The organism is Acinetobacter sp. GD03645 (assembly GCF_029845285.1).
GTDB classification, from domain to species: domain Bacteria; phylum Pseudomonadota; class Gammaproteobacteria; order Pseudomonadales; family Moraxellaceae; genus Acinetobacter; species Acinetobacter corruptisaponis.
The window spans coordinates 57672-115342 of sequence record NZ_JAOCLL010000004.1; the positions used below are offsets into that span (position 1 = coordinate 57672).

The window sequence follows — 57671 nt, forward strand, 5'->3', positions numbered from 1 at the left end:
CACCAAAACCACTTTTGACTTACTCAATACTGAACAAAAATTATTGGATGTACAGACACAGCAAACGGTAAATGAACAGGATGAAGTGGTGTTTATTTATCAGCTATTAGACCAGATGGGTGATTTGAATGATCTGGTGTCGACTCAACATCAACAACAGGGAATTTTCAATGACAACTAATCCAGCATTACCACAAATAGAAAACCCTCTAATCACCCGTGAAGCAACCTTGCAGGATGATCAGGCATTACGAGAGTTAATCGCTGTGCCAATGACAACCAAGGGTGTAAAAATCAGTTTTCAGCGTGAACCGAGTTACTTTAAAGCCTCGGATATTCTGTATCGACATAAATTGCATGTACTGATAGAGGATCAGGAAAAGCAGAAAAAAGTGGCATGTTATAGCAACGGGTATCGACCATGTTATGTCAATCAGAAAATCCAAAATTTTAGATATGCCAGTGATTTACGTGTTGATCACACCTATCGTGGCAAATCGCTGGTTAAAGCTTTGGGTGCTCATGTCAAACAGACCATGTCTGTACCGAATTTTAGCCAAATCATTATCTTTAATGATAATTATGCTGCCCGCGCTGCAATGCAGACAGGCAAGACAGGTATGCCTAATTATTATGATGAGGGGCTGATTGAAACCTTAACTCTGACTGATCTAGGCTCAAAAAGAAAGGTCGTTAATTTTTTGAATCGAACGGTTCAGAATAACAGTATCAAGGATATTCAGCCTTGTATTGCACAACCAGAACACATTCCAGCAATGAACAATTTTATTGCAGAAATGGCGCAGCATTATAATTTTATTCCCGCTTATCAATTTGAAGAGCTATTGCAGGAGCATCATTATTTTTCAGGCTTAAAGTTATCGGATTTTATGCTGTATTTTCAAAATCAGAAGTTGGTGGGAATGTTTGGTTTATGGGATCAGCATCAAATTAAACAGACCAAGATTTTACATTACAGCCCTGTGATAGGTGTATTAAGACCATTTTATAATCTCTCTACCTTGATCACGAAAAGTATGCCATTGCCCAAACTTGGGGATTCAATGAAATATCATGTGCTGCATAGCTTATTGTGTCATCCAGAGTCATTGGCTTTACACCATCTTATGCTTGAGGATGCCTATACGATTTCCAAAAAACGTGACATTGGTGTGGTGAGTTTCACCCTTTCCCATAAAGATCCGCGTTATCAATTGAATCAGTTTTACAAAGGGGAACGCTTGACGGGTATGCACGGATTTATCAGTTTTGAGGCTGATCCTCGTCCAAATTTTGACAAGAATTTAATTCCTTATTTTGAAGTAGGGCGGATTTGATTGATATATAAACCAATAAGCCGAATGAAAAAAACTTATTCTACATTCCATTCGGTATTGGCTATGAATTGTTTATAACAGTTTAATCAAGATGATGATTACGAAAATGATAAAGGCACTGAGTGCAGGTCTTTCAAAGATAAAAGAAGATGCCTGTACTTGAGTTTCTGGTTGTGGAGCACTTTGTTCTTGCTGATCCTGAGCGATGTGGTATTCCAGCCATGTGATGACATTTTGGTAGCGAGGCGTGGCATACGGTGGCAATTTACCTTGTGCAATTAAAGTGGTCAGACGTTGTTGAGCCAAAGGATGACCTTTTTCTTTGGCGGTTTGTAGCAATGAACGGACATATTCTTTTTTAACCATGGCATGATCTAAAAAATCATCAATCAGTTTGTGTAAATAGGCATGGTGCTCAATATTGGATAACACCACTTGAGCTGTCTGTGATGTCACTTCCTGATACATGCGAGACCTGACTAGATCAGGGGCCACCAAGCCAATCTCCGCCTGAAGATATATTGCTCGCCAATCATTTATTGCAGCCAGGCTAATAAAGCGTTGGGCTATTTTGAGATCCTGAGCTAAATACTGACCTTGTAAATAAAGATAAGCAAGGTATAACAGGGCAGTGGTTTCATGTTGGGGTTGGGAAACAGACTGATGCAGAAACGCGATTAAATAATTCAACTCAACCTGACTGAGTTTATGTTTTTTCAGCATTTCTGCGGCTTTAGGTAGTCCTTTTTGTTTTAATTGATCATTAAAATCCTGATTCTCAAGCTCAGCCAGTAAATAACTAAAATCATGTTGGTGGATCAGTTGTGCCTGCATTTGCTCTTTGACACGTTTGGCTTGTCCATCAGGTCGTTCTTTTGCCACTTTTTCATATACTTCTGGTTCATAACGTTGATAGTCGCTACAAATTTTTGCCTGACACATATGAACAAAATTCAGGCTCTTTTCATTTGCCTCACTGTAATGATTTGATGTAGAGGGCTTGGTTTGCATCAGTGCAGGTATATCGTGCTTTTGTGGATAGCACATTTCTGAAAATAATTGCCATAAATGTTGCTGTTGGCCTTGCTCGAATGCAGGCAATATTTCAACAGAATTTTCTGAATCTTGTCCTTCTGTTGAACTTTCTTCTGCCAACCATGATTGATACAAAGCTGTATCTTGCCAAAAATAAGCAGGTAGAACAGTGATAAATGGTGTTTTGTCGCTGATTAGAATAGGGAAAAATGGATAGGTTAGTTTGCCATTCGGTAAGTGTAAACGCCAAATAAAGCTGGTGGCTGATTTGAGTGGAATGGTGGTTATTGATTGTGGGGCATCACCAATAAAGCGGGTATGTTCGGCTTTTAAATGTCTGGCATACTGGGCAATATCCTGGTCATCACCATCATCAAATTCTTGTTGTTTTAATTCATAAAGTCGATGGGCAATGTTGCGTAAAGATAAATGGTCAGTTTTTCCTGTTGGGTCATAGACAATTTCAGCAGGACAAGAGGCATATTCTTCATCTTTAAACAATAGGTTGTTGGCCTGTACAATCACGCCCCAAACGACGTGCCCCTCATTATAAAGGGTTTTTAATGCATCCATTTGCCCGATTAATTCATCACCCAGCATCCAAAAAGGGGGAATCATCTGTAAATAACTAGTCAGGTCAAATGGGGCCTTGGCAATAATTTCAGGTAAATGATCCAGTAAATATGGGTTTGGTGTTTCTGCTAAAGGCGCATGTGGGTCTAAACCCGCAGGCAAAAAGCCTGTTACACTAAAATGAACACTTTTTTCAGGGAGTTGATTAAATAAACGTTCACAAATTGCCACCAAAGGAAAATAAACATTTTTTTGTTGGTTGCTTTCATATTCTAAAACTAGAAAATTCTCAAAACAGGGTCCAATAATATTGCCCAAACCCCCAAATTCACTATTTTCTGCATTGAAATATTGTTCATATTCAGACCATGATGGACATATTTGCCATGCCCGCGCAATGATTTCTCCACAATAAAAACCAAGAAGTAATAACAGTGACTGTTTTGCGGTATCATCAATAAATTCAGATTGGCTTAAATAATCGTCTTGGCGGAGCTGGTCTAAAAATGTATCTATTCGACGTAAGCTTTCAATACTAAAATCAAGATGAATTTGGCGTAATTTATCTTCATAAGCCAGACCATTTTCCCATGATTGTTGTTGGAAAAATCGGTATAAATATATTCGTGATAATGTTGCCAGTGTACTCAGTTTATTTGTAGCAATAAAATCTGTTTTTTTCATGACAAGCCCCAAAAAATTGTGTTTATAAGTATGTTTGGCAATTTTATTAATCGCCGTAAGAATAGTGAGAATCTTTTTTAAAAACAAGTGCTTTCTATTTTTCGGATAATGATAAATTTCTTGTGTTTTTAGGTTTTATTTGTTCATATGCTTGATCGTAAGCGTATAATTTGCTCAATTAATTTTTTTGTTTTCCCCCTAAAGTCGTTTAATAAATTTAATCTATGTGCGAATCCCTAACAATTCCAAATCATTTATGTATGCAGTTATTGAAAGCTGCCCAAACTATTGTTCTTGCAGAGCAAGTTGTAAGCTATACATTGAAGTTGGTGGATATCCCCCAGATTTGGCAACAGAATGATTTGGCTCATCCTGACTATCTGCTTAATGCTGTTCCAAAACGTTTAAACGAGTTTTATGTAGGACGTATTCTTGCACAGGCCATATTACAACAGCATTTTAGTTGTCTGGATTCAATCACGTCTATGTCAGAAAGACTCCCGATATGGCCAAAAGGGTTTAAGGGGAGTATTAGTCATTGCAAGAATAAAGTAGTGGTTGCTGTTTCAGTGCAGGCAGATTATCTGGGTATTGATATTGAACATATTGTCGATGAAAGTTTTGCCAAAGACAGTGCTGCTTTGATTCTCACACAATCTGAACAAGCATTATGGCAAACAGGACAGATTCAGGGTTTAAATTTTCGTGAATATTTGACGTTGATTTTTTCGCTAAAAGAAAGTTTATATAAGGCGGTGTATCCAGTTGCCCAAAGTTATATTGATTTTCTGGAAGCGTTTGTAGAACAAATAGATATGGAAAATCAGTCTGTGCAGCTTTCATTTTGCCTGAAAGTCAGAGAAAAATATGGTTTGTTGGAGAGTTATCAGGGCTATTGGAAAATTGAGGATGGGGTGGTCTTAAGTTGGGTGTTTCAATCAAGCGAGCCACCATTATAGCTATAGTATATGGGTAAATGCTAAGCTTATTGAATAATGTCTTTAGCTACTGATCATCTCATTAAAAAGATGCAAATATAAAATGAAAAATCTAACCTCTGTAAATAATCATGGTTTTACCCATGAGGTCATGCAACTGATTCATGCTGCAAAACAACGTGCAGCGATTGCAGTCAATGCTGAACTGACTTTGTTGTATTGGCAGGTTGGGCAGCGTATTCGGCAGGAAGTCTTAAATGGTGAGCGAGCCGATTATGGAAAACAGGTGATTGCAAATTTATCCAAAGCTTTAACTGAACAATTCGGGAAAGGTTGGGGGAAAACACAACTGAATTATTGTGCTAAATTCGCAGAGGTCTTTCCGAATTTAGAGATTCTCCACGCACTGCGTGGACAATTGATCGCCCTGAAATTAAATTAAAGCTCGCTTATGCGGGCTTTTTTGTTGCCAATACTATTGGAGATACTCATGGGTAATCGTTGGCATGCTGATCAAGAAAATAATATGAGACCTGATGTTGTCCCGCTGCCTTGTCCGTGGTGTGGCCTTAGTTCAGTTGTAACTGACACTGAATTATTTAAGCATGAGTATATGTCTGCATGGGAGGCACAATCATCATGCCATGAATGCGGGGCGAAAGGACCAGATACAGGTATTGCTAGATTTCCAGATCACCCTTTATTAAATGAGTATAAAAATGTTGACTGGGAAGATGAGCGCGAAGTGGTCAATTTTGCTGTGCAGATTTGGAATATACGAAAATAAGTTTTAAACCCCGCTCGCTTAGGACGCTTTGCGAGTCAACTTGCCGAACGGATTACGGCACATAAAGCCCTGCCAGCACACTAGTTATTGGTAGGGCTTTTTATTTTCTTGTTTGGAGATCCTATGCTTCACAATATTGATAATGAAATACGGCAAACTGAACAGGAAATAAAGCATTTGGGTAGTTGCACAACAAAAGGCCTTACAGATGAAGAGATCGCTCAACAAGATGAGCGATTTTTTTTGGCCATTGAAAAGTTGAAGTGGCTGAAAGATTGCCGTGACAATTATCCAGAAGTTTTTTTAAAGTAAGATATTAATTATATTACGAATAACCACTTTAATTTGGGGGAATTAGGCATATTTAAACCTCGCAATTTCTGGGGTATTGATGCTTGTAACAAATGGTTTGTATTTTTGTTAGTAGTTGTATACATTTATAGAGAAATACTAAACTTTTTAATCAGCAAAATTGGTTTTAATTCATGAATAGGTATGATTCTTTTTTTAGGCCATTAACACCTGAGCAATGGGAGTTTTTTGCTCAAGACTTCTTTAGTTGGCTCGGATATAGGCTTGTTAGCGGAGTATCAAGAGGGCCTGATGGTGGAAAAGATTTAATAGTTGTTGATCAAAATAATAAAAGGTGTTTAGTTAGTTGCAAACACTATTTAAATTCTGGTCAAGCAATAGGTCTGAGTCATGAAGACCAGTTTGTAGAGCGATTAGTTCAGCATGATTGTCAGGTCTTCATAGGATTTTATTCAACCAGTATTTCTACAAGCCTTCAGACTAGGTTTGAGCAAATAGAAAGTAATCCAAGTTTCTCATACAAATTTATTGTTTATGACTATTCAGCAGTTTGTTCTTGTGTTGGGCAGATGCCGCTGTTTATTTTACAAAAGTATGGACCGCCAAACTTGGTTGGTTTTGTTCAACATGTATCAGCCGAAGCGTATCAACCTTTGCACTGCATGGCATGTGGGGTGGATATTCTTACAGATAAAATGATCCCATTTTCATTAGTGACAATGGTTTTAGATACTGATGATCAACTTTCATTTGTTTATGGGTGCAAACGTTGTTTTGGGCAGGTCAATATAGGTGTTGAGCCGTATGGTTGGGGGGATATGAGTCAGGTTTTGCATCATGATCAAATGATTGTTTGGAATAGTATTGTTCAACAAGCAATATTGGGAAGTAAGCTTCATCCTAGTTTTTGGGAGTGTTACACTAAGTTTTCACTTTGTACACAACAAAGATTGTCTCCTGCAGGATTTGGAACATGGCTAGGTGGACAAATAGTTTGGTGATTTAAAATTCCTGTATTTAATTGAAAAATATTAATTTATAAGTATATAAGTCAATTGTTTTTCTAATTTAAACCTTCATTAGGAGGTTTTTTTATGGGTGAAATTTATGAACGAAGTAGGTTTTGTAATTCAGCAACGCCCATATCCGCCAGACTGGATTTTTGCACTCGACACGCCAAACTTTGCACCAGCACCTGAATTATGGCGATGGATAAAGTCAATTTTTCTCAATCCTGAACATAAGCTATTTAATCCTGATCATGCCCATTTAGGTGCATATCACTATCCGCAAATCGCTGTGATGTGGGCGAAAGGTGGATTTAAGAAACAAGGTCGCTTTGTCGTTGGCCAAGCCGAAAAGATCATGATCAATGCTGGTGGCTGGAAGAAAGAACGTCAGGAAGAACAGTTTTATCAATGGTTCAATGATCTGCCAGATTACCTAATCACAATTGATGCGACATACGCACAGCAAGCCAATGATATTGATTTCTGTGCCTTGATCGAACATGAGCTTTACCACATTGCACATAAGAAAGATAAATATGGGGTTCCATCCTATAACCGTGAGACTGGTAAACCTAATTTAGAAATAAAAGGCCACGATGTTGAAGAATTCACAGGTGTGGTTCGCCGTTATGGTGCAAGTAAGGAAGTGCAGGAAATGGTGAATGCTGCAAATCAACGTCCAACAGTGGCTAAGGCCGATGTTTATCATGCCTGCGGAACTTGTTATTTAAGAGTGGTTTAGAAATTTTTTTACCATTCTTCCTTGTTGTACCTTGTGGGAATGGTGGAAATGGCACGTATTAATAAAAAGGTGAAACTGTTCATCGTCAAAATGCTTGCTGAATTCGAGACCACAACCGAAACAGCTAAGGCAGTAAAAAAAATATTTAATGTGGATGTAAGTCAGCAACAGTGTGAGTGTTATGACCCAACTAAAAAAATGGGGCATGACTTGAGTGAAGAATTGCGTAGACTTTTTTTTGAATATCGCCGTATGGCCAATGATAAGCTTGAGGCAATTCCCATCGCCAATAAAAGGTATCGATTGCAATTGTTGCAGGGCTTGGTTGATAAATATCCAGATAATCCAGTTTTGATTCCTAAATGGGCTGAGCAGGCCGCAAAGGAAATGGGTGGACTCTATACCAATAGACAGGAAATTACAGGCGCAAACGGCGGAGCAATCCAGACTGAAAACAGCCTTAAAGGGCAGCAGCCGACACTTACTCCTGATGAACTGGCAAACCTTACGCCACAGGAATTATCAAGACTGGCTATCAACGGTAAGTTATGAACTATGCACTGGATGAAATTACACCCCTCATAAAAGAGTGGACGATCAAGACACGGCTTCCTGAAATCATTGCGGAGATGACACGGCGCTACTACTACAAGGCGGTGACAGAGCAATCAGAACAGTCACAGCAGGCCGAGTATGAGAAATGCCGCCGTGACCCTATACATTGGTTTAACCACTGGGTATGGACCTATGACCCGCGTGGTATGGCCTTTGGGTTGCCTGCCAACCTGCCTTTTGTATTACGCCCCAAGCAGGTTGATCTAGTTGATTGGCTTGAGGAACGGGAGGACACACAAACTGGCGGAGTGATCGAAAAGTCACGTGATGAGGGAATGTCCTATGTAGTACTTGGATTTTTTCTCCATCGATGGCTTTTTGTTGATGGTTTTGCCGCAGGTGTGGGTAGCCGTAAAGAGGACCTGGTTGACAAGAAAGGCGACCCCAAGACCCTGTTTTATAAATTCAGGGACATGCTGGACAAGTTGCCTGCATGGATGAAGCCAAAGGGCTTTAACCGCCGTGAGCATGACAACTATCTGCGAATAGTCAATCCAGTCAATGGTGCAACCCTCACAGGTGAGGCGGGTGACAACATTGGTCGTGGTGGACGTACTTCAATGTACCTGCTTGATGAATGGGGCTTTGTTGCGAATCCAGAGGCGGCGGATGCGGCGATTTCACAAAACACCAATGTGATTATCAAGGGTTCCACACCCAATGGTATTGGCAACCGCTTTCACCAGGATCGGTTTAGCGGCCGTTATTCTGTATTTACTATGCCGTGGCGTTTGAATCCTGATAAAAACTGGACGGCGCAGTGCCGTGGGCAGGTTATTTACCCTTGGTATGAGAAACAGGTTATCACGCTTGATCCAGTGATTCTGGCGCAAGAGGTGGACATTAACTACGCCGCATCGGTTGAGGGTGTGTTGATTCCCAATGTGTGGGTTCAGGCTGCTATTGATGCACACATTAAACTCCGTATTGAACCTACTGGGGACCGTATCGCTGGGCTTGATGTTGCTGACGAGGGCAAGGATAAAAACTCTCTGGCTGGTCGTCATGGCATCCTGCTAAATTCATTAAGTACATGGTCTGGACGTGGGGATGATATTTTCTACACCACACAAAAGGCGATGGACCACTGCATAGAGGGCAAGTACCTGACGCTCTACTATGATGCGGATGGTCTGGGCGCTGGTGTTCGCGGTGATGCCCGTGTCATTAATGAACAGCAAAGGTCCAAAGGTTGGGATGAGGTCAATGTGGAGCCATTCAGGGGTTCTGGTGCAGTTAATGATCCAGACGGCGAGATTGTGGAAAAACGTACCAATAAGGACTTTTTTGCCAATCTGAAAGCCCAGTCCTGGTGGTATCTGCGCCTACGCTTCCAGAACACATATCGAGCCTTAAATGGGCAGGAATATGATCCTGACATGCTTATTTCCCTATCCAGCAGGGATATAGACCAAAACGAGATGACACAGCTTGTCATGGAGTTGTCACAGCCAACATACACAAAAAACGGCGTTGGAAAAATCTTAGTCAACAAGCAACCAGACGGCGCAATTTCACCCAACAGGGCGGACGCCGTGATGATCTGCTATTGCCCACTTGTATCTGCTCTCGATGTATGGAGCAAGCTTTAAGTCGAGAATGCAATGAGTCTTTTAAAATTTACAGTCGATAGTTTTCAAAACTTTGCCGCGCGTGTCGGTCTTGGTTCTGGCAATCAGCACGACAATTCCCAGTACGGTTTTGACTTTGTTAGTCGTGACCGCCTACAGCTTGAAGCCATGTATCGCTCAAGCTGGGTGGTAGGTCAGGTCGTTGATGTTGTGGCAGAGGACATGACGCGCGAGGGGTTGTTAATCCGTGGCTTTGATGATCCAAGGCATGTTGAGGCAATCAACCAGACTTTGGACCGCCTAGAGATTTGGGACAAGTTGTGTAGCACAATAAAATGGGGGCGTTTGTACGGTGGCTGTCTTGCTGTGATGCTGATTGATGGGCAGCGACCAGAAACGCCGTTGAACATCAATACCATTGGTAAAGGTTCATTTAAAGGCCTCATGGTTTTAGACCGTTGGATGGTTCAGCCAACGCTACAGGATTTGGTCACAGAGTATGGTCCACACTACGGCAAGCCCAAGTATTACGATGTGATCACTGATGCGGTGGGGTTGTGCAACCAGCGTATTCACCACAGCCGTATCATCCGCATTGACGGCGTGGACTTACCTCACTGGCAATCGGTTGCTGAAAATCTCTGGGGGCAGTCAGTCATTGAGCGCCTTATAGATCGCCTGACCATTTTTGACAGTGCGACCATTGGTGCAGGTCAGTTGGTTTATAAGGCGCACCTACGGACCTACAAAGTTGACAAGTTGCGTGAAGTTATTGCCAAAGGCGGGCAGGTATATGAAGCGTTATTGAAGCAGATCAACCAGATTCGCCAATTCCAGTCCAACGAGGGTATAACCCTGATGGACGCCAGCGATTCATTTGAGACACATCAATATAGTTTTACTGGACTGGACAATATCCTGTTGCAGTTTGGGCAGCAGATTTCTGGTGCCGTTCAGATTCCATTGGTACGCCTGTTTGGTCAGTCACCTGCGGGGCTTAACTCCACGGGCGAGAGTGACCTAAGCAACTACTATGACAACATCAACCAACAGCAGGAACGCCGTTTAAGAACACCGTTGCAGACACTTTTGCGGATTATCTGTTTATCTGAGATTGGTCAGGACATACCCACATCATTTAGGTTTGATTTTGCGTCATTATGGCAGCTTGATGATGAGAAAAAGGCAACTATCGCAAACACCATCACCACGGCAGTCTTGAGTGCGGTTGAGCAGGGTATTGTCACTGAGCAGACCGCGCTAAAAGAGTTGCGCCAGTCAAGCGAAATCACAGGGGTTTGGTCAAACATATCAGATGATGACATTGAGCAGGCCAACGATGAGCCACCTGCCCCGAATAATGAGCATACACATGATGCTGACTGGAATGAGGAGGATCATCCGCGTGCTGATAACGGACAGTTTGGTAATGGTGGGGCGAGTGGTTTAAGGGCAGCCAGTCTAACGGATGAAAACGCCGTAACGATTACCAGCAGCCATGCAGAGCGGATGCCCGCGAATAGTTTGCACACGCCTACTGTTCGGGAGGCATTAAAACAGTTGTTGGTTGAAAAACACGGAGAGTCTAACCCTGTAGTCAATAAGGCAACAGGACATAAGATGATCTTTACAACCACCAATCTAAAAGCATCGTTAGCCAAAAACGGCAAGGATAATGAAAAGGAGCGCTTGTTGCGTAGCCTGTATCCTGCCTTGCCTGAGCTTTATCAGAAGTCCATACCTGATGATCCACATTTTGAGCCAAACACTAAACCTGAGCAAAAACCTGGTATCGCTGGGTATAGAAACTATCTGGTTCATGCCGATGTAAATGGTAAAAAACATTTGGTGCGGATCGGTGTTGATGTGCCTCATCCTGATAAGGAGGGCAATGCGCCTAGAAGTGGGGCTTATTATTTCCATAAACTGGAAATTGAGTAATAAAAAAGGAGATTTAGTTCCACAGGTTCATCTACTAATGTAGGACTTCTGTCTAAATCTCCGAGACCCCTATTATAGCTTAATTTTTAAACGGTGGCTAGCATGCAGTCGAATCGTCATACCCCTATGCGTGCAAGAAAGGTTGAGATTAAGTATGGGCGCCAGCTAAGACAGATCGCAAGCTACATTGACTCAATTGTTAAAGGCTTTGATGTAAATGACGAAACAGTCTATCCAGCGATTGCCACGGCGCTGCGCCGTTATGCCGCATCGTTGGATGTCTGGGCGCATAGTGCTGCGGGTCGTGTACTGACTGATATAGCCTTGCGTGACGAAAAGACATGGATGATATACGCGAAAGATATGTCGAAAGGCATGCGGGACCAGATCAGGAACTCAGACATTGGCGCCGTATATCAGCAGCTTTTGGCGGAACAGGTGGCTTTGATTAAGTCCTTGCCACTTGATGCCGCCAACCGTGTCCATGATCTTGCCACCCGTGCCCTGATTGAGGGAAACCGATCCTCTGAAATCGCAGGGCTGATCATGGCAACGGGCCGTGTCACCAGGTCAAGGGCCAATACCATTGCCAGAACAGAGGTGTCACGCGCAAGCACATTGTTTACCGAGGTTCGGGCCAAGTCCATTGGTAGTAAGGGTTATATCTGGCGGGACTCAGAGGATGGCGATGTGCGTCATGATCATCATTTGTTAAATGGTGAGTTCATCCCGTGGGATTCTCCACCGATTGTGGATAGAAAGCGCGGAATCCGTGCCCATGCTGGCTGTATCTATAACTGTCGGTGTTACCCCGAACCCGTGATTCCAGAGTAATGACATGAAAGACTTATTTTTCAAAGACAATATTCAGTTTGGTATTTGGAAATTTCTTGATGATGTGGATGGTGACATTTTGCCGCAGTTCGCATGTGCCCAGCCCATTTTTGATGGGGTAAGGGTTTCGGATGGTTGGGATATTATTGAGGATGTTGGAGTTTGTGAAATCAATATCGCACCCATTGGATGTGCAGGAGCGCTGTCATATTTGCCGATCTCAGGGCAGGACACTGAATTATCTATACTGGTTCTGGTGGATGACAATGTGGTTGGGCGTGTGGACGGCGGATTGTTGATTGAGGAAATCAACACGATTCTAGCGCCGTTTGGGCTGGTTTGGGATGATCAGGGTATTGTTAGTAATGCCAGTCAGTATGTAAGGCTTGGGTTGGTTGCGGGTATTTTTGATGATGCGGATGAGGCGCTGGAATATATCAATTTCTGGACACTTCCATCCTTGGATAACCCAACCATAGGCGTAAAGCAGTTGCTACCTCCTAATTTTGATACCCCTGTGCTTGTTGAACCTCAGATTTATAATGAGGACACCAATACACCAGCGTATGTGGAGGTGTTTGCATGTTTTGCGCCTAATGGTGGGGGTGTAATCAGTTGTGAGGGCGCGACTAATACTATCCATTTCCCATCTATTGCAGGTCTATGGGATTTTTACCTGGATGATTTTAATGAGGTTCTGCTAACAGGTGGAGCATGGGATTTAATATCTTATTTCAATAATGAAATGGCGGATAAATTAACGGGAGATTTTGATGGTTTTCTTTGGATTGAGAATATAGATAATCAACCACATAGATTTAAATTTGTACCTTTAAATAATCCAGAACATCCAAACTCCTATGCTCCCCCAGATGACAACCCAACATTTATGGAACATGAAAACGGGGATTTAACCTTTTGTTTGGAGCGCTTGGAAACTTATGGTGACTTGTGGTTTTATGAGTTCCCTTACAGCTATCCTCTTGATTTTGGCTATGGTGCAAACTGGTCACAACCAACAAGGCTGAATTACCTGAATGCAAGGGAACTTGTGGTGGAAACTGTAAGTGAAAATCTTGTAAATGTTAATGCAACATATATAGGGCGGATGCCATTTTTGGCTTATACAGGTGATCTGCATGCGCCTGATGCACAAGTAGGAACTGATGTTATTCAGCTTGTAAAACCGCAGTTTGGTGGAATTGTACTAAATGGGGAGCTATACCAGAGGCTTAAGACAGGTTCACATACACCAGTAATGAGGATTACCAATCATTATGGTGAAACTTTTGTCTTGGATGGAACCTCTTATGTAGGTATTAATCTGCCTCAGGCAAATGGTGGATGGGTCCTTGATTTGCAACTAATGGACCAAGAGACGGCGGAGTATCTTTTAGAGCCTCTTGTCAGTGCAACACTGGTTGAAGTCTTTGACAACGCTGGTGTTACTGTTAAGAAAACATTCACTGTAAACATCACCGAAACTTTTGATTTCAATATCTTTGAGCATGAGATTCCTTTGGATACTGGTGTGGATTTCACCCTGACTAATATTGTTGGGGATTTACCAGAGGTTATTCCTGCCTACTGCCTGATTAATCCCGTAGACCACGAAAAGGCTTTAAATGGCTTTTGGACGGCTGTGTCCGCATTTGATTCAATTCATGCACCAGGTCAGAACCACATGACCTTTCCGCTACTTTATAACGAGGGGACGGCAACTCATGTTTCTCCTGTAACACTAACCAGGATTAGCCAGACTCAATTTAGGGTTGCGTGGACTGATTCTTATTCACCAGAAAATGCCGCTTTTGGGCAATCAAGTGCCTATCAGCTTCAAGTTGTATTCCCTGGTATACAGTGCCAGTTTATGTGTACTTATCCTCATGGGATTGGGGTGGCTGGAAATTGTCAGCAATTTATCCTTTATATCCCTGAAAAAGTTTAAGGGTTTTAGTTTGTAGAGGCCACCTTTCGAGGTGGTTTTTTATTGATCATTTAAAGGTGGCTTATGTTCAAGAAGAAACATAAAAAACACACCCAGAGCAAAACGGTTGATCGGTCCAACATCTATACAACAGGGCAGATCGGACGAACGCGCGAAGTCACACCAGAGGGATATTTACTTTGCCGTGACGTGCCCATCGCCAGAACTGGCACCCTGATGTATATGGCTGGTGAGGTGCCTGTAACGGCGGATGATACTGGGCTGATCATTGTACATCGTGGTGATGATGACTTGTTTAGACCAGAAACCATTGCGAGTTTTGAGGGTAAGGCAATCACTGACGATCATCCTGATGATTGGGTGAATCCTGAAAACTGGAAGCAGTTGGCGGTTGGTACGGCGCAGAACGTTCGCCGTGGCGCGGGTGTTGATAGTGAATACCTAATGGCGGACCTCCTGGTTACTGACAAGGATGCAATTGAGTCAGTAACGGGAGGAAAAGTGGAAATTTCCCTTGGCTATGATGCTGAATACACTGAAATCAGCAAGGGCAAAGGGGTACAGAGCAACATTGTGGGCAATCACGTTGCATTGGTTGACAAAGGGCGATGCGGGTCGCGTTGCTCAATTGGAGATAGTTTTATGTCTGATAAGACGAAAAAGAAAAAGGTCAGCTTTGCTGATCGTATCCGCAATCTTGTTAAAACCAAGGATGCTGATGAGGCGGAAAAGTTGGCAAAGGCGGTTGAGGATGAGGATATTGATCTTCCAACCGAAGATGATGACGAGCCTGACGAGGGAAAAACCAAAACGGGTGATGCGGCTTTTCAGGCTGAGATGCGTCAATTCATGAAAACCATGGATAAGCGTATGTCTGCCATTGAAAAGAAAAAAACCAAAGACAGTGATGATCCAGACAAAAAGGACGATGAGGACAATCCTGAAAAAACCGAAGATGACATTTTAAAGGCTGAGGAAGCTAAAAAACTGTCACAGGAGGGAGTGCAGAACCATACGGGTGATTCGTTGGCTGATGTGCGCGCACGGGCTGAAATTCTTTCACCTGGTATTCACCTGCCAACACTGGACGCCGCCGCCAAGGATATTGGCAAGACTGTTACAGGCTTTAAGCGTCAGGCACTGAAACAGGCATACTTAACAGCCGATGGTCAGGCCGCGATTGCGCCGTTTATTGGTGGAAATACCAATTTTGACACCATGCCACAGATGACAGTGGACACGGCGTTTACTGGTGCCTCTGAGCTTATCAAGCAAAAGAACAACGCCTCTGGTGTGCGCTCTGGTATCTCAACAAAGGATTTTGGACGCGCTCCAACTTCTGTGTCAGACATTAATGCACGTAACCGTGAGTTTTGGGCTAACCGTGGAAAATAAGGAAGAATGAAACATGAGTAACGCATTTTTATACCGCATGCCAAGTGGCATCCCTGGCGATGTGACACGCAAGAGCCAGTCAACCATTGAGGCGCATCCCATCACTGGTGGTTTTGCGGCATATGGCTTATTTGGGAAGCTGGATGCCAATGGTAATTTTGCCCCGTTGGGTGCCGCCGATACCGCAGTTTTTGGTCTGTTGGTTCGTTCATATCCAGTGCAAAGCGCGACCAATACACAGGGGGCGGCAACTCCGCTAACATCAGGTATTCAGGACGTGTTGCGCCGTGGCTACATGACGGTTTCCTGTAATGCTGGCACCGCCAAGAAAGGTGGCGCCGTGTTTGTCCGAGTGGCGACACCAGCCGCAGGCAAACCAATCGGGGGCATTGAGGCTGTGGATGACACGGCAAATACAATTGAGTTGTCCAATGCCATTTTTATGCACGATGCTGATGCGGCTGGCAATGTTGAAATTGCCTATAACATCTAAGTTTTAATTGCTCGCACAGCCGCCAGTTAGGCGGTTTTTTTGTGCATGGAGAAAATAAGATATGAGTAAGCTTTTAATCGCAACTACTCTTGCTCAGGCTGTGGCAATGGGAACTTGCAAACCAGTACGCGCCCAAACCCGCGACCACATGCTCACCTTTGATGCCCGCACCATTGACAGTGCTGGCGCATTTTTGGTGGGTGAGCTTGAGCGCCTAGATCAGCGCATCCATGAACCGCTTGCCAGTGTCACATGGACCCGTGACATTGACCTGCGTTCTGACGTTTCAATTGCTGACGAAACATCATCCTTTACCAACTCCACATTTGCTGCGGCTGGTGGTGCATCACCAAACGGCAAGTCATGGATTGGCAAGAATACCGATGCCATTGCGGGCATTGCCCTTGATATTGGCAAAACGGCGAACCCGTTAAGCCTGTGGGGTATGCAGATCGGTTTCACAATTCCTGAACTTGAGTCTGCCAAGGCGGTTGGCCGTCCTGTTGATGTCCAAAAACACAGTGGCATGATGCTCAAGTACAACATGGATGTCGATGAGCAGGTCTATATCGGTGATGGAATCCTGGGTGTTAAGGGTCTTGTCAACTCTACTCAAGTGGGTTCGACCAACGTGCCTAATGGTGCAGGCGGTTCCGCACTCTGGAAGAACAAGACGGCGCAGGAGATTCTGGATGACGTGAACCTGATTCTCAATCAGGCTTGGGTTGCATCGGGTTTCGCTGTATGTCCTGACAAGCTTTTGCTTCCACCAATCCAGTTTAGTTTGCTGACCAGTCGTATTGTTTCCGATGCGGGTAACATCTCTATTCTTGAGTTCCTTAAAAAGAATAGCCTGTCCAACTCAGTAAATGGTCGCGAACTGGATATTCAGCCACTTAAATGGCTGACTGGCCGTGGTGCCGCAAATACGGACCGTATTGTTGCCTACACACAGGATGAGAACCGTGTGCGCTTCCCGCTTGTGCCGTTGCAGCGTACACCAATCGAGTACCGCGATTTACGCCAGTTGACCACCTATTTTGGTCGCTTGGGTGTAGTCGAGTGGGTATATCCTGAAACCGCCTACTATGCTGATGGGGTGTAATCATGGCTAAGGTAAAAATTCTGCTGGAACGTCCATTGGTGGTGCATATCAACAAAGAAGAGTCAGTGTCTCTGGACGCTGGCTTGCAGGAAGTGGATAAGGAGATTGCCGAGCATTGGTATGTGAAAGCACACTCACAACCCATTACCGATGATGTATTGCAGGTTGATGAAAGTAAAAAGGCATTAAAAGCAGTACAGGGTGAGTTGAAAACAGCCAAGTCACAGCTTGCGGATGCAGACAAGAAGATTGCCGAGCAGGCGCAGTTGATTGCTGAATTGCAGGCAAAGCTGAATGAGTTGCAGTCCCCTGATGATCAACCAAAAGGGGGTGAAGAGCCCAAAGAGTCAACAAAGGAAAAATAACCCATGATCAGCGAATCAGATTTTAGGCAGGCTTTTCCCGTATTTGCGGACAAGGATGTTTACCCAACGGCACAGTTTAATTTTTGGCTGAACTTTTCAAAAAAAATGTTGAATGAGTGTCGCTGGGCTGATTTGTACGATGAGGGCCAGATGCTCTTTGTTGCCCATTACCTTGTCCTGTATGCGCGTGAGGCCGATGCCACAAGCAATGGGGATTCTGCAAATGCGGGACAGGTGCAGGGTGTGGAAACATCTAAATCAGTGGACAATGTTTCTGTGTCGCTCGATGTGTCAAAAATTACGCTGGACGATGCAGGACACTGGAATATGACCACATACGGGATTCAGTTTTATCAATTGATGCGTATGGTGGGCATGGGAGGCGTTCAGTTATGAGTGTCACGATGACGGGTGAGGGTTTGGCTGGCATCTTTGACGCCATAGAGACCCTGATGGAAAAAGAGGTTTTGGTGGGGATTCCACACGGCGAAAGCCGTACCGATGCAGACGGCATGACCAATGCCCAGCTTTACTATCTGCATGAACATGGTTCACCTGCCAAAAACATCCCAGCACGGCCAACATTGGTTCCAGGTGTTGCCTCTGTGCAGGAAAAAATTGCGGATCGGCTTTGCAAGGCGGTGGATGCTGCGCTTGATAGCAATCCTGATGGCGTAATGAAGCACTATAACGCAGCAGGGATGATCGCCCAAAATGCAGTTAGGCTTTATTTCGTTGAGGGCAGTCTTGCGCCATTGTCTCTGGTAACCATCCAGAACCGTGCCCGCCGTGGTCGCAAGGGTGCTAAGGAATACCTGAAACAGCTTGATTCAGGCACACCAGAAGCTGGCTTGGTCAGACCATTGATAGACACGGGCGAAATGCGAAAAAGCGTAACCTATGTTATTCGCAAGCGGGGTGATGATGGCTAGGTTGGATGTTACCAGTGTCCTGCGTGACCCACGGTTTATGGACAGGAACATTGTGTGTATTCGCAATGTTCAGGAAGTAAATGACAAGGGACGGGCAGAGAACAAGCAGTGTCCCACCCGTTTCTCTGGTGTCGTGACCTCAAATGATGGGGTCAACCTTGACCGCCGTCCTGACGGTTCCATTGTGTCAGGCGCAATCAACATTGTGACCCGATTCGGACTTGTGGCTGGCCTTGACCATCGGGATTCTGACGAGGTTTGCTGGCGAGGCAAGCACTATATTGTCAACAGTGTTGAGGACTACTCGCACTTTGGTCGTGGCTTTATTCAGGCGGTCTGTATCCTGAAACCGTTAGCAGGTTCTTAAATGTCAAATACAAGTGCAACAGGTGGTTATTTGTCACCTGATGGTGGAGCTTTGCCAAGTGATGAGCAGCTAGAGGACATTCTTCAGGTTCATGTTGTGAACCTGACAGGTCTTGAACCAAGTCTGGTACGTCCACGCTGGCAACCCACCTCACCCAAACTGCCAGAACCAAACATCACATGGGCCGCAATTGGTGTGACTGAAAGCAATGATCCAGATTCGCCGTATATAGATGATGGCGGGAATGTCTCAAACCATGAAACCTTTGAGGTGCTGGCCTCCTTTTATGGCCCACAGGCGGAAGCAAAGGCAAAGCTGTTCAAGACAGGTTTGGCGATTCCACAAAACAACAGGCAGCTAAAACAGCATGGAATGACATTTGTACGAACGCAGCCTTTACGCACCGTACCAGAGTTGCTGAATCAGCAATGGCTACGGCGTTATGACCTGTCGTTCACCATGCGCCGTGAAAAGGCAAGCCATTATCCAATATTACCCTTTGAAACACCGCCCAGTATTGATATGGGCTAGGAGTAACTATGACCGCAGCATTACCTGTGGATTTGGTTGTTAATGTACAGATTTCATTGACCCCACAAGCCGCACAGACCCGCAGCTTTGGTTCCTTACTGATCTTGGGTTCCACTCCTGTGATCACTGAAAGTGAGCGCATCCGCCCATACTCATCAATTGCCGAGGTTGGTGAGGATTTCGGATTGACTGATCCAGAATACAGTGCGGCAATCAAGTTTTTTGCCCAAAACCCGCGACCAACAACTGTTTATATCGGGCGATGGGTGCAGGCGGGTGATGAGGAAAATCCACCAGAGACACTGTTGGAGGCTGTACAGGCCTGTGCCGATGCCTCAAATGCCTGGTACGCCTTGGCGGTTGCGGCACCAATCGCAACGGATAACGACATTATTGCGGTATCGGAATTTATTGAGGCGTCAGTACCGTCACGTATCGTGGGATTTGCCACACAGGTAGATGCGGTGAAAACCCCCGCCACAGATAATGCGGAACCTACCGATATTGCCTACAAGCTCAAGAAAAAGAATTTTGAACGCACCCTGATTCAATATTCCAGCGATTCGCCGTATGCGGTTGTTTCACTTCTGGCGCGGGCATTGTCGGTGAATTTTCTGGGCAACAATACCGCAATCACACTCAAGTTTAAGCAGCAGCCAACAATTGCGGCTGAGTACCTGCGAACAAGTGAGGCCATGACCCTTAAGGGTAAAAACTGCAATGTCTTTGCTGAGTACAACAATGACACGGCAATCATTCAGGAGGGTGTCATGTGTAGTGGCACGTTCATTGATGAGCGTCATGGCCTTGATTGGCTGCAAAACTATCTGCAAACCGCTATCTGGAACCTGCAATATACCAGTCCAACCAAGATTCCTCAGACTGAGGGTGGTATGAACCGCTACTGTGCGGTCCTTGAGGATGGGCTTGAGCAGTCAGTTACCAATGGTCTTGTTGCTCCTGGTGTATGGAATGGCGATTCATTCGGCATCCTGAAAACGGGTGATTACCTGTCCAAGGGGTATTACGTGTACTCAAACCCGATTGATGACCAGAATCAGGTAGACCGCGAGGGGCGTATTGCGCCACCTATCCAGATTGCGATTAAGTTGGCAGGTGCGATTCACTTTGCTGACGTTCTGGTTAATGTGAACCGCTAACAGGGAGAATTATAAATGTCTACTTATAGCTTTTTGGATGTTCAGGCGACCTTAAAAAGCCCTGACGCCACAATTGACCTAGGGTACGGTGCGGCCATTGCTGAGGAGGGTATCAGCTTTGCAATGGCGAGTGATAAAAACACCATGACCATCGGCGTAGATGGTGAGGGTATGCACTCTCTACACTGCGACAACTCTGGTCAGGTGACAATCCGCCTGTTAAAGACCTCACCAGCAAATGCCAAGCTTTCAGATTTATATGATCTGCAAAAAAGCAATACCAAGAAATGGGGTAAAAACACCATTACCTTTAACCATACAGGCAGCGGTGACAACGGCACGGCGTCAAAATGCGCGTTCAAGAAACGCCCCGATCTTAAATACGCCAAAGACGGCGATGTTGTTGAGTGGGTTTTTGATGCAATCAAACTAGAAATTAAACAGGGTGATTATAGTGAATGATTTAATTGAAATCGGCGATTATAAATACCAGATTGGCAAGCTTAGTGCGCTGGACCAGTTGCACGTATCCCGCCGTATTGCACCAGTCATCCCGACCATTGCACCCTTATTGGTGAGCATTGTTGATGCTGGGCTGACTGATCTTGATGAAATGGAAGCCATTGATATTGATGTGCTTAAGACACTGGCACCCTCATTCCAGCCATTTGCGGAAGCATTGGCAGAAATGACGGACGAACATACGGAATATGTGCTAAGCAAGTGTATGTCTGTTGTTCGCCGTAAAACCGACAATGGTTTCGCCGCAGTCTGGCGCGGTAAATCCCCTGCCTTTGATGATATGGAAATGTCGGAGATTATCCCTCTGGTTATTGCTGTGTTGCGGTCTAGTCTGGGAAATTTTATGGCAGGTCTGGCTACGAGCCAGACCAAGGCAACGGAACCTCAATAAACTGGCGTAGCTTGCCAGATGGTGAGGATTGGCTTCTCCGTCCCGTCATTAAAGGGATGTGCCGTTTTGAATCACTAAAAGATGGCACATTAGATTTAGCTGACATTGCCCTTATGAACGATGCCTTAAATGTGGTGGTTGATAATGAGAGGCTGGCAAGTGAACAAAAATAAAGCTGTTCTGATGAGCAGCTTTTTTATTGCCTAAAGGATTTAAAAATGAGTAGTACAGTTATTCGTGACTTCCTTGTAGCACTGACATTTAAAACAGATGATTCAGGTGCAAAAAAGTCAAAAGATGCTTTAGATAGCAATGAGAAGTCGGCAAAGTTATTAAGTCGTGCCCTGATTGCCTTGGCGAGTACAGCAGTCATCGCCGTTGCCAAGACCGCCAATGAGCTTGAGAAACTGTATTACTCATCACAGCGTATTGGTGCCTCTGCCAATAATATCCGTGCCTATGGTGATGCAATCAGTCAGATGGGCGGAAGTGCCGAGGGCGCTTTGTCATCACTGGAAAGTGTGGCCCGTAAGTTGCGGGAGTCCCCAGGTTATGAGGGGATGCTCAAGGGCTTGGGGGTGAATACCCGCGACCAGAATGGACAGATGCGGGACCGTGTGGAGGTAATGAAAGACCTGTCCAAAACATTGCAGGGTATGGAGTATTACAAGGCCAATGCCTATGCAGGTGCCTTGGGTATTGATGAAACAACCTTGATGGCTATGCGTGATGGCAAATTCACGTCAGAGATGGATAAATATCAGAAACTGCGTAAAAGCATGGGATTGAATGATGATTTGGCAAAATCAGGTCAGGAGTTTGCATACCAATGGCGTGACATGATGATGCAGCTTAAAGCCTTAATGGAAGTCATCCTGATGACCGCAGGCAAGGCTTTAATTCCTGTACTCAAACTATTGAATCAACTTATCCAGTTTATCATTCACTGGTTTGGCCAACTCGATCCGCAGCTTAAATCATTCCTTGCAACGGGGCTTAAAATTGCCTTGCTGACGGTAGTTTTTGGTGGGCTGTTTAGCGCCGTTGCCAAGTTTGCAAAATTACTGCCGATGTTGACGGGCCTATTGAATGTCTTTAAGGCATTGCGCCTAGTATTCCTTGCCTCACCAATCGGGATTGTCCTTGCGCTAGCGGCTGCCATTGCCCTGCTCTGGGATGATTACCAAACTTGGAAAAACGGCGGTGAGTCTCTGATTGACTGGAGTAAATGGTCCAAAGGTTTAGACAAGGCCATAGAATCAATCAAGACCCTTTCCGAGAAACTGAAAAACCTTGCCAAGGCATGGATGGAGTTTGCCAAGGGCGCCTATGACAAGGCTGTGGACTGGACCTCACGAAACATCATTGAGCCAGTTGCTAATGCAATAGCCAATCCTGAGCAGGCCAAGCAGCAGGTAACTGATGCAGTGCAGCAGGCAGGGGCCGCCGCCGTTAAGGCTGTGGTTGATACCGTCAATAGTGTCAAAGATGACGTGCAGGAAAAAGCGCAGGCTAATGCGGGTATTAAGCACTTAGGCTGGTTGTCTGCCAAGTATGAGGGCAAAATTGACAGTGCAAATAAGGATGTAGACCAAAACGGCGACCCTGCTGGGTGGGCTTATGGTAAGTATCAATTTAATAGTGCTAAAGGGGGGCTACAAAAGTTTTTTGCTGATAATCCAGAAATTGCAAAACAGTTTGATGGCATCAAGCCAGAAACAAAAGCATTTAGTAAAAAATGGAAAGAATTAGCAAAAAATGATCCTAGTGGCTTTGAAGTTGCTCAGGATAAGAGCGCTGCAAACCTCTGGTATAAGCCTGCTGCAAAAGCTTATTCAAATGCTGGGTTTAATCTGGATAATGAGGGAGTGCGAGAAGCGGTTTTTAGTAGCTCAATCCAACACGGCGGCGTTATTAGAAAATTATTGCCTTTAATTCAGAAGATTGCGGGCAAGGATATTTCCCAGTTATCTGCTAAAGAGCAGGTTGAGTTGATTTATCAAGCTCGGAAAAAGTATTATCCTAATGGTTCAGGCAGATATAACGATGAGTTAAAATCTGCATTGAGCGTTGTGGATAATACGGCAAGCCAAAGAAATCAAGTTGCATGGAATGTAGCTAATTTGAATAAAGATGCTCTTGCTAGAATGGCCCAAAATGCCACTATACCAGGTAGCAATCAATTTGTTGTGCCTCAGAATTCAAATGCTCAAACCTTAAGTAAAAATGTGAATATTAACCAAAAAACCGATATTCATGTGACTGGCGGTGATGCTCCGATGACAGCTAAAGCTGTTAGAAAGGAGCAGGATGCGGTTAATTTGCAGATGTCTAGGAATGCAGCAGGGTTATTCGGATAAGAGGGTTTGTAGGTAGCTAATGCGCTGTTGTAATAAAGTTGACTGGCAATCTAAATCCATTACAACAGTAGCAGGGCTGTGACCAGTATATTCTGCTACGAATTTTCCACATTGAAGATCATTGTATTTCAGCCATGCTTTTTGAGCGGCATCAAGTTCAGTTTTTGCATCTGTCTGTGAGTAGAGCTTTTTATATACTGTATTGAGTTCGTTTTTGTATTTTTTCACGTCAACTGATAGACATTTCTGAGCCTCAAAAGAGTTTGACGGATTATCGCACTCAGTTTCAGCAGCATAAACCCCAGCACTGAGAGTGCAGCATAAGATTAAGAGTAGTTTTTTCATTTTTAAAATCCTTATTTTTGATGGTTGTAATGTACCAATAACCTTTTGTATTGACTAATCTTATTTATCGTTTATTTTTGTGGCTTAGCTAATGATTTTAATTTCGCATGGATAGCCTATATTTTTCAATTGTATGGTGGAATATGAGTTTTTCCCCACCAACAAGTAAACGATCAAAAACTGAGAAAAAGCTAACAAAAGAAGAGAGTCTAAAGGCATGTTCTAAAGTTATACAAATGTTTATGGATTATGGATGTGACTTTATTTGTTTAGGGGAAGTCTCAAGTGAAGATGTTGATGTCTTATCCAGTGAACTAAAATTAACCGATTCTGAATACACTGTAGTAAATGGCTGTAATAAGGTTGGTAAATTGATTTTTGATACCTGTATTTTCTTTAAGAAAACACATCAACTGGTTGCTAATCCGAACTCCTTTGAGAATTTAATATATTCAGTAGGAGGTAGGCAAACAAAAGTTGCTCAAAGGTATGAGTTTCGGTATGCACCTATGGATGACTCGATTGTCCTGTATCTTACCCATTGGTCAAGTAAACAATCTACAGATGATTCGCTTTACGAAAGTATTGCCCAAGATTTAAGAAATGCGGTGAATAAGGATTTGGTAAAACCAACCATATTATTAGGGGATTTTAATGTTGAACCACATCATGAAAGTTTGGTTTCAAAACTTCAGTCCTCTAGAGAAAAAGAGCTGGTAAATTTCAGAAAGGAACTTTTTTACAATCCATGTTGGAAATTTCTAACCTCTACGCAAATTGCAATTGAAAATGATACGCCATCAGGGACATATTACTTAAGAAAAGCGGGTTTGCTTAATGATTGGCATGTTATAGATCAGATTTTAATATCTAGTCATTTTTTAGGAAAAAATTGGAAGTTTAAGGATAAATTAGTGGAAATTATTGACACAAATTCCTTGTTGGAGGATGCTATATCTGATCATATGGCTATCAGCATGCTGATTGAAAGGGTGATATAAATGACTAGAGAGGGAAGAAGACATTTTGGCGAATCAATAGGTCTTGGTATTCATGCTTCTGAAACTAAAGAAGAAAACTTAAAGGCTATTCTTGATGTTATTTCTAGTGTTAGAGAGGATTTGGAGTGCTTTACCTCCAATAAGGTTTCTTTAAAGACACGAGACAGTCAAATGGATAGTTTCTTAAAAGCAGCCACATTAGTGTCTACATTAAATAACAATCATCCAAATATTTTGAAACCAACCAATCAGGTTATTGTTGCACTATCGACACTCAATAAGAAAGAATCAGAAGATTTAACTGTTTTGGAATTAGGTGCAGAGGGTTTCCCATGTACTATTTATGTGGATGGTAACAGACTTACTTCCGCTGATCTGGAAAGTTTTGAAGATAATATTGATGCTCTATTGTCATCACCCTCAACAGGTGAAAAAATTAAACGTTTAATGAATGTAGAGCCTAATCAAGCTGATGATGTGATTAGTAAATTACCTGTCTCGGATTTTCATAGCTATGATGCGATGGATGCGAGTAGGCTAACTGTTTATGATATTGATTACAAAGGAAAGCTAGTCGAATTGGATTCCACATTAGTATCACAGCTCAAAACAGATAAGAGTCCTTAAGGCTTTTTCTACTAAACAAGACCCACCTTATGGTGGGTTTTTTATTGGAGAAAATAAATGGCACTTCCACCAATTGTACAATCTGCTATGAATCAGGCATCACAGTACAGTAGCCAGATTCAGACCGTTGGTTCTTTATTGTTTGCAAAAAAACGCTCAATCATGGGCTTGTTTGCTGATGTGACAATTGAGGAGCAGCATAGCGATGAACTAAACATCACCGAGCATCCTGTGGAGTCTGGGTCTCCGATTTCCGACCATGCTTATATGAGTCCGCCAGAGGTGACAATAAAACTGGGTTGGTCTGAAAGTGCAGGCAAGCTTAATGGATTGCTGGGTAATAGCTTTATCGCAGGAACGCCGTCATTGATTGGCATTTATGAGGCTTTGCAGGCACTACAGCGAAATAAGATCAGGCTGGTGGTGATGACTGGCAAGCGGCTTTATACGGATATGCTGATTAAGTCACTGAAAGTCACAACGGATGTTGAGTCTGAAAACGCCTTGCTTGTTACGATGACTTTAAGAAAAGTTTTCATAACAACCGTACAGGAAACTGACTTAAAGATCGAGGAGCAGGCAGAACCAGAGGCTACCGCACCGCCAGTAGATGCAGGTACAGTTCAGCCTCAAATTGCAAAAGATGGTGCCTCTAACTTGCTTAAAATTAAAAATAAAGCGGTTGATTTTATTAAAGACTTTTTAAATTAGGAGATCACATGGCTATTTTTGAATTGCCCTTGCGGGCGGGTGCTCAGGAGTTTTTTACCCCACTCAATGGCACTACCTATAAATTTAAGTTGCTTTGGCGTGATCCTGTGGGCTGGTTTCTGGATATTGCAAAACCAGATGGTACGCCGTTGGTGAACGGTATTGCTGTTGTGACAGGTGTAAACCTGATCAAGCAGTATCGGCACAAGATTAAGGGAGAGTTATGGGTGTATACCGATGGCTTGGAAAATCCAGATTATAAGAGTGTTGGTAGCGACAATCTCAAACTTTATTGGGTGGACCCATGAGTGAAAACTGGAATCGTGTGTGTCAATTGATTGTTGGCATTAAAAAAGGCGAACCTGATGCCTTGGATTTCTCAAATATGAGAATAGCTTTTGAGGTAAGGCAGGCTTTATCTGGACAACCATCGGTAGCGGAGGTTTATATATATAACATCTCTGTTGAGACAATGAACAAGTTTAAAGGGGATGACCAGCAATTTACAACAGGTCAGGATTTTGCCTTATATGCGGGATATGAGGGGAATATGGGCCTGATTTTTCAGGGACAGGTTTTCCAGTTTAGGCGTGGACGAGAGTCACCTACAGATACCTATTTATGCATCATTGCCCAAAATGCTGATCAGGTGCATAACTTTGCCGTCATTAAAGGCAACTTGGCTGCTGGATATGATCTTGAGCAGCGTAAGCAAGAGATTATTAAAGCATTTAAAGATAATGGTGTACAAAGTGGTTACTTGGCTCCATCAGCAAATAGCGCCAAGGCATCAAGAGGATGGACTATCTTTGGTCAAGCTTCACAATATTTAACAGAGTATGCTGACAACAATAATCAGGATTGGGCCTATGGCGCAGATGGTGAAATTACAATTGTAGATCGTAATCAACCTGCCGATCCTACAGCCTATTTATTAAGCACAGCTACAGGCTTGATCGGTATGCCACAGCTTACAGCCAGCGGTTTATTTGCTGAGGTACTGTTGAATCCTAAAATAAAACTCAATGACCAAGTTCAGATTAATGAAAGTTTAGTTCAAACTGAAAATTTTGATACGGGCTATGGTCAGCAGGAAATTGATCAGGATTTTAAACAAGCCTTTGGTGCTGATGGTTACTACAAGGTTGTTGGAGTTTCTCATTCGGGTGATACACGCGGGGATGTTTGGACAACAAGCGTTGTCGCCCTAGGTGTTGGTGCAACACAGGCTATTACTGGTGTTGCCATTTCGGGGGTGCAAAATGCCGTATAGTGTTAATCAGGTTGTAAATAACCAGACAAAAACCATCCAAGATATGCTTAACGCCCAGAAAGCAGGGTTTTGGGTCGGAATGCCATGCATTGTTGAGAGCTATGATGCTGACAAGGTAACAATTACAGCACAACCAGCAATCAGGATTCCCATACGGATGCAGGACGGTACGATTTCGATGGAGGAAATACCCGTATTGCAAGATGTGCCTGTGATGTTCACCCGTGGTGGTGGTTGTGTGATTACCCACCCGATTAAAAAAGGTGATGAGTGTTTTGTGGTGTTTGCGGATCGTTGCATAGATGTCTGGTGGCAGAATGGCGGTATTCAGAATCCATTTGATAACCGCAAACATGACTTGTCAGATGGCTTTGCTTTCTTTGCTCCACAGTCACAGCCAAACAGAGTGCAAAACATCTCTACTGAGGCTTTGCAGATACGCACCGATGATGGTGAGGCTTATATTGAGCTGAATCCTGAAACAAAGGAAATCAACCTGAAAGCCACCAAGGTAAATATTGATGCTGATGTTGTGATGACCAAGACATTGACTGTTACTGATGTGATCAAGTCCCTTGCTGACGTGGTAGCTAAAACAATTAGTTTGATTGGGCACCTTACAACTGGAGTCAAGGGCGGTTCTGATATATCGGGGCCTCCTCAACCATAATCTGACCAATACAGGAGACCATGTGAAAGCATGGTTTTTTTATGCGCTATAGAAAACTGGATGAAAACGGCGATTACTCGTTCGGTAATAGCCAGGCGAATTTTTACCAAAACACACCACAGGCAGTGGGACAGGCTGTTTTAACCCGCCTTAGGTTATGGGTGGGTGAATGGTTCCTAAATATTGATGATGGAACTGATTGGCTGGATCAGGTGCTTGGCCGTGGCACCAGCCTGCTTTATGAGCAAGTCATCAAGCAACGGATTCTGGGAACCCAGGGTGTGACTGAGATTACTGATTTCTTTACCCAGTATGACCCCAACACCCGCGAACTGGCAATTCAAACAACCATTAACACCATTTATGGTGAGACAACCTTGCAGGAGTCTTTATGAGCTATGTGACGATTGATGAAAACGGCGTTTCTGCAAGCACCTTTGAAGAAATCCTGCTGGACCTGAAGAATGAGTACAAGGGGATTTATGGGAATGATGTCTATCTTGAAAATGATAGTCAGGACGGTCAATTCCTTGCTCTGATTGCACGGGCGATTAGTGACACCGCCGCCGTGGCCGTTGGTGTCTATAACTCATTTTCTCCTGTCAGTGCGCTGGGTGAGGCTTTATCTCGCAATGTGGCAATTAACGGAATAACACGGGCAATTCCCACCAACTCTTTTGCCCCTGTTGTCATCTCAGGGGCGATTGGAACCACGATTAAAAACGGGATTGTTGGAGATGGTACTCACCGATGGTTCCTACCTACAATAGTAATCATCGACAACACTGGTTCCATCACTGTGAACGCTGTCTGTGAATCTCTGGGGGCGATCTCAGCAACACCCCACAATATTACCAACATCATTACACCAACACGCGGTTGGGTCTCTGTAGACAACCCAAATGCCGCCGTGCTGGGTAATCCCGTTGAAAACGATGCGACCTTGCGTCAGAGACAGATTATTTCTACCACAATACCATCACTGGGTTTATTGAGTGGTGCGCTGGGTGCAATAGCCAATCTGGATGGCGTGACCAGGTATAGAGGGTATGAGAACGATTCCGATGCAGTCAATGATTTTGGCATGTCGCCTCATAGTGTCGCATTTGTCATTTCTGGTGGTGATGAGCAGCAGATTGCAGAGGTAATCCAGCTTAAAAAGACAATGGGGTGCGCCACTGACGGTGATATTAGCAGGGTTGTAGTTGACCCGTTTGGCAATGAAAAGACGATTAAGTTTTACAGGCCGACAGTTGTCACTACAAATGTGGTCGTCAATATCGTAGCGCTGAACAACTACAACGACAGTACAGGACTCAAGATCAAGCAGTCAGTTGCAGACTATATCAACCGTGTTGAGATCGGCGGAAAAATCACACAAACGCATTTGTATATCGCTGCCGCATTGAATGGCAGTTTTGATGCCGCCAGCTATGAAATTGCAAGCATTTGGGTAAATGATCAAAGTGACCTTTTGCTCAACTTCAATGAACTGGCTGTGTGTACTGTCAATAACGTGAGTATTGGAATCACCTAATGAGCATTGATAAATATATCGGGCTTTTAACGAGCCAGCACCGTGAGAAACCAAAATTTGAGGCAACCATCCGCGCATCCATAGAGCCAATACTCAACAACAAGGATTCAATTGCAAGCTTGCCAAGCTACTTTGATCTTGAATCGGCCACAGGTGATCAGCTTATCACCATAGCGAAATGGGTGGGAGCGCCAACAGCCATTCCTGATGCGATACCAATGCCGTATTTTGGCTTTGAGGGCCAACCAGAGGCGCTGCCATACGGTGAAACAGATGATCCAGAAATCGGCGGGTTTTGGCGGGAATCTGGTGTTTCTGGCAATGCCGCAAAAACAATTGACACAACACTGCTACGGCGTGTTATCAGGGCGCAGATTTATAAGAACCAGTGTAACTGCACGTTCTTTGATGCCTTTCAAATTCTTAGCCTTGTGCTGGATGAGTCGTTCACCATCAATGACAGTGGTGAGATGTGGATCAGCATGGGCTTTGATGAGTCCATGAGTATTGCCAACAGACAACTTGCAAAAATGATGATTCCAAAACCTGCGGGTGTGGAATTTCGGTTTGATGAGTATTGATCAGTGAGATTTTAAAATGCCTATTACGAAATTAACGGTTTTCTCTGAAAACGGGGATAAAAACACTACTGGGTTGAACCAGAATCTAGGTTTCCCATCACTATTAAAGCCCGCCCGCCAATGGTTCAACTACCTGTTTAATGCAGTCACCAAAAAGATTAATGAGGTGATTGACGGTGTTGATTTTCTACAAGACCAGATCACAATTGAGAAAGCAGACCGCATCTATAGCGACAATCTGCTGAATGATAAAATTGATTATGAAATTACCCAAAGAGAAAATGCTGATTATGGACTTCAACAACAAATAGATGACTTGCAACAGCAGATTTATTCAGCAAACACAAGAATTGCTCTGCTGGAAGCTCATGAACTATATCGAGTAGGTGACCTATTTATTTCAACAACTCTATTTGCTAATGCGGGTGATGTTCATGCGCACATTGGCTATGGAACATGGGAGCGTTTTGGTGATGGTCATGCACTTGTAGCGGCTGCTTTTTTAAATGAGGGCGGTGCGCCTGCATTTATGCTTACACCAGGCGCAACAGGCGGTGAATATAGCCATGTTCTTACAATTGATGAAATGCCTGCTCATAGCCACACGTTGGGGGATTCTGCTGGTACATCAGGTACAGGAAGAACACCTGATTTAAATAGTTCACCACCTGATACCATGAACATAACTGATGCGATAGGCATGACAGGTGGTGGTATGGCTCACAACAATATTCAACCATCAATCACGGTATGTGTGTGGAAGCGTATTTCATGAATAGGACGATGATATGAGTTGCCTAAATGATTCTCTGAATATAATCCGCGGTGACACTTTTAGTTATCCCTGTCATTTTGATGGCGAAAACGATGAGCCAATTGACTTAACTGACACTCAATTTGATGCTGTAATAGAGACACTGAGTCAATCATGGCAACAACCACTTGTAGTGACCAAAGCAGACCAGATCGCCCACAAAGGCGATTTTTTTATATCTGCTGAAACTACAGATGACTGGTTGATTGGTGACTTACAGATCAGGTTGACCAGGATCATTGGGACTGTGCGGTTGAGTGCGCTAATACCTGTATTTGTGGAAAGGGGGTGACATGGATAAGCTTACAATCAAAACAGAAAACACTGTCTTGAAGTTATATACTCAGTCATTAGTAGTTAGCCTTGTTGAGTCTGTTAATGGGAAAACGGGTGTTGTGGTTTTAAATGCCAATGATGTTGGGTCTGATGTTGCTGGGTCTGCTGCTACTGTACAGCAAAATCTTGATGAGGCAGTTAATTCATTAAATAATGAATTAAGCGCTTTATCTGGTGAGGTTGAAACAAAGGCTAATGCAGCAGCAGTGGTCCAAGCACTGGCAACAAAAGCTGATCTTATAGATGGTGTTATTCCAGCATCGCAATTACCAAGCTATGTTGATGATGTACTTGTCTATCCAACGTGGTCAGCCTTTCCTGTGGTTGGTGAAGCAGGCAAGATTTACGTGACTGAAGATACCAATAAAACGTATCGTTGGTCGGGATCAGGATATGTTGTCATTGCGGATGGTGTAGCGTTGGGTGAAACAGCTACAACAGCATATCGTGGGGATCGTGGCAAAGCTGCTTATGATCATTCTTTATCGCAAGGCAATCCGCACAATACAACAACCAGCGATATTCCAGAGGGCAACAAGCTATACTTTACTGAGGATAGAGTACGCTCAACTATACCAATCTGGATGGACATAAATACTCTTGCGGGGGTGGCATGGCATTCATCTGTTGATGTAAGTAAAAGCAAAATTGAGATTGCAAAAAATCAGGGAAATATTCTCATAAGAGGGTATTTATGGATGGGTGGCAATATTGGTTCAAATATCACACTTATTACACATACAGATGAAAGGTTCATGTGTGACATAAGTTTTTTACAATCTACAACAATAGGTACGACATTAGCTCAGTTATTTTTTATGACTAATAATCTATCCCGTGTTGTATATGCCAATCAAGGACCAGACATATTTGCTGGAGTAAATAAATTTACTCTTGTTGGTTCTTCTTTATCTCAAAACATTGTTTACCATCTAGCACAAGTGGTGGTTGGTAAAGCAAAGGTGTAAATCAATAATCAGTTTAATCTCTTATTGAATCGTAAATTAAACTAAATATGGGTGCATTAAGCGCCTTTTTTATTGCCAGGAGAAAAGTATGGCAGAGCCAGTAAGTAGTGGTGCAGGGGCGGTGGCTATCAAAATGTATGGCATTGGGGCAATTATTGCAGTTGTTATTGCATTGGGGTACTTGGTAGTAATCATGACCAGAATGCCGCGCTCACGTAGCGAATGGGTTGTGAGTCTGGTTTCGACAGTGATAGGCAGTATCGGAGCGGGTGGATTTATTATTCAGCATTTCGCTATGCATGATTATGCAGCAACATGGGCGGGACTTTGTGCGATCGGAGGGATTTTTTTGCCGCAGGTTTGCCGTTCTGGGCAATCATCCGTTGGACATTTAACTATGTGAATGCCAGAGAGAATGCAACGATCCTGGATGTAGGAAAAGAACTCAAAGATTTTAAAGATAACTTTTAACAATTCAATTTTAACCCATGCCGCCTTAGGGCGGTTTTTTTATGTCAAAAGGAAAGTGAAATGACAATTAATCAATCAGAACAAATTGCTCAAGCCTACTCATGGTTACGTGCAATGTCTGGAGGTAAGCTGGCACAAGAACAAGTTGATGCTGGTGATGCAATTATCGCATTAAATGGACTATCTACTTTTGCAAAGTTAATTGGATTTAAACTAGATTCAACAGTTACGGGTCAGCGTGATATTTCAGAAAATGGCTTTTCAATCATTCGGGAGTTTGAGGGATTCCGTTCACAGGCATATCTGGATACTGGTGGGGTGTGGACAATCGGCTACGGTACGATCAAGTACCCGAACGGTACACGCGTTAAAAAAGGCGATACATGCACACAAGCACAGGCTGAATTGTGGTTAAAAAATGACTGTGCGTGGGTCGATTCATGTCTTGATAAATATGTAACGATCACGATTAGCCAAAATCAATTTGATGCTCTAGCATCCTTTGTTTACAACATTGGTGAGACAGCTTTTGTTAAAAGCACAATGCTAAAAGCTTTAAATGCAGGCAACTTTGCTGGTACAGCAATGCAGTTCGATCGTTGGGTTTATGATAATGGGAAGTGCATCCAAGGATTGGTAAATCGCAGAGAAAAAGAAAAGACATTGTTTTTAAAAAAGTAGTTATCAATTGCAAACGCTCTATGTTCAATTTTATTATCAGCCATCTAATTAAATTAGCCCTCAACTAAGAGGGCTTTTTCATGCCAATTAAGCCAACTTATTTCTAAGGCGAATCACTCATATTCTGAATTTTTTGTGAAAATTTTGTGAATTTATATTTTGGTGTTTTTATATCTCTAATAAAAATTTTAATTTTCATATATTTTATATTAATCTTTTACTGTAAAAATTTAATTATTGTTTTATAAAATTTATGCAAATATCTGATATAAATATAGAAACACACCCACTCACTCCTTTTTTGCCTGGCAATGCAAAACTGCTGATGCTGGGAAGCTTTCCACCACCTCAGAATCGGTGGAAGATGAACTTCTACTATCCAAACTATCAAAATGATATGTGGAGAATCTTTGGCCTGATTTTTTTCAGTGATAAAAACCACTTTTTAGATTTACCCAATAAAAATTTTAAGGAAAGTCAAATCCGTGAGTTTTTGTCCCAAATTGGAATTGGGATATTTGATACGGCCTATCAAATTAAACGCTTGCAGGGCAATGCCTCAGACAAGTTCCTGGAAATTGTGACTCCAACCGATTTGTCAGCTTTGCTTGAGCAAATACCAATGTGTCATACCATTATGACAACGGGAGACAAGGCTACAGATACGCTGATGCAGCATTTTCCAGATCAACCTATTAAGCCCATGATCGGTCAATCGGTACAGGTGAATTATGACAATCGTGAGCTAAGCTTATATCGCTTGCCCTCATCATCACGGGCCTATCCATTGGCACTGGAAAAAAAAGCGGATGTTTACAAACAGTTCTTTCAACAAATTGGTTTGGTTTAATTATAAAAGGAGGGGAAATGAATGAACGATGTCGCCAGTCCAATCGACTTACGCAATTATGATGATGCTGTGGAATGGCAAGACACGGCAAATGTGAAACGCCCGTGGAGAAAGGATTTCTTTGATTATTATGCCAATCTGATTAAGATGCATGCTTCTGATCAAGGTCATATTCTGGAGTTGGGAGCAGGGCCAGGATTTTTAGCGCAACATTTATTATCGCAATTGCCCAATATTCAATATACCGCTTTCGATTTTTCTGAGGCTATGCATCAGCTTGCTCAACAGAAGTTAACTCCCTCTGAACGGGCAAGAGCCAATTATCTCATCGGAAACTTTAAAGAGCCTGATTGGGAAAATGCTGTAAATCAAAAATATGACTTTATTATCATCCATCAGGCATTGCATGAGCTTCGGCATAAAAAATATGCTGCCGATTTTCATAAAAAAGTAAAAACCTTACTAGAACCTCAAGGTTGTTACTTGGTTTGCGATCATCTATGTGCACCTCATGCCATGCAAAATGACCAGCTTTATATGAACAAACAGGAGCATATCGACGCTTTAAAAGCGGCATCTTTTGAAAATATTAAGATGCCTTTAGAAATTGAGGGGCTGTGCCTGTTTGAAATGCGTTTAGATTAGATTTTCCATCATTCTTGGATATTTGATCCATCTAAAATCATTGATCTTGATGTCACGGACATGGGTAAATTCAGACCAGATCAGTTGACTGCCTTTTGTCCATTGCAGTGGTTTCACCCGTTGTTTCACTGCAAGTTTCTCTTGTTCAGTTGCTGGACGTAAATCTCCAATTTCCACATATAAACGAACGCCAGGATAATCACTAAAATTTCCCTGAATCAGTGAACTTAGCCAGAACAGCTTTCCGCTATTAACAGCCTGAATACAGGCTTTTTGATTTTGAGCTAGATTTTCACCTAATCTTTCTGTAAATGTATCAAAGAAGTAAGCTGTTTGATTGTCATTTAAAAAGACAGTACCAATAGGGGTAATATTGGGTTGCCCATACTGATCGACTGTTGCAATTGAAGCATGTATTGATGCTTTTTGTGCAAGTTTAAAAATCCGTTGAATATTTTTCCAGTCTTTTTCTAAAATCATATATTTATCCTTGTTATTGTTTCTCAAGGTAATTTAGCACATAAAAAGTAAGATAATATTGCTATTTAATTTTCAATAAATTGTCAATTCGGCAAATAAGGTTCTGGTTTATGAGAACCTTATTGATCTAAATGATGATTCTATAAACCACCGCCAAGCGTTTTATACAGTTCAATCTGGTTATTCAATTTAGTCTGCTCAAGTATCAGTAGGCCTTGTTGTGCAGCATAGGCAGAACGTTGGGCATCCAAAACAGTCAGGTAACTGTCAATGCCAGCCCTAAAACGTGCAGTTGATAATGTATAGGTGGTATCTGTCGCTGACACCAAGCGTCGTTGTGCAGCTAAACGATCTTCAATATACGCATGAGCAGCCAAGGCATCATTCACTTCACGAAAAGCGGATTGAATGGCTTTTTCATATTCAGAAAGAGCAATTTTCTGATCTATCTCTGAAATCTTGATATTGGCTTTACGAGTTCCCCAATCAAAAATGGGCAGATCGAGGCTCGGACCAATCGACCAGGAAAATCCACCAGATTTAAATAAATCTTTCAGTTCAGTTGAGGCATATCCTGTTGAACCTATCAAACTAATGGTGGGGAACATTCGTGCTTTTGCTACACCAATATTTGCGCCTGCTGCACGCAGTTGATATTCAGCCGCTTTTAAATCTGGGCGGTTATGGAGTAAGTCACTGCTGAGACCTGTTGTAAAAGTCCTCTCATTGCTTATATTTTTAACGGTTTGATCAGGAAGCAGACTTTGTGGAACAGCCTGCCCAGCCAATAGATCCAGTAAGTTCTGTGCCTGTAAGACCTGGGTTTTATAATTGGCAACATCGTTTCGCGCAGTTTCAACCGAAATTTGTGATTGATGTAGGGGAACCTCACTATCTATTCCAGCATCAAAACGTTTCTTGTTCAGATTGTAAGCATCGAGTTGTGTTTTTAGTGTCTGCTCCGCAAGGTTTAAGTTGGCTGTTGCAAAAGAATAATTTAGCCAGGCTTGGGCAACTTGGCTCACTAAACTAATCTGTGTTGCCTGTTTGGCATTCTGGGTGGCAAGGTAATGATTCAATGCTGTGTCTTTAAGGCTCTGAACACGTCCCCAAAAATCCAGCTCATAGGCAGTCACCCCCAATCCGACTTGAAATGTTAAATAGGGGTTATTGGGATTGGTGGATGGGTTGACCTGCCGTAGCGCATTGCCTGTTACGCCTATCGTTGGCAATTGGTCGTATTGGGTAATTCGATATTGCTGTTGGGCACGTTGAATATTCAGGGTGGCAGTGCGTAAATCACGGTTGTGATTTAAGCTGATTTCAATCACCTGTAATAAGCGTGGATCAGAAAAGAATGTTTTATATCCCTGTTCTGCAATTGAAGTGCCTGCATGGGTTTGGGCAAACTGTTGTGGAATATCCGATTTAATCACAGGTTGAGGGGCTTGTAGGCTAATACAGGCGGTTAAGTAAAACGATAATGTGGAGACAATAAACCCACGAGATAAGACAGCCGATTTAGACATACTCTTCTCCAAACAATAGCAAATATTTAGGTATGGAAGTCTCAAGGGAAATTTTTCATTTCCCTTGATTGATCTGGTTTAGGATTTGATTTTTGGTTTTGAGGAAAATAGTTTTTCGACTGTACCCAATACAAAGATGAAAAATAAAGGCACAAAGAAAATTGCCAAAATGGTTGCTGAAATCATGCCACCAAACACACCCGTTCCCAAAGCGTGTTGGGTTTCAGAACTTGCACCCGATGCAATCACCAATGGAATCACACCACAGGTAAAGGCAAGGGAAGTCATGAGAATCGGACGCAAACGAAGTTTGGCTGCCGCAACAGTCGCCTCAATTAAACTCATGCCGTCTTCTTTGAGCATCTTGGCAAATTCCACAATTAAAATTGCATTTTTGGCAGATAGACCAATGATGGTGATTAATCCAATTTTAAAGAACACATCATTCATTAATCCTCTAGACATAATCGCAACAATCGCCCCGAAAATACCCAATGGCACAACCAGCATGACTGAAAGTGGAATCGACCAGCTTTCATACAGTGCTGCAAGCACTAGGAATACCACCAGCATGGACAAAGCAAGCAAGAATGCCATTTGTGATTCAGACTGTTTTTCCTGTAAGGAAATCCCTGTCCATTCATAGCCAATGCCTTTGGGTAATTTGGCAATCAGGTGTTCCATTTCACGCATCGCATCACCTGATGAGGTATCAAAGTTTGGAATACCTGCAATACTCAGGGATGGTCGTCCGTTGTAGCGATTGTATTGTTGCGGTGCCTTATTCCATTGCGGAGTCACCACTTCAGACAAAGAAACCAGTTGTCCACTTGCACCCATGACTTTTAGGTTCAAAATGTCTTTTAACTGCATACGTGATTTGGCATCGACCTGCACAATCACTTGCTGCATTCGTCCCTGATTTGGAAAATCGTTGATATACATTGAACCCATTGAGGTTGAGATAATGTCTGAAACATCAGAAAACTTAACCCCCAGCACATTGAGTTTTTCACGGTCAATTTTTAATGAGATATTGTCACCTTGTGGTAAGCCCTCATTCCATACCATATAGAACTTTTTATTCTTGACCGCCATCGCCATCAATTGATCTTGTGCAGCCAACAGGGCAGGCATTCCCAAGTTTGCCCGATCCTGTAAACGCAGGCTAAAACCAGCGTATGTACCCAGCTCATCAATTGCAGGAGGAAGTACCGCCATAATTGCTCCCTCCTTACTATTTGCCATAGAGGCATTCACTGAGTTGGTCATTGCTGTGGCAGTTGAGGTTCTGTCTTTAAAATCTGTTAAGGTGGTAAAGGCAACCGCAACATTTTGACCTGCACCACTAAAGCCCCAGCCGAGAATCGTGGTATTGCTTTTTACATTTGGATTGTCTTTTAAACTGTTCTCAAATTCATTCACCACATTTTTAGTACGTTCTGTGGTGGCATCTGATGGCAGTTGGAAAGAAGTCATAAACCAGCCCTGATCTTCCTCTGGCATAAATGCAGTTGGCCATAATTTCATGCCCGCAAAAGTAATTGCTGTGATCACGACAAAAATCACCATCATGGGAATGGTGTGTTTGATCACTTTAAGCAGCATCAATTCATACTTTTTGGTCACTTTATCAAAGCTGCGGTCAAACCATGCAAAGAAACCTTTTTTCTGATGATGGGCATCAATCGGTTTAAGCAGGGTGGCACACAGCGCTGGTGTTAAAATCAGGGCGAGCAGTGCTGAGAATAAAATCGACACGGACATGGTCAGGGTAAATTGCTGGTAGATAATCCCGACTGAACCACTGGCAAACGCCATCGGCAAAAATACCGCAGCAAGTACCAGTGTAATACCAATAATCGGACTGGTAATTTCTTTCATGGCTTTGGAGGTTGCATCTTTAGGAGATAAGCCCTCAGTTGCCATAATCCGTTCAACGTTTTCAACCACCACAATGGCATCATCGACAATAATCCCGATCGCAAGCACCATGCCAAACATGGTCAGGACGTTGATGGAAAAACCTGCCAGCAACATGACTGAAAATGTACCGAGTAGGGCAATTGGCGCAACAATCGCTGGAATTAGGGTATAACGCACATTATGTAAAAATAAATACATCACAATGAAAACCAGAATCATGGCTTCAAGCAAGGTATGAATTACTTTTTCAATTGAGATTTTAACAAAAGGTGCGGTGTCATACGGGATACTAAACTGCATACCCTCTGGGAGATTGAGCTTTAATTCCTCAATTTTGGCTGTTACGCCCTCAGCTGTTTTAACTGCATTTGCACCAGGGCTGAGCTGAATTGCCGCCGCAGTGGCAGGCTTTCCATTTTCCAGAATGGCAAAGTTGTAGGCTTGTGAACCCATTTCAACATTGGCAACATCGGAAAGTTTAATCACGCTCCCGCTGGTTTTGCTTTTTAGGCTAATCTCCTTGAATTGCTCAACATTGGCGAGCTGTCCCTGAGCAGACAAAGGGACGGTGATGAGCTGTCCTGCTATGGCAGGTAAATCACCTAAACGACCAGGTGCAATATCAACATTGTTTTCACGAATGGCATTGTTGACATCACTGATGGAAAGACCATAAGAAACCAGCTTATTGGGATCAACCCAAATTCGCATCGCCTTTTCAGCACCAAAGGACTGAACTTTACCAACACCCTCAACCCGCTTGAGTTCCTCAACCACATTTCGGACAAGGTAATCACTGAGATCAACCTCAGAATATTGACCATTTGGCGAGTTGATGCCAACTAGCATCAAGAAACCTGATGACGATGCCTCAACCTGCAAGCCTTGCTGGCGAACCACCTGTGGCAAACGTGCCTCCACAGCCTTGATTTTATTTTGTACATCAACCTGCGCCATCTCCACATCTGTCCCTGGTTTAAAGGTCGCAGAGATCTGTGCCGTGCCTGACGTATCCGTGGTTGCGCTGTAGTAAAGCAGGTTTTTTACGCCTGATAATTCTCTTTCAATCAGCGTGACCACACTGTCATTAATGGTTTTGGCTGTTGCACCTGGATAAATTGCACTAATCGTTACCTGAGGCGGTGCAACACTTGGAAAACGGGCGATCGGCAGTTTTGGGATACTGAGCAATCCAAACAAAATAATGAAAATCGCAATTACCCATGCAAACACAGGACGGCGAATGAAAAATTGTGACATCATCATTGTACTCCCTGTGTGGTCGGTGTTTTCCAAGTGCTTATTTCAAGTTTTTGATTGGGTTGAATACGTTCAACGCCCTCAACCACCACCTTGTCACCTGTTTTTAGCCCTTTATTGACAAGGTATGACTGCTGATATTGCTGTCCCAACTCAATTGGACGTATTTCGGCTGCGCCTTTGGCATTGATGACATAGGCTTGTGGATCACCGTTGCTATTGCGTTGCACCGCCTGAGCAGGAATCAACAAGGCTTGTGGAATGGATGCTCGGTCAATATTGACCCGTACATACATGCCTGGCAGAAGTTTTCGTTCAGGATTCTGCACTTCAATACGAATCGTCACATCACCTGTTTCTGGATCAACATTGATGTCTTCAAATAACATCCTTGCAGTGACCTTATAAGGCTGCCCATGACTATTTAAAATACGAACGGTTTTTTCATTATTGGCAGATAATTCACCACTTTGTAAGGCGGCTTGTAAACGTTCATATTCAGCAATCGATTGTTTAACATCGACATACACCTTGTCGATTTGCTGTACGGTTGCCATTGGCGCGGTATCACCTTGACCAACTAATGCCCCCTCAGTAACAAAAGACTGTCCGATACGACCTGAAATCGGTGCGCGTACAGTGGCATATTGCAGATTTAAATTTTGTCGTGTCAGTAGGGCTTTCATTTGAGCAACATCAGCCAAAGCCTGACGATAGGCAGCCTGAGCATCACTGACTTCCTGTTTGCTGATTGCATTGCTTGGCAGCAATTGTTCATAACGTTCTAACTGAACCTTTAAACGGGCAACTTCTGCTTCGGCTTTAGTCAGGGAGGCTTTATTGCTATTTACATCTGCCTGAAAAGTCTCAGCATTGATTTTATAGAGTGCTTGTCCTGCTTTGACTTCACTGCCTTGCGTAAACAATACCTTTTCAATGATGCCACCAACTTGGGGACGAATTTCGGCTGTACGGAATGCCTGTACACGCGCTGGTAAATTTTCACTAAAATTAATGGATTGTGGCTGAATATTAAATATAGTGACTTTTGCAGGTGTTGTCTCAGCCTGAGCAACCTGTTCAGAACCACAACCTTGCAGCACCAGCCCAATCGACAAAAATAATGGAAGTAAAAGATGCTTTTGCATACTGTCCAAACCTATGCAGTTTTTGATGCTGTCATTATTTTTGAGGAGTGTGGAATGATGATCGCTGAAATGTGGAAAAAGTGTGGAGATAAACAGATATTTCAGCGTATGATGGATTTAGACTGCAATAACTCAATTTTTATGTATGTTTGAAGCCTCATTTTTTTTTGATTGTCGTGATAAACAGATTCTCGTGGTTGAGGATGAATATGATATTGGCGACATTATTGAACATTATCTAAAACGCGAGGGAATGCATGTCATCCGTGCCATGAATGGCAAACAGGCGATTGAAATACATGCCTCCCAAGCGGTAGATTTAATCCTGCTGGATATTAAGCTGCCTGAATTAAATGGCTGGGAAGTATTGAGTAAAATTCGTCAAAAAGCACAAACACCTGTGATTATGCTTACCGCACTGGATCAGGATATTGATAAAGTCATGGCTTTACGTATTGGTGCAGATGATTTTGTGGTGAAGCCCTTTAATCCAAATGAAGTGGTGGCTCGTGTACAGGCCGTGTTAAGAAGAGCGCAGCAAAATATACAGCTTCAAAAGAAAAATCTGGTTTATAAAAATATCGAAATCAACACTGATATTCATAGTGTTTATATTGATCAGCGTGATAAGAAAATTTTGCTTAACCTGACCCTGACTGAATATAAGATTCTACTTTTAATGATTGATCATCCACACAAAGTCTTTACTCGCAGCGAATTAATGAATCATTGCCTGCCTGATCGGGATGCGCTTGAGCGAACCGTGGACAGCCATGTCAGTAAACTCAGAAAAAAACTGGAAGAACAGGGGCTTCAAAATATGTTGATCAATGTGCGTGGCGTTGGTTATAGGCTTGATCAGATTCAAGAGTAATAACTTTTGATGAAATAGGCTGTTTTGAGAAAAACTTATGAAAAATAAATTGGGTATTAACAAGCAGCTTTTTATTGCATTTAGTATGGTAAATCTGAGTATCACGCTATTTGCGGTTTTTGTTGGTTATTTCTTTTACAACTATGCCATAGAAAATGGCTGGATTTCACTGAGTTCATTACAGGAAGACTGGACAGATTTTCATCTGATTGACTGGATTTGGCTATTTACCGTGATTCTATGTGGTTCAGTTGTTTCCCTTGTGATTGGGATGCAGCTCGCAAAACGTTTTATTGTGCCGATTAACTCTTTGGCGGAAGCTGCTAATAAAATCAGTCAGGGCGACCTTTCTGCACGAGCGAATGATAACCAGATTCACTCTACCGAAATTGCTGAACTTATGCATAATTTTAATGATATGGCAAAGAAACTGGAAAGTTCGGTTAAAAATGCACAGGTGTGGAATGCGGCAATCGCCCATGAATTGAGAACGCCGATCACCATTTTACAGGGGCGTTTACAGGGTATACTTGATGGTGTTTTTAAACCAGATGAGGTTTTGTTTAGCAGCCTGTTAAATCAGGTTGAGGGATTGTCCCATCTAGTCGAAGATTTACGCACATTAAGCTTAGTTGAAAATCAGCAGTTACGTTTAAATCTTGAGTGGGTCGATTTTAACGAACATATTGAAAAGATATTGCTGATGTTTAAAGAAAGGCTAGTACAGGCTCAGTTGAATATTCAGCTTGATTTAACAACTGAAAAAGTATGCTGTGATCATAGACGTATGCAACAGGTTTTGATTGCATTAATTGACAATACCATTCGCTATGCTCATTCAGGCACATTAAAAATTTCTTCAAGAATAATATTAAAAGATTGGATTCTACAAATTGAAGATCAAGGGCCTGGTATTGCTGAAGAATATCAAACAGATTTATTCAATCCATTTTTTCGCCTGGAGCAGTCCAGAAACAAGGAGTTTGGTGGAACAGGGCTGGGATTGGCCGTTGTCCATGCAATTGTGATAGCCCATCACGGTACAATCCGTTATGAAAATCCAGGAAACTATAGTGTTTTCACTATCACTATCCCACAGCCGCAATTGAATAGCTGATTTACATCATCCATTCCACTGGAAAATAAGACACAAAATGCATGGTAAATCGCTGGAATTTAGTGCTTTCAGGGTCATGATGATGTTCAACAACTTCACCATTTGGTTGATGCTCGTACCAAACGATATTGCCATTCTCATCCAGTTTGAGTTGGTAGGCGACTTGTAGCAAATGCTGGTCAAGCATCGCGGTAATCTGATCCTGTAAATGGTCGGATTCAACCACTAAACCGACCTCGGTATTTAAATGGGCAGAACGAGGGTCGAAGTTAAAAGAACCAATAAACACTTTCCCATCCACATCAAAGAATTTAGCGTGCAGGCTTGAGCGATTTTTACCCTTTTTAGGAATCACGCTACCTGTAGCGATTTCATACCAAGTTCTTTTTGTTCTTTCAATATTCGGTTTGAACTCATAAAGTTGTACGCCGTTTTGCAAGAGAGGCTTACGGTATTGACTATAAAAGGAATGAACCACGGCAACATCATTGGCCACCAGACTATTGGTAAGTACCCGAACCTTAATTCCATTGCTGGATAATTGATTTAAATAAGCTGTACCCTGTTTGGTGGGTACAAAATAAGCTGAAACCAGTTCCATATGTTGTTCAGGTTTGCCCATAATCTTTAGCACTTGGGAATATAGCAGATTGTCACCCTTTGCCTGTCCCAATGCCTTATTGGGATGATCAGCAACAAAATGAGCCTTTGCCCATTGGATGGGATAATTTTGTAATCTTAATTTTAAATAATCCTGTGCTGCTTCCAGTTTATCTTCCGTTGGGGTATTAACCTGATTCAAAGCTTTATAAGTATCTCTTAAATTTTCAAGTTGCTGTGGTGTTCCCGTCCCAATTAACTGCTCAGTTGAATAACTGAGATCATTATTCCAGAACTCATCAAAAACCTGTTCAGCCCGATCAACCGCCTTGCCATAGAACAAAATATCCATATCGCTAAACTGGAATTGATCGCTTGCTTCAAAATACTCGCTGCTGATATTACGACCACCTGTCACTGCAATCGACTGATCAGCAATCGTCAGCTTGTTGTGCATACGATGGTTCACTTGTTTGAGCCGAAATATATAGTCAATAAATCGTAAATGTCTAAATTTATATGGATTGAAAATACGGATTTCAAAATTTTGGTGGTGGGCAAGGGCCTTTAAGGTTTTATCGAGTTTTATTCCATTCTGATCGTCAATCAGTAAACGGATTTTTACGCCTCGGTCTGCTGCATTCAGTAATTCATGCAGCATCATGTTGCCAATGGCATCGTCATTCCAAATATAATATTGTAAATCAAGCTGATGTTTGGCATTTCGAATTAAGTGAATCCGTGAAGCAATGCTTAAAAAAGCATCATCCAAGGCTAAAAAAGCGGTTAAACCATGTTCAATATTGAGATCGGCTTGTGGATCATTCATCCACTTTGTTTTTATTTGCACAGAATTACTCCGATCATGATTCTGGTTGGGTGGCAAAGAACAGCCACTTATTCCTAACATGATAACAAGTGTCGTTATCTGAAGATGGTATGAGTTTTTTATCATTTTATTGTTCAAGCACGTGAATCCAACTTTAATTTATACGATATTGATTTTATTATCTAAAAACTTTTTATTTCCAAGGTGATAATGTAATTTTCAATAAAAACATTAATTTAATTATTGATATGATGGAGGTATACATTTTTAGTTGTTAAAGAAATTCACTGAGAACAGCAAAATCATATATGGGTTAATCAATTATTGAGCTTTATTACTATACTGGTGTATAGTATATTTTTAGATTTAATGTGGTCGACATTATGCCTAAACAATTAGAGGATAAAAAAAAGATTCTCACACGTGTAAGACGAATCCAGGGGCAAGTACAGAGCGTTGAACGTGCTTTGGAAAATGACACGGAATGTGCTGATATTTTGCAGCAAATCTGTGCAGTTCGTGGTGCATTAAATGGTTTGATGACTGAACTTCTCGAAATTCATTTAAAGGATACCTTGGTGATAGGTGAATCTTCAGAGTTGCAACGCAGTCAGGAACTAACTCAAGTCAGTAAAATTCTTAAATCTTATTTAAAGTAAAAATTAAGGAGTATCATTGTGATTAAATCTCGTGCAGCCGTTGCCTTTGCCGCAGGTGAACCATTACAAATTGTAGAGCTAGATGTTGAACCACCAAAAGCGGGTGAAGTGCTGATTAAAATTACCCATACAGGTGTGTGCCATACCGATGCCTTTACCTTGTCGGGTGATGATCCAGAGGGCGTTTTTCCAGCAGTATTGGGTCATGAAGGTGCAGGTGTAGTGGTTCAAGTCGGAAAGGGTGTGACTAGTGTTGCAGTTGGCGATCATGTGATTCCACTTTATACGGCGGAATGTAAAGAATGCCTGTTTTGTAAATCGGGTAAAACCAATCTTTGTGTTGCGGTTCGCGCGACTCAGGGCAAGGGTGTGATGCCTGATGGTACAACCCGTTTTTCTTACAATGGTCAGCCAATTTATCACTATATGGGCTGCTCAACCTTTAGTGAATATACTGTTGTTGCCGAAGTGTCTTTGGCGAAAATTAATCCAGAAGCCAACCATGAACAAGTCTGTTTGTTGGGTTGTGGCGTGACCACAGGTATTGGCGCGGTACATAACACGGCGAAAGTGCAAGAGGGCGATAGTGTCGCGGTGTTTGGTTTGGGCGGTATTGGTCTGGCTGTGGTGCAAGGTGCGCGCCAAGCCAAAGCTGGACGGATTATTGTGATTGATACCAATCCTGATAAATTTGAACTGGCAAAACAATTTGGTGCAACCGATTTTCTTAATCCTAAAGATTATGAACAGCCGATTCAGCAAGTGATTGTCGAAATGACAGGCTGGGGCGTTGATCATTCTTTTGAATGTATCGGCAATACCAACGTCATGCGTTCAGCTTTGGAATGTGCGCATCGTGGCTGGGGACAATCAGTGATTATTGGTGTTGCTGGTGCAGGTCAGGAAATTTCAACCCGTCCATTCCAGTTGGTGACAGGACGTAAATGGATGGGCACGGCATTTGGTGGTGTAAAAGGTCGTTCTCAACTGCCGAAAATGGTGGAAGATGCCATGAAAGGTGAAATCCAGCTTGAACCATTTGTCACGCATACCATGCCGCTTGAAGACATTAATGAGGCTTTTGATTTAATGCATGAGGGCAAGTCGATTCGTACCGTGATTCATTTTTAATTGTTAAAATCTGGATTTGATGATGTGTTCTGCATCATCAAATCTTTGAGTATAGATTGATGTCAACACCACGTTTAAAACTACACGTCCGTATCTTGTCTGAGGAACAGATTGCTTTTGGTCCAGGTAAAGCCGAATTACTGGAAGCCATTCAACGCACAGGGTCAATTTCGCAAGCGGCAAAATCCATGAATATGAGTTACCGACGTGCATGGCAACTGGTGGATACCATGAATCAATGTTTTCAGTCTGCTTTGGTGGAAACACAAACAGGCGGAACACATGGTGGTGGTGCGGTTATTACTGAATTGGGGCAAGTGATTCTCAAAAAATTTAGGGCAATGGAACAGCAGGCAGCCAAAGCACTTGAGCATGATTTTCAAGAATTATCCAGCTATCTAAAATCATCTAAATAATCTTATGCTGATTTATGGGGCATGGGCATTAAAATGAAGCCGTTTTGGCACCAAAGCTAAATCTATTCATTAAAAATCAATTAAATAAAACAATAAGTTATTAATTTATAATAAAAAATATATCTGGCACACTTTCTGCATTTATTTATCCAAACTTGTATACAAGATGGGATTCATAAAATGCATGAGATAAAAACTTTAGGCTGGACAATTTCAGAATGGCAAACCGCATATTTAAACAATGAGATTCAGCTTGATACTTTAAAGGATTTGGTTGCAGCAATTGATCCTCAGGACAATGCATGGATTTCCATTGCCACAGTAGCACAGATTGAACAACAAATTCAGTCGTTAAACGAACTGGCCAAAGATGCAGAGAACCTACACAAGCAATTTCCGCTCTACGGTATTCCATTTGCAGTCAAAGACAATATTGATGTGGCAGATTTTGCGACAACCGCAGCATGTAAGGCTTTAACCACAATTGCAGAACAGGATGCGGAAACCGTCCGTTTACTGAAACAGGCAGGTGCAATTGTCATTGGTAAAACCAATCTTGATCAATTTGCAACAGGTCTGGTGGGGACACGTTCACCATTTGGGATAGTACCCAACACGTTTAAAGCTGAATATGTTAGCGGCGGTTCAAGTTCGGGTTCAGCCAGTATCGTTGCTAGAGGCTTTATTCCATTTGCACTCGGTACAGATACCGCAGGTTCAGGCCGTGTTCCTGCTGCCTTTAATAATATTGTTGGATTGAAACCGACTAAAGGACGTTTTTCCAATCGTGGCTTAGTACCTGCCTGTAAAAGTCTGGATTGTATTTCCATTTTTGCCTTGACTGTTGCCGATGCGGATTTGGTGGCAAATCTATTGGAAGCTTATGACCCTTTAGACAGCTATTCACGCAAGCATCCTAAAAATGTGCCTGCCCGTTTTTCTGGCAAACTTAAATTTGCTATTCCAGAACAGCTCAATTTCTTTGGTGATGAGCAAGCCGAAAAAGCTTTTCAGCAAACGGTGCAATTACTCAAAAGCCTAAATGCTGAAATCACCCCGATTGATTTTTCAGATTTTGAGAAACTGGCTGCGCAACTGTATCAAGGTTCGTGGGTGGCAGAGCGTACCGCAGCGGTTGAAGATTTACTCAAAACCAATGCCGCAGATTTTGATCTAACCGTTTTAGAAATTATTAAAAGCGGCGAAAAATATTCTGCGGTGGATGCCTACAATGCTGAATATCTCAAACAGGATTTAGCCCGAAAAATACAACAAAAACTGGCTGAGTTTGATGCCTTGATTGTGCCAACCACGCCAACGATTTATACCATTGCGCAGGTTCAACAACATCCGATTGAATATAACGCTCATTTTGGTACTTATACCAATTTCACCAATCTGGCTGATCTGAGTGCATTGGCATTGCCCGCAGGATTTAGAGCCGATCATTTACCCTTTGGCATTACCTTAATTGCGCCTGCTTGGCACGATGCAGCATTGGTACATTTCGGCAAGGCATGGCAAAACTATCTGGCACTGAAATTGGGTGCGTTAGATAAAAGCTTACCTTTAAGTTCTGCAACGCCTGTTTCTGCACATCATATCCGTGTTGCAGTGGTCGGGGCGCATTTGACAGGTATGCCATTAAATTTCCAGCTTACCACCCGTGATGCGGTACATATCGAAACCACTAAAACCTCAAAAAATTATGCGCTATACGCCTTAAACGGCACGATTCCTCCAAAACCTGGACTAGCTCGTCAGCAAAATGGGGACAGCATCATTGTCGAACTTTGGGATGTGCCAACGGCTCGCTTTGGCGAGTTTGTCGCAGAAATTCCAACCCCTTTAGGTATGGGCAATGTCGAACTGGAAGATGGTCGCTGGGTCAAAGGCTTTATTTGCGAGCCTTATGGCATAGATGATGCAGAGAATATTAGTCATTTTGGTGGCTGGAGAGCCTACATTCAGCATCGCAACAGTCAAGCAGCCAACACAACGAATTAATTTGGGGAAATCATCATGTTTAAAACTGTACTTATTGCAAACCGTGGTGAAATTGCTGTTCGCGCGATTCGCACCTTAAAAAAATTAGGTATTACCAGTGTTGCTGTTTATTCCGATAGTGACCGCTATGCACAGCATGTTGCCGATGCAGATATTGCGATTGCTTTGGATGGCTTAAAACCTGCCGATACTTATTTAAGTATTGAAAAATTGATTCAGGCAGCCAAACAAACGGGCGCAGAAGCGATTTTTCCAGGTTATGGTTTCCTGTCTGAAAGTGCGGATTTTTCCCGTGCCTGTGAAGAAAATAACATTGCTTTTATGGGTCCAACCGCAGAGCAAATTTTGGAATTTGGTTTAAAACATCGTGCCCGTGAATTGGCTGCTGCGGCCAATGTACCGATGACCCCAGGAACAGGCTTGCTGGATAGTCTGGACGAAGCACTGACCGCTGCGGATCGGATTGGCTATCCAATCATGCTGAAAAGTACCGCAGGCGGTGGTGGTATTGGTCTGACGCGTTGCGATACACCACAAGCCTTGACCGATGCCTATGAAAGTGTCAAACGCTTGGGTGAACAGTTCTTTAAGGATGCAGGCGTATTTATTGAATGCTTTATTGATAAGGCTCGCCATGTCGAAGTACAAATTTTTGGTGATGGTAAAGGACAAGTGGTTGCATTTGGTGAGCGTGATTGTTCACTGCAACGTCGTAACCAAAAAGTCGTAGAGGAAACCCCAGCGGCAAATCTGCCAGAAGCCACTCGTAAAAAACTACATCAGGCTGCGGTGGAATTGGGTAAATCGGTAAATTATCGCAGTGCTGGAACAGTTGAATTTATTTACGATGCCAATCGGGATGAATTTTACTTCCTTGAAGTGAATACTCGTTTACAGGTTGAACATCCTGTCACGGAAATGGTCACTGGCTTAGATCTCATTGAATGTATGCTCAAAGTGGCAGCAGGTGACGAACTGGACTGGGACTATTTAAGTAATATTCAGCCGAAAGGTGCAGCGATTGAAGTACGGGTCTATGCCGAAGATCCTGTGAAGAATTTCCAGCCAAGTCCAGGTGTATTAACTGAAGTTAGTTTTCCAGAGGGAACTCGTGTCGATACTTGGGTCAACACAGGCACCGAAATTTCACAATACTTTGATCCGATGATTGCCAAGATTATTGTGCATGCTGATGATCGTGCGGCTGCCATTGAAAAACTCAAAACCGTATTGGCGGAAACTCGCTTAAATGGCATTAGCACCAATCTGGATTATGCACGTGCCATTGTTTCTGATCAGCGTTTCGATGATATGCAAATCTGGACACGGATGCTGGATGATTTTAACTATACGCCAAATGTGATTGAAGTGGTGCAAGCGGGTACACTCAGTTCCATTCAGGATTATCCAGGACGTACAGGTTATTGGGATATTGGCGTGCCGCCATCAGGTCCGATGGATGATTATGCTTTTCAATTGGCAAATCGCATTGTCGGCAATGATGCCAAAGCCGCAGGTTTTGAATTCACGCTCGTTGGTCCAACTTTTAAATTCCATGCCGATGCGACCATTGCCTTAGCAGGCGCAAGTTGTACGGCTTTGCTAGATGATCAAGAAATTAATTTCTGGCAGCCAGTCGAAGTGAAAGCAGGGCAAATTCTAAAAATCGGTCAGGTGGAATCAGGTTGCCGTACTTATTTAGCAGTACGCAATGGTTTGGATGTGCCTGTATATTTGGGCAGTCGTGCCACCTTTGCATTGGGTAATTTCGGTGGTCATGCAGGACGTACCTTACGTGTCGGCGACATGATTAAAATGGTTGATCCAGCATTGGCAAGTGCAGAATTACCGCTTGCGAGCGATACACCACAAGCCTTATCTGCCGATTTGATTCCTGAATATGGTAATACATGGGATATTGCGGTGCTCTATGGTCCACATGGCGCACCTGATTTTTTTAAACCCGAATATGTCGAAGAATTTTTTGCTTCGGAATGGACGGTACATTTTAACTCCAACCGTTTAGGCGTGCGTCTGTCAGGACCAACCCCAAGTTGGGCACGAGAAAATGGTGGTGAAGCAGGTTTACATCCATCCAATGTGCATGACTGTGAATATGCCATTGGCGCAATCAACTTTACAGGGGATTTCCCTGTGATTCTGGCAAAAGATGGTCCAAGTCTAGGCGGCTTCGTTTGTCCTGTGACCATTGCCAAAGCAGAACTCTGGAAAGTTGGTCAGTTGAAAGCCGACGATAAAATCCGTTTCTCCCCAATCAGTGTTGAACAAGCCAATGAATTAGAACGTCAACAAATTGACAATATTCAAAACTTTGCTGATGCAGCCCAAGTTGTTGAAACAATTGAGCCAATTCAAGAGGTTGTCAGCACCATTCTGGCACAACGTGAGCCAACCGAATTGTCACCAAAAACCGTGTATCGTCAGGCAGGTGATAGTTATATTTTATTGGAATATGGCGAAAATGTTTTAGATTTAGCCTTACGTTTGCGTGTACACCAACTGATTCAAATGATTCGTGACGCAAAAATTACAGGTGTTTTAGAACTATCACCTGGGGTGCGTTCACTGCAAATTAAATATGATGGTTTGCTGATTCCACAGTCACAACTGATTTCTGAATTACTTAAACTTGAACAAGAAATGGGTGATTTAAGTCAGTTAAAAATTCCATCTCGTATCGTGCATTTGCCAATGGCATTTGAAGATAGTGCCACGTTGGGTGCAGTAGAACGCTATCAGGAAAGTGTTTGCGCCAAAGCACCGTGGCTACCAAATAACGTTGATTTTATCCAACGGATTAATGGTCTAGCGCATCGTGATGAAGTGAAAGATATCATCTTTGATGCCAATTATTTAATTTTGGGTTTGGGCGATGTATATCTTACTGCGCCATGTGCCGTGCCAATTGATCCACGACATCGTTTACTCAGTTCCAAATACAATCCTGCACGTACCTTTACCGCAGAGGGAACGGTTGGCATTGGCGGCATGTATATGTGTATTTATGGCATGGATTCACCAGGTGGTTATCAGTTGATTGGGCGTACTTTGCCGATCTGGAATAAATTCAAGAAAAATAAACAGTTTGGTGATAAGCAATGGTTCTTACAATTCTTCGATCAAATCAAATATTTTGAAGTAACTGAAGAAGAATTAAATCAATGGCGTGCCGATTTTGAAAATGGACGTGCACAAATCCAGATTGAGGAAACAGAATTTGATTATGCTGACTATGTGAAATTTCTGGAGGATGAGGCAGACGATATTGCTGAATTTAAAGCCAAACAGCAACAGGCATTTAGCTCAGAAGTTGGTCGCTGGAAAGAGGAATTTGCGGCGCAGCCAGAAGAGCAAATTGCAACCAGTGATATCACAGACTACAGTCATTTATCTTCCCTGAATGCGTCAATGACAGGCAATATCTGGAAAATTTTTGTGGAGCATGGTCAGGAGGTTAAAAAAGGTGAAACTGTTGCTATTATTGAAGCGATGAAAATGGAATTGCCTGTCTATGCAGAAGAGGATGGTATTGTTAAAGCCATTATCTGTCGAGCAGGACAAACCGTGCATAGCGGTGAACCACTGGTGTATATGGAATAGGGTGGCATGAAAGAAACAAAAATAACAACAAAAGGCTCAGACAATTTGTCTGAGCTAGTTTACCAACGCATCAAGAATGATATTTTCGATTTCAAGTTGATGCCAGGTGAACGTTTTACCGAGTCCGAAGTGGCAAAAGCTTATGATGTCAGTCGTACCCCAATCCGACAGGCACTCTATCGTTTGCAGCAAGAGGGCTATGTGGATGTCAGTTTTCGCAGCGGTTGGCAGATTCGACCGCTTAATTTTCGCTACTACGAAGAACTATACGATATCCGCATCGTGTTGGAAAAAGAGTCAATCCGAAAACTTTGCCAAATTGATCATCAAAACTCAGTTGAATTATCCGTTTTAAAAGATTTATGGATGATTGAACCGAATCAATATTTAAAAGATATTAAACAATTGTCACAGCAGGATGAAGATTTCCACTGTGCCTTGGTTCGAGCTGCGGGTAATAATGAAATGGCACGGATTCATCGTGATTTAAGCGAAAGAATTCGTATTATTCGCCGACTAGATTTTTCCAAGCAATATCGGGTAGAGGCAACCTATCAGGAACATCAAAAAATATTGGATTTTATTTTTGAACATCAGGTTGAACAGGCTTTAAATGCGATTGAGAGCCATATCATGCAAAGCCGTGATGAAGTCAAAAAAATCACCCTGCAAATGCTGGATTCTAGTCAATTTTACTAATGAATGACTTTGATTGCAATGCTAAACACTCAATTGCAAACTGCTTCTGATAGGAATATGATAAATCTGTTCAGATAAGGAAATGGCATTCTTCCTTTTACAAACCGCCCCATGATTGACAGTCATTGGTGGCTGATGATGCCTACGTTACCCTAAGTTTATAGCAATAAATAGGGTGCGTAGGTTTACGCATTCTATTTTTGGAGATGCGTATGAAAGGTTATCTACTCAAGTTTTATCTTGAAGAAAATGAGAATTATAAAGGAAAACCCCTTTATGACTGGTTGCTTGAAGTAGCCAAAACAATAGGATTAAAGGGCGCAACCGTAAACAACGGCATCCAGAGTTTTGACCGTCAAGGCAAACCTCACTCAGCCCATTTTTTTGAACTTGCCGACCGTCCAGTACAAATTGAATTTATCGTGGATATTGAGCAGGAACAGTCTTTGTTCGCCACACTTTCCCAGGAAAACATTTCAATCTTTTATAGCAAAACATCAATTGAATTTGGCAGTGTAGGCAACAAGGAGAACAACAATGACTAATATGGCTGCTGGATTGAATATTCCTGATGATTTTTATAGCCTGATTGAAATCCCAGAAAACAACGCACCTGTAAAATATGAAATGAATAAAGAATACAATGCTTTATTCGTTGACCGTTTTCTGAGTACGGCAATGTCTTATCCTGCGAACTATGGCTATATTCCACAAACCTTGAGTGAAGATGGCGATCCGCTGGATGTGTTGGTACTTGCGCCTTACCCTGTGGTGGCAGGTTCAGTGATTCGTAGCCGACCAGTCGGTGTAATGTATATGGAAGATGAGCATGGTATGGACGCAAAAATTATTGCCGTTCCACACAGTAAAATCTCACCTTTATATGACCATATCAAGGATATTGATGATATTCATCCGCTGATTCTGGCCCGAATCCAGCACTTTTTTGAACATTACAAGGATTTGGAAGAGGGTAAATGGGTTAAGTTTATAGGCTGGGAGAATGCCCAGAAAGCAAGGGATGAGATTATAAAATCGGTACAGGCTTATCCAGCACATGAAGAATAATGGATAACGAAAGGCCCATAAAAAATTATGGGCCTTTCTTTTGACTTAAGCAGTCTTAACGATTTGCCAAGGCCTCTTTTAATGCTGTATCCATTTCCAGCAGGGCTTTTTCGGTGGTATCCCAGTCGATACAGCCATCTGTCACAGATTGACCATATACAAGATCACACAGGTTTTCAGGAATATCCTGACGGCCGCCTTTTAAATGGCTTTCCACCATGATTCCCACGATTGACTTATTGCCATCCAGAATCTGTTCGGTGATGTTCTTTAAAACCAAAGGTTGCAGGTACGGGTCTTTGTTTGAGTTGGCATGACTGGTATCAATCATAATCTTGTTGCTGACTTTTGCTTTTGCCAAAGCAGCCTCAGCTTCGGCAACGGAAGTTGCATCATAGTTCGGTTTGCCATTACCGCCACGTAATACCACATGGGCATAAGGGTTGCCTTTGGTATTGATAATTGCAACCTGACCATTTTCATTTAGGCCCAGAAAGCTGTGGCCATGCTTAACCGACTGCATTGCGTTGGTTGCAACAGTCAAGCCGCCGTCTGTACCGTTCTTAAAGCCAACTGGGGAAGACAGGCCTGAAGACATTTCACGATGTGTCTGGCTTTCAGTGGTACGTGCCCCAATCGCAGACCATGAAATCAGGTCTTGATAATATTGTGGTGAGTTCGGGTCAAGCGCCTCAGTGGCACATGGCAGACCTTTTTCATTAATATCAAGCAAAAGCTGACGGCCAATATGCAAACCCTTTTCAATATTGAATGAATCATTCATATCTGGGTCATTGATCAGGCCTTTCCAGCCCACAGTGGTACGCGGTTTCTCAAAATAGACACGCATTACCAGATATAAAGTATCTTTGACTTTTTCACTCAATTCTTTTAAACGGTCGGCATATTCATGTGCCGCTTTTGGGTCGTGGATGGAACAAGGGCCAATTACCACAAACAGACGTTTGTCTTTACCATCTAAAATATTACGTACAGTTTCACGACCTTGCAGTACCGTTTGAGAGGCGATGTCAGACAAAGGCAGGTCGGTTTTGAGTTCCGCTGGAGTAATTAAGGTTTGAATGCTTTTAATATTAACGTCATTGATATCTGGCTGGGAAACTGGATTTGGCTGTAGAGTATTCATTGCTGTCACAAATTCAATCGAAAGAAGAGGTTATTTTGTCTACGAATATAGCATGAAAAGCCGATTGATTAACTAGCGAATCGCATGATTTGTGCAGAATCAATCGGCAATTGGGTTTTAAACGGGGCTTGTTTTTGAACTAGACTGCTGGATCACCACCGCCTGATGGGTTTCAACTGGTTTTGGCTTGGCTTTCACAGGGTTGATAATAAAGTTCACCCCCAGGGCAAACAAGGTAATACCCAGAATTCTACGAATTAGTCTTTCAGGCATATGCGAGCTGATTAAAGTACCGATAATAATGGCTGGAATAGAACCGACAAGTAACCACATCAACAGGGTGAAATCGACATTTCCAGAAGACATATGGCTTAAACCAGCAACTGCTGTCAGCAATACGGCATGAACCACGTCTGAACCAATAATACGAATCATGGGTAAATTCGGGAACATAATCACCAAGGCCATGATACCAAAAGCACCCGCGCCTACAGAGGATAGGGTCACAAAAATACCCAACACCACACCCATAATCAGGATGTAATGACGTTTATGTTGTAGCGCATGCTGCTCGCTTTCCATATTGGCCTGTTCACGATTACGGAAACGATCAAACAGTTTCTCAATTTGGGCACGGAAGACAATTGAAATCCCTGTTAAGGTCAACATAAAACCCAAAACCATAGTCAAAACAGCTTTATAGTGTGTTGACTGGCTTAAGTAATGTTCCAGCACCCAGGAGGTTGCAAAAGAAGCGGGAATACTGCCCAATGCAAGCCAGAGTACGATTGGCCATACAATATTCAACTTTTTGGCATGGACAACAGAACCACAGAATTTTGAGATTGAGGCATAAAGTAAATCTGTACCAATTGCGATATGGGGTTCAATTTTAAATAAACTGATCAGGATAGGGGTCATCAATGAACCGCCTCCAACACCTGTAATTCCCACACAGAAGCCAACTAAAACACCAGCTAAAATGAACTCAATAGGACCAAACATCAACAATATGCCTAATTATGCTAAAACTCGCATATCTTATGCTTTTTTTAGATAACTCGTTGTGATGAATAGTGATTTGCTTATGCAAAAAAAAGCTAAAGAATTTTAAAAACACTTTAGCTTTATTTGATCATTCCAATATTTTTATTGGGTTTCTTGCTTAAAATAGACGGTTGTTGATGATGTTTTCAAATGACTCAGTTATGATTTTTTCTGCGGTTGTTTGGTGACATCATTCACCCATAAAACCAGTAAAAAAGTGACAGGGGTGGCGAAAATCCACCAACTGATAAATCCAATTGAACTGCCATATTTGAAGCCCAGCAAACTGCCAGCAAGCAGGAAGCATAAAAATGCAGCAAGTCTGAGCTGTGTTCTAAAACGATTAAAAAACTGTTGTTGTGTTGGCTTGGCTTTGGTGATTTGTTTGGTGCTGCATTTATATAAAATGAGCATGCCCATAAGTATGAGTAAAAAGCTAAAAATAATCATGCTTTCACCTCATTTTTTGCCAACTTGGCTTTAATTTTTTGCACGGACTTTGTCTGAATCGGCTGGATATTTCTAAAGATAAACACTGCAAATACAGCACAAACAATCAGGAATAAATCAATTCTCAAAAATACCCAGTAACTTTTCATATCTGAGATCAGTTGATGATTGAGCAAGTAAATCAGGTTATATAAAGGTATGAGGA

The 57671-nt window shown here is 42.6% G+C and carries 62 protein-coding genes, 2 pseudogenes and 1 riboswitch (2 of these 65 cut by a window edge); of the genes and pseudogenes, 53 read left to right on the plus strand and 11 right to left on the minus strand.

Annotated elements, in window-relative coordinates; translation table 11 throughout:
* Positions 1 to 181 carry the 3' end of a TolC family protein gene (locus N5J47_RS04115; RefSeq protein ID WP_279959113.1) on the plus strand. The gene continues 1160 nt to the left of window position 1, outside the view, so the window shows 181 of its 1341 coding nt (coding positions 1161–1341); its start codon lies beyond the left edge, outside the window; the stop codon is at positions 179 to 181.
* Positions 171 to 1337 (plus strand): hypothetical protein, encoded by a 1167-nt coding sequence (locus tag N5J47_RS04120; RefSeq protein WP_279959112.1) that lies wholly within the window; start codon positions 171 to 173, stop codon positions 1335 to 1337. The genes N5J47_RS04115 and N5J47_RS04120 overlap by 11 nt, the downstream gene beginning before the upstream one ends.
* Before the next feature lie 72 nt (positions 1338 to 1409).
* Here the strand turns inward: N5J47_RS04120 and N5J47_RS04125 are convergent, their stop codons facing one another.
* Positions 1410 to 3629 (minus strand): hypothetical protein, encoded by a 2220-nt coding sequence (locus tag N5J47_RS04125; RefSeq protein WP_279959111.1) that lies wholly within the window; start codon positions 3627 to 3629, stop codon positions 1410 to 1412.
* Positions 3630 to 3889: 260 nt separating this feature from the next.
* Between N5J47_RS04125 and N5J47_RS04130 the strand changes: the two genes are divergently transcribed.
* From N5J47_RS04130 to N5J47_RS04250, 25 genes and pseudogenes are all read left to right on the plus strand, one after another.
* Positions 3890 to 4588 carry a 4'-phosphopantetheinyl transferase superfamily protein gene (locus tag N5J47_RS04130; RefSeq protein WP_279959110.1) on the plus strand — a complete coding sequence of 233 codons (699 nt, stop codon included), beginning with the start codon at positions 3890 to 3892 and terminating at the stop codon, positions 4586 to 4588.
* An 82-nt stretch (positions 4589 to 4670) separates the two neighbouring features.
* Positions 4671 to 5009, plus strand: a complete 339-nt coding sequence (locus tag N5J47_RS04135; protein ID WP_279959109.1) for a DUF1016 N-terminal domain-containing protein — start codon at positions 4671 to 4673, stop codon at positions 5007 to 5009.
* A gap of 48 nt (positions 5010 to 5057) precedes the next feature.
* Positions 5058 to 5354: a hypothetical protein gene (locus tag N5J47_RS04140; RefSeq protein ID WP_279959108.1), complete on the plus strand. Its 297-nt coding sequence runs from the start codon at positions 5058 to 5060 to the stop codon at positions 5352 to 5354.
* A 123-nt stretch (positions 5355 to 5477) separates the two neighbouring features.
* Complete coding sequence (locus N5J47_RS04145) at positions 5478 to 5666, plus strand: ABC transporter ATP-binding protein (RefSeq protein WP_279959107.1); 189 nt, start codon at positions 5478 to 5480, stop codon at positions 5664 to 5666.
* A gap of 173 nt (positions 5667 to 5839) precedes the next feature.
* The gene (locus N5J47_RS04150; protein WP_279959106.1) at positions 5840 to 6667 is read left to right on the plus strand and encodes a restriction endonuclease; all 828 of its coding nucleotides are present in this window, start codon (positions 5840 to 5842) and stop codon (positions 6665 to 6667) included.
* A gap of 106 nt (positions 6668 to 6773) precedes the next feature.
* On the plus strand, positions 6774 to 7418 hold the full coding sequence (locus N5J47_RS04155) for a putative metallopeptidase (RefSeq protein WP_279959104.1): 645 nt from the start codon (positions 6774 to 6776) through the stop codon (positions 7416 to 7418).
* Between the two features lie 48 nt (positions 7419 to 7466).
* A complete protein-coding gene (locus N5J47_RS04160) occupies positions 7467 to 7970 on the plus strand; it encodes a DUF2280 domain-containing protein (protein ID WP_279959102.1) in 504 nt (167 codons plus the stop codon).
* On the plus strand, positions 7967 to 9625 hold the full coding sequence (locus N5J47_RS04165) for a terminase (RefSeq protein ID WP_279959101.1): 1659 nt from the start codon (positions 7967 to 7969) through the stop codon (positions 9623 to 9625). Before N5J47_RS04160 ends, N5J47_RS04165 begins: the two co-directional genes overlap by 4 nt.
* Positions 9626 to 9637: 12 nt before the next feature.
* Positions 9638 to 10960: pseudogene (locus tag N5J47_RS04170) on the plus strand (DUF1073 domain-containing protein); the annotation flags it as partial.
* A 153-nt stretch (positions 10961 to 11113) separates the two neighbouring features.
* A complete protein-coding gene (locus N5J47_RS04175) occupies positions 11114 to 11545 on the plus strand; it encodes a hypothetical protein (protein ID WP_279959172.1) in 432 nt (143 codons plus the stop codon).
* 102 nt (positions 11546 to 11647) lie between these two features.
* Entirely contained in the window at positions 11648 to 12379 is a 732-nt protein-coding gene (locus tag N5J47_RS04180) for a phage minor head protein (protein WP_279959100.1), read from the plus strand.
* A gap of 4 nt (positions 12380 to 12383) precedes the next feature.
* Entirely contained in the window at positions 12384 to 14327 is a 1944-nt protein-coding gene (locus N5J47_RS04185; protein WP_279959099.1) for a hypothetical protein, read from the plus strand.
* 63 nt (positions 14328 to 14390) lie between these two features.
* Complete coding sequence (locus tag N5J47_RS04190; RefSeq protein WP_279959098.1) at positions 14391 to 15722, plus strand: DUF2213 domain-containing protein; 1332 nt, start codon at positions 14391 to 14393, stop codon at positions 15720 to 15722.
* Positions 15723 to 15735: 13 nt separating this feature from the next.
* Positions 15736 to 16215 (plus strand): hypothetical protein, encoded by a 480-nt coding sequence (locus N5J47_RS04195; protein WP_279959097.1) that lies wholly within the window; start codon positions 15736 to 15738, stop codon positions 16213 to 16215.
* 61 nt (positions 16216 to 16276) lie between these two features.
* A complete protein-coding gene (locus N5J47_RS04200) occupies positions 16277 to 17320 on the plus strand; it encodes a DUF2184 domain-containing protein (RefSeq protein WP_279959096.1) in 1044 nt (347 codons plus the stop codon).
* Positions 17321 to 17322: 2 nt separating this feature from the next.
* Complete coding sequence (locus N5J47_RS04205; protein WP_279959095.1) at positions 17323 to 17685, plus strand: hypothetical protein; 363 nt, start codon at positions 17323 to 17325, stop codon at positions 17683 to 17685.
* A 3-nt stretch (positions 17686 to 17688) separates the two neighbouring features.
* Positions 17689 to 18081 carry a DUF4054 domain-containing protein gene (locus N5J47_RS04210; RefSeq protein ID WP_279959094.1) on the plus strand — a complete coding sequence of 131 codons (393 nt, stop codon included), beginning with the start codon at positions 17689 to 17691 and terminating at the stop codon, positions 18079 to 18081.
* Entirely contained in the window at positions 18078 to 18617 is a 540-nt protein-coding gene (locus tag N5J47_RS04215; protein WP_279959093.1) for a hypothetical protein, read from the plus strand. The genes N5J47_RS04210 and N5J47_RS04215 overlap by 4 nt, the downstream gene beginning before the upstream one ends.
* Positions 18610 to 18984: a hypothetical protein gene (locus N5J47_RS04220; protein ID WP_279959092.1), complete on the plus strand. Its 375-nt coding sequence runs from the start codon at positions 18610 to 18612 to the stop codon at positions 18982 to 18984. The genes N5J47_RS04215 and N5J47_RS04220 overlap by 8 nt, the downstream gene beginning before the upstream one ends.
* The gene (locus N5J47_RS04225; RefSeq protein ID WP_279959091.1) at positions 18985 to 19515 is read left to right on the plus strand and encodes a hypothetical protein; all 531 of its coding nucleotides are present in this window, start codon (positions 18985 to 18987) and stop codon (positions 19513 to 19515) included. It begins immediately after the preceding gene.
* Positions 19516 to 19523: 8 nt separating this feature from the next.
* Positions 19524 to 20675 (plus strand): DUF3383 family protein, encoded by a 1152-nt coding sequence (locus N5J47_RS04230; RefSeq protein ID WP_279959090.1) that lies wholly within the window; start codon positions 19524 to 19526, stop codon positions 20673 to 20675.
* Between the two features lie 15 nt (positions 20676 to 20690).
* A complete protein-coding gene (locus N5J47_RS04235) occupies positions 20691 to 21137 on the plus strand; it encodes a phage protein (RefSeq protein WP_279959089.1) in 447 nt (148 codons plus the stop codon).
* Entirely contained in the window at positions 21130 to 21588 is a 459-nt protein-coding gene (locus tag N5J47_RS04240) for a phage tail assembly chaperone (protein ID WP_279959088.1), read from the plus strand. The genes N5J47_RS04235 and N5J47_RS04240 overlap by 8 nt, the downstream gene beginning before the upstream one ends.
* An 11-nt stretch (positions 21589 to 21599) precedes the next feature.
* Entirely contained in the window at positions 21600 to 21761 is a 162-nt protein-coding gene (locus N5J47_RS04245; protein ID WP_279959176.1) for a hypothetical protein, read from the plus strand.
* Between the two features lie 45 nt (positions 21762 to 21806).
* Positions 21807 to 23948: a phage tail tape measure protein gene (locus N5J47_RS04250; protein ID WP_279959087.1), complete on the plus strand. Its 2142-nt coding sequence runs from the start codon at positions 21807 to 21809 to the stop codon at positions 23946 to 23948.
* On the opposite strand, the gene N5J47_RS04255 is transcribed toward N5J47_RS04250, so the two are convergent.
* Positions 23937 to 24293: a lysozyme inhibitor LprI family protein gene (locus tag N5J47_RS04255; RefSeq protein WP_279959086.1), complete on the minus strand. Its 357-nt coding sequence runs from the start codon at positions 24291 to 24293 to the stop codon at positions 23937 to 23939. The two genes, N5J47_RS04250 and N5J47_RS04255, sit on opposite strands and share 12 nt — an antisense overlap.
* A 143-nt stretch (positions 24294 to 24436) precedes the next feature.
* Here N5J47_RS04255 and N5J47_RS04260 point away from each other — a divergent pair, with 143 nt between their 5' ends.
* From N5J47_RS04260 to N5J47_RS04335, 16 genes and pseudogenes are all read left to right on the plus strand, one after another.
* Complete coding sequence (locus N5J47_RS04260; RefSeq protein WP_279959085.1) at positions 24437 to 25294, plus strand: hypothetical protein; 858 nt, start codon at positions 24437 to 24439, stop codon at positions 25292 to 25294.
* Complete coding sequence (locus N5J47_RS04265; protein WP_279959084.1) at positions 25295 to 25921, plus strand: hypothetical protein; 627 nt, start codon at positions 25295 to 25297, stop codon at positions 25919 to 25921.
* A gap of 87 nt (positions 25922 to 26008) precedes the next feature.
* Positions 26009 to 26632: a phage baseplate protein gene (locus N5J47_RS04270; RefSeq protein ID WP_279959171.1), complete on the plus strand. Its 624-nt coding sequence runs from the start codon at positions 26009 to 26011 to the stop codon at positions 26630 to 26632.
* Positions 26633 to 26640: 8 nt separating this feature from the next.
* A complete protein-coding gene (locus N5J47_RS04275; RefSeq protein ID WP_279959082.1) occupies positions 26641 to 26940 on the plus strand; it encodes a hypothetical protein in 300 nt (99 codons plus the stop codon).
* The gene (locus tag N5J47_RS04280) at positions 26937 to 27905 is read left to right on the plus strand and encodes a hypothetical protein (protein WP_279959081.1); all 969 of its coding nucleotides are present in this window, start codon (positions 26937 to 26939) and stop codon (positions 27903 to 27905) included. Before N5J47_RS04275 ends, N5J47_RS04280 begins: the two co-directional genes overlap by 4 nt.
* On the plus strand, positions 27895 to 28575 hold the full coding sequence (locus tag N5J47_RS04285; RefSeq protein ID WP_279959080.1) for a Gp138 family membrane-puncturing spike protein: 681 nt from the start codon (positions 27895 to 27897) through the stop codon (positions 28573 to 28575). Before N5J47_RS04280 ends, N5J47_RS04285 begins: the two co-directional genes overlap by 11 nt.
* Before the next feature lie 41 nt (positions 28576 to 28616).
* Positions 28617 to 28970 (plus strand): hypothetical protein, encoded by a 354-nt coding sequence (locus N5J47_RS04290; RefSeq protein WP_279959079.1) that lies wholly within the window; start codon positions 28617 to 28619, stop codon positions 28968 to 28970.
* Entirely contained in the window at positions 28967 to 30112 is a 1146-nt protein-coding gene (locus tag N5J47_RS04295; RefSeq protein ID WP_279959078.1) for a baseplate J/gp47 family protein, read from the plus strand. Before N5J47_RS04290 ends, N5J47_RS04295 begins: the two co-directional genes overlap by 4 nt.
* A complete protein-coding gene (locus N5J47_RS04300) occupies positions 30112 to 30693 on the plus strand; it encodes a DUF2612 domain-containing protein (protein ID WP_279959077.1) in 582 nt (193 codons plus the stop codon). Before N5J47_RS04295 ends, N5J47_RS04300 begins: the two co-directional genes overlap by 1 nt.
* Positions 30694 to 30709: 16 nt before the next feature.
* Positions 30710 to 31468: a hypothetical protein gene (locus N5J47_RS04305; RefSeq protein ID WP_279959076.1), complete on the plus strand. Its 759-nt coding sequence runs from the start codon at positions 30710 to 30712 to the stop codon at positions 31466 to 31468.
* 13 nt (positions 31469 to 31481) lie between these two features.
* A complete protein-coding gene (locus N5J47_RS04310; protein WP_279959075.1) occupies positions 31482 to 31799 on the plus strand; it encodes a hypothetical protein in 318 nt (105 codons plus the stop codon).
* Between the two features lies 1 nt (position 31800).
* On the plus strand, positions 31801 to 32811 hold the full coding sequence (locus N5J47_RS04315; protein ID WP_279959074.1) for a hypothetical protein: 1011 nt from the start codon (positions 31801 to 31803) through the stop codon (positions 32809 to 32811).
* 88 nt (positions 32812 to 32899) lie between these two features.
* A pseudogene (locus tag N5J47_RS04320) lies at positions 32900 to 33282 on the plus strand (hypothetical protein).
* Positions 33283 to 33342: 60 nt separating this feature from the next.
* The gene (locus N5J47_RS04325) at positions 33343 to 33963 is read left to right on the plus strand and encodes a lysozyme (protein ID WP_279959073.1); all 621 of its coding nucleotides are present in this window, start codon (positions 33343 to 33345) and stop codon (positions 33961 to 33963) included.
* A 259-nt stretch (positions 33964 to 34222) separates the two neighbouring features.
* Positions 34223 to 34813 carry a uracil-DNA glycosylase family protein gene (locus N5J47_RS04330; protein ID WP_279959170.1) on the plus strand — a complete coding sequence of 197 codons (591 nt, stop codon included), beginning with the start codon at positions 34223 to 34225 and terminating at the stop codon, positions 34811 to 34813.
* Positions 34814 to 34834: 21 nt separating this feature from the next.
* On the plus strand, positions 34835 to 35458 hold the full coding sequence (locus tag N5J47_RS04335; protein WP_279959072.1) for a class I SAM-dependent methyltransferase: 624 nt from the start codon (positions 34835 to 34837) through the stop codon (positions 35456 to 35458).
* Here N5J47_RS04335 and N5J47_RS04340 read toward each other — a convergent pair.
* The 4 genes from N5J47_RS04340 to N5J47_RS04355 all read right to left on the minus strand — a co-directional run bounded on the left by N5J47_RS04340 (position 35450) and on the right by N5J47_RS04355 (position 41801).
* Positions 35450 to 35938, minus strand: coding sequence for a pyridoxamine 5'-phosphate oxidase family protein (locus N5J47_RS04340; protein ID WP_279959071.1), 489 nt, complete (start codon positions 35936 to 35938; stop codon positions 35450 to 35452). The genes N5J47_RS04335 and N5J47_RS04340 overlap by 9 nt on opposite strands.
* A gap of 140 nt (positions 35939 to 36078) precedes the next feature.
* Positions 36079 to 37467: an AdeC/AdeK/OprM family multidrug efflux complex outer membrane factor gene (gene adeC, locus N5J47_RS04345; protein ID WP_279959070.1), complete on the minus strand. Its 1389-nt coding sequence runs from the start codon at positions 37465 to 37467 to the stop codon at positions 36079 to 36081.
* A 78-nt stretch (positions 37468 to 37545) separates the two neighbouring features.
* Positions 37546 to 40656 carry an efflux RND transporter permease subunit gene (locus N5J47_RS04350; RefSeq protein WP_279959069.1) on the minus strand — a complete coding sequence of 1037 codons (3111 nt, stop codon included), beginning with the start codon at positions 40654 to 40656 and terminating at the stop codon, positions 37546 to 37548.
* Entirely contained in the window at positions 40656 to 41801 is a 1146-nt protein-coding gene (locus tag N5J47_RS04355; RefSeq protein WP_279959068.1) for an AdeA/AdeI family multidrug efflux RND transporter periplasmic adaptor subunit, read from the minus strand. The genes N5J47_RS04350 and N5J47_RS04355 overlap by 1 nt, the downstream gene beginning before the upstream one ends.
* 145 nt (positions 41802 to 41946) lie before the next feature.
* Here N5J47_RS04355 and adeR point away from each other — a divergent pair, with 145 nt between their 5' ends.
* Together adeR and adeS are read left to right on the plus strand one after the other, a co-directional pair.
* Positions 41947 to 42675 (plus strand): efflux system response regulator transcription factor AdeR, encoded by a 729-nt coding sequence (adeR, locus tag N5J47_RS04360; protein ID WP_279959066.1) that lies wholly within the window; start codon positions 41947 to 41949, stop codon positions 42673 to 42675.
* A gap of 37 nt (positions 42676 to 42712) precedes the next feature.
* The gene (adeS, locus tag N5J47_RS04365; protein ID WP_279959065.1) at positions 42713 to 43792 is read left to right on the plus strand and encodes a two-component sensor histidine kinase AdeS; all 1080 of its coding nucleotides are present in this window, start codon (positions 42713 to 42715) and stop codon (positions 43790 to 43792) included.
* A gap of 1 nt (position 43793) precedes the next feature.
* On the opposite strand, the gene N5J47_RS04370 is transcribed toward adeS, so the two are convergent.
* Positions 43794 to 45302: a phospholipase D family protein gene (locus N5J47_RS04370; RefSeq protein WP_279959064.1), complete on the minus strand. Its 1509-nt coding sequence runs from the start codon at positions 45300 to 45302 to the stop codon at positions 43794 to 43796.
* A gap of 302 nt (positions 45303 to 45604) precedes the next feature.
* Here N5J47_RS04370 and N5J47_RS04375 point away from each other — a divergent pair, with 302 nt between their 5' ends.
* From N5J47_RS04375 to ppa, 8 genes are all read left to right on the plus strand, one after another.
* Positions 45605 to 45880, plus strand: coding sequence for a metal/formaldehyde-sensitive transcriptional repressor (locus N5J47_RS04375; RefSeq protein WP_279959063.1), 276 nt, complete (start codon positions 45605 to 45607; stop codon positions 45878 to 45880).
* A 21-nt stretch (positions 45881 to 45901) separates the two neighbouring features.
* A complete protein-coding gene (locus tag N5J47_RS04380) occupies positions 45902 to 47011 on the plus strand; it encodes an S-(hydroxymethyl)glutathione dehydrogenase/class III alcohol dehydrogenase (protein ID WP_279959169.1) in 1110 nt (369 codons plus the stop codon).
* A gap of 59 nt (positions 47012 to 47070) precedes the next feature.
* Positions 47071 to 47427 carry a LysR family transcriptional regulator gene (locus N5J47_RS04385; RefSeq protein WP_279959062.1) on the plus strand — a complete coding sequence of 119 codons (357 nt, stop codon included), beginning with the start codon at positions 47071 to 47073 and terminating at the stop codon, positions 47425 to 47427.
* A gap of 180 nt (positions 47428 to 47607) precedes the next feature.
* Complete coding sequence (gene atzF / locus N5J47_RS04390) at positions 47608 to 49434, plus strand: allophanate hydrolase (protein WP_279959061.1); 1827 nt, start codon at positions 47608 to 47610, stop codon at positions 49432 to 49434.
* A gap of 15 nt (positions 49435 to 49449) precedes the next feature.
* Complete coding sequence (uca, locus tag N5J47_RS04395) at positions 49450 to 53055, plus strand: urea carboxylase (protein WP_279959060.1); 3606 nt, start codon at positions 49450 to 49452, stop codon at positions 53053 to 53055.
* Between the two features lie 6 nt (positions 53056 to 53061).
* Positions 53062 to 53754 carry a GntR family transcriptional regulator gene (locus N5J47_RS04400; RefSeq protein ID WP_279959059.1) on the plus strand — a complete coding sequence of 231 codons (693 nt, stop codon included), beginning with the start codon at positions 53062 to 53064 and terminating at the stop codon, positions 53752 to 53754.
* A 69-nt stretch (positions 53755 to 53823) separates the two neighbouring features.
* Positions 53824 to 53906, plus strand: a riboswitch (Fluoride riboswitch).
* A 60-nt stretch (positions 53907 to 53966) separates the two neighbouring features.
* On the plus strand, positions 53967 to 54299 hold the full coding sequence (locus tag N5J47_RS04405; RefSeq protein ID WP_279959058.1) for a DUF190 domain-containing protein: 333 nt from the start codon (positions 53967 to 53969) through the stop codon (positions 54297 to 54299).
* Positions 54292 to 54822, plus strand: a complete 531-nt coding sequence (gene ppa, locus N5J47_RS04410; RefSeq protein WP_279959057.1) for an inorganic diphosphatase — start codon at positions 54292 to 54294, stop codon at positions 54820 to 54822. Before N5J47_RS04405 ends, ppa begins: the two co-directional genes overlap by 8 nt.
* Before the next feature lie 55 nt (positions 54823 to 54877).
* On the opposite strand, the gene N5J47_RS04415 is transcribed toward ppa, so the two are convergent.
* The 4 genes from N5J47_RS04415 to N5J47_RS04430 form a co-directional block, all read right to left on the minus strand.
* A complete protein-coding gene (locus tag N5J47_RS04415; protein WP_279959056.1) occupies positions 54878 to 55969 on the minus strand; it encodes a 3-deoxy-7-phosphoheptulonate synthase in 1092 nt (363 codons plus the stop codon).
* Between the two features lie 117 nt (positions 55970 to 56086).
* Positions 56087 to 56974 carry a sulfite exporter TauE/SafE family protein gene (locus tag N5J47_RS04420; RefSeq protein ID WP_279959055.1) on the minus strand — a complete coding sequence of 296 codons (888 nt, stop codon included), beginning with the start codon at positions 56972 to 56974 and terminating at the stop codon, positions 56087 to 56089.
* 201 nt (positions 56975 to 57175) lie between these two features.
* Positions 57176 to 57466 carry a DUF1634 domain-containing protein gene (locus N5J47_RS04425; protein ID WP_279959054.1) on the minus strand — a complete coding sequence of 97 codons (291 nt, stop codon included), beginning with the start codon at positions 57464 to 57466 and terminating at the stop codon, positions 57176 to 57178.
* Positions 57463 to 57671, minus strand: the 3' end of a protein-coding gene (locus N5J47_RS04430; protein WP_279959053.1) for a PepSY-associated TM helix domain-containing protein. 1348 nt of this gene lie beyond the right edge of the window; 209 of the gene's 1557 nt are visible here — the last part of the coding sequence; the start codon falls outside the window, past its right edge; it ends in the stop codon at positions 57463 to 57465. Before N5J47_RS04430 ends, N5J47_RS04425 begins: the two co-directional genes overlap by 4 nt.

Coding starts and splice junctions, on each gene's coding strand:
- N5J47_RS04340 (WP_279959071.1), bottom strand. CDS start 35,938: ATGATTTTAGAAAAAGACTGGAAAAATATTCAACGGATTTTTAAACTT.
- N5J47_RS04220 (WP_279959092.1), top strand. CDS start 18,610: ATGGCTAGGTTGGATGTTACCAGTGTCCTGCGTGACCCACGGTTTATG.
- N5J47_RS04145 (WP_279959107.1), top strand. CDS start 5,478: ATGCTTCACAATATTGATAATGAAATACGGCAAACTGAACAGGAAATA.
- N5J47_RS04290 (WP_279959079.1), top strand. CDS start 28,617: ATGCGCTATAGAAAACTGGATGAAAACGGCGATTACTCGTTCGGTAAT.
- N5J47_RS04120 (WP_279959112.1), top strand. CDS start 171: ATGACAACTAATCCAGCATTACCACAAATAGAAAACCCTCTAATCACC.
- N5J47_RS04250 (WP_279959087.1), top strand. CDS start 21,807: ATGAGTAGTACAGTTATTCGTGACTTCCTTGTAGCACTGACATTTAAA.
- N5J47_RS04400 (WP_279959059.1), top strand. CDS start 53,062: ATGAAAGAAACAAAAATAACAACAAAAGGCTCAGACAATTTGTCTGAG.
- N5J47_RS04200 (WP_279959096.1), top strand. CDS start 16,277: ATGAGTAAGCTTTTAATCGCAACTACTCTTGCTCAGGCTGTGGCAATG.
- N5J47_RS04370 (WP_279959064.1), bottom strand. CDS start 45,302: ATGTTAGGAATAAGTGGCTGTTCTTTGCCACCCAACCAGAATCATGAT.
- N5J47_RS04175 (WP_279959172.1), top strand. CDS start 11,114: ATGCCCGCGAATAGTTTGCACACGCCTACTGTTCGGGAGGCATTAAAA.
- N5J47_RS04315 (WP_279959074.1), top strand. CDS start 31,801: ATGGATAAGCTTACAATCAAAACAGAAAACACTGTCTTGAAGTTATAT.
- N5J47_RS04205 (WP_279959095.1), top strand. CDS start 17,323: ATGGCTAAGGTAAAAATTCTGCTGGAACGTCCATTGGTGGTGCATATC.
- N5J47_RS04275 (WP_279959082.1), top strand. CDS start 26,641: ATGGCTATTTTTGAATTGCCCTTGCGGGCGGGTGCTCAGGAGTTTTTT.
- N5J47_RS04300 (WP_279959077.1), top strand. CDS start 30,112: ATGAGCATTGATAAATATATCGGGCTTTTAACGAGCCAGCACCGTGAG.
- N5J47_RS04150 (WP_279959106.1), top strand. CDS start 5,840: ATGAATAGGTATGATTCTTTTTTTAGGCCATTAACACCTGAGCAATGG.
- adeC (WP_279959070.1), bottom strand. CDS start 37,467: ATGTCTAAATCGGCTGTCTTATCTCGTGGGTTTATTGTCTCCACATTA.
- N5J47_RS04420 (WP_279959055.1), bottom strand. CDS start 56,974: ATGTTTGGTCCTATTGAGTTCATTTTAGCTGGTGTTTTAGTTGGCTTC.
- N5J47_RS04350 (WP_279959069.1), bottom strand. CDS start 40,656: ATGATGTCACAATTTTTCATTCGCCGTCCTGTGTTTGCATGGGTAATT.
- N5J47_RS04210 (WP_279959094.1), top strand. CDS start 17,689: ATGATCAGCGAATCAGATTTTAGGCAGGCTTTTCCCGTATTTGCGGAC.
- N5J47_RS04195 (WP_279959097.1), top strand. CDS start 15,736: ATGAGTAACGCATTTTTATACCGCATGCCAAGTGGCATCCCTGGCGAT.
- N5J47_RS04130 (WP_279959110.1), top strand. CDS start 3,890: ATGCAGTTATTGAAAGCTGCCCAAACTATTGTTCTTGCAGAGCAAGTT.
- N5J47_RS04355 (WP_279959068.1), bottom strand. CDS start 41,801: ATGCAAAAGCATCTTTTACTTCCATTATTTTTGTCGATTGGGCTGGTG.
- N5J47_RS04155 (WP_279959104.1), top strand. CDS start 6,774: ATGAACGAAGTAGGTTTTGTAATTCAGCAACGCCCATATCCGCCAGAC.
- N5J47_RS04235 (WP_279959089.1), top strand. CDS start 20,691: ATGTCTACTTATAGCTTTTTGGATGTTCAGGCGACCTTAAAAAGCCCT.
- N5J47_RS04280 (WP_279959081.1), top strand. CDS start 26,937: ATGAGTGAAAACTGGAATCGTGTGTGTCAATTGATTGTTGGCATTAAA.
- N5J47_RS04230 (WP_279959090.1), top strand. CDS start 19,524: ATGACCGCAGCATTACCTGTGGATTTGGTTGTTAATGTACAGATTTCA.
- N5J47_RS04385 (WP_279959062.1), top strand. CDS start 47,071: ATGTCAACACCACGTTTAAAACTACACGTCCGTATCTTGTCTGAGGAA.
- N5J47_RS04215 (WP_279959093.1), top strand. CDS start 18,078: ATGAGTGTCACGATGACGGGTGAGGGTTTGGCTGGCATCTTTGACGCC.
- N5J47_RS04185 (WP_279959099.1), top strand. CDS start 12,384: ATGAAAGACTTATTTTTCAAAGACAATATTCAGTTTGGTATTTGGAAA.
- N5J47_RS04415 (WP_279959056.1), bottom strand. CDS start 55,969: ATGAATACTCTACAGCCAAATCCAGTTTCCCAGCCAGATATCAATGAC.
- N5J47_RS04425 (WP_279959054.1), bottom strand. CDS start 57,466: ATGATTATTTTTAGCTTTTTACTCATACTTATGGGCATGCTCATTTTA.
- uca (WP_279959060.1), top strand. CDS start 49,450: ATGTTTAAAACTGTACTTATTGCAAACCGTGGTGAAATTGCTGTTCGC.
- adeS (WP_279959065.1), top strand. CDS start 42,713: ATGAAAAATAAATTGGGTATTAACAAGCAGCTTTTTATTGCATTTAGT.
- N5J47_RS04310 (WP_279959075.1), top strand. CDS start 31,482: ATGAGTTGCCTAAATGATTCTCTGAATATAATCCGCGGTGACACTTTT.
- N5J47_RS04285 (WP_279959080.1), top strand. CDS start 27,895: ATGCCGTATAGTGTTAATCAGGTTGTAAATAACCAGACAAAAACCATC.
- N5J47_RS04140 (WP_279959108.1), top strand. CDS start 5,058: ATGGGTAATCGTTGGCATGCTGATCAAGAAAATAATATGAGACCTGAT.
- ppa (WP_279959057.1), top strand. CDS start 54,292: ATGACTAATATGGCTGCTGGATTGAATATTCCTGATGATTTTTATAGC.
- N5J47_RS04335 (WP_279959072.1), top strand. CDS start 34,835: ATGAACGATGTCGCCAGTCCAATCGACTTACGCAATTATGATGATGCT.
- N5J47_RS04325 (WP_279959073.1), top strand. CDS start 33,343: ATGACAATTAATCAATCAGAACAAATTGCTCAAGCCTACTCATGGTTA.
- N5J47_RS04165 (WP_279959101.1), top strand. CDS start 7,967: ATGAACTATGCACTGGATGAAATTACACCCCTCATAAAAGAGTGGACG.
- atzF (WP_279959061.1), top strand. CDS start 47,608: ATGCATGAGATAAAAACTTTAGGCTGGACAATTTCAGAATGGCAAACC.
- N5J47_RS04225 (WP_279959091.1), top strand. CDS start 18,985: ATGTCAAATACAAGTGCAACAGGTGGTTATTTGTCACCTGATGGTGGA.
- N5J47_RS04270 (WP_279959171.1), top strand. CDS start 26,009: ATGAATCAGGCATCACAGTACAGTAGCCAGATTCAGACCGTTGGTTCT.
- N5J47_RS04265 (WP_279959084.1), top strand. CDS start 25,295: ATGACTAGAGAGGGAAGAAGACATTTTGGCGAATCAATAGGTCTTGGT.
- N5J47_RS04125 (WP_279959111.1), bottom strand. CDS start 3,629: ATGAAAAAAACAGATTTTATTGCTACAAATAAACTGAGTACACTGGCA.
- N5J47_RS04180 (WP_279959100.1), top strand. CDS start 11,648: ATGCAGTCGAATCGTCATACCCCTATGCGTGCAAGAAAGGTTGAGATT.
- N5J47_RS04295 (WP_279959078.1), top strand. CDS start 28,967: ATGAGCTATGTGACGATTGATGAAAACGGCGTTTCTGCAAGCACCTTT.
- adeR (WP_279959066.1), top strand. CDS start 41,947: ATGTTTGAAGCCTCATTTTTTTTTGATTGTCGTGATAAACAGATTCTC.
- N5J47_RS04375 (WP_279959063.1), top strand. CDS start 45,605: ATGCCTAAACAATTAGAGGATAAAAAAAAGATTCTCACACGTGTAAGA.
- N5J47_RS04135 (WP_279959109.1), top strand. CDS start 4,671: ATGAAAAATCTAACCTCTGTAAATAATCATGGTTTTACCCATGAGGTC.
- N5J47_RS04255 (WP_279959086.1), bottom strand. CDS start 24,293: ATGAAAAAACTACTCTTAATCTTATGCTGCACTCTCAGTGCTGGGGTT.
- N5J47_RS04190 (WP_279959098.1), top strand. CDS start 14,391: ATGTTCAAGAAGAAACATAAAAAACACACCCAGAGCAAAACGGTTGAT.
- N5J47_RS04405 (WP_279959058.1), top strand. CDS start 53,967: ATGAAAGGTTATCTACTCAAGTTTTATCTTGAAGAAAATGAGAATTAT.
- N5J47_RS04305 (WP_279959076.1), top strand. CDS start 30,710: ATGCCTATTACGAAATTAACGGTTTTCTCTGAAAACGGGGATAAAAAC.
- N5J47_RS04160 (WP_279959102.1), top strand. CDS start 7,467: ATGGCACGTATTAATAAAAAGGTGAAACTGTTCATCGTCAAAATGCTT.
- N5J47_RS04260 (WP_279959085.1), top strand. CDS start 24,437: ATGAGTTTTTCCCCACCAACAAGTAAACGATCAAAAACTGAGAAAAAG.